We start from the raw sequence: 56,526 nt of genomic DNA on the forward strand, positions 1-56,526 counted from the left end.
GCGGGTATTCCGTCGTAGAAGTTCAGCGTTCGCCGGATCGGGTTCTACTGCGACGATGCGCGCGTGAGGGAACTTGCTTCGCAAATACAGATGCACCGCCCGGTGCGACCGGCGCCGGCGCGACGCCCTCGCAGCGCGAGATCCACGACTGGTTCGGCTCGGACTCGACTGGGGACCACGACGCGTCGTTCGACGACGGTCCCGATCGCCGTGGCCCCGTGGCGGCCGCCGCCGGCGGCCGTGGTCGTGACGACGGACGCGACGACCGGGGGCGCGAAGGGCCCGACGGCGACGGCCTCGTGCCCCTGCGCCCCGCCGGCCGCGTCCCGACCGCGGCCCCGGCGACCGTGCACACCCGCACGGCCCCCGCCCGCCGCGGCGTGTCGCGCATCGCGGCGGTCGTCGTCCTCGTCCCGCTGGTCGTCCTCGTGGCGGCCGCGATCTTCCTCTTCCAGCCCTTCCACGGCGAGGGCAAGGGTGAGATCCGCGTCAAGATCCCGCCCGGATCCTCGGTCGACGACATCGGCCGCCTGCTGAAGGACAAGGGCGTCGTCAGCAACTCGCTGGCGTTCGCGATCCGTGCGCGACTGTCGGGCGACGGGGCGAACCTCAAGGCCGGCACGCTGCGCCTGAAGAAGGGCATGTCCTACGGCTCGGCGCTGACCGCGTTGCAGCAGGACCCGCTGCCGCCGTCGGTCGTCCGCGTGTCGATCCCGGAGGGTCTCTCGCGCAGCGAGGTCGCGTCGTCGATCCGCAAGGGCGGGGTGTCGGGCAGCTACCTGACCGCCAGCGCCAAGTCGCCGGGCTTCGACCCGAAGGACTTCGGCCAGCCCAAGAAGCGCAAGGGCCTCGAGGGCTTCCTCTTCCCGGCAACGTACGAGCTGCAGCGCGGCGGGGCGACGAGCGCCGCGCTCGTCGCGGAGCAGCTGAAGACGTTCCGCGTGAACTTCGACAAGGTCTCGATGACCCGCGCCAAGCGCGCGCAGCTGACGCCCTACGATGTGCTGATCGTGGCGTCGATGATCGAGCGCGAGGTCCGCGTGCCGTCGGAGCGCAAGCTCGTCGCCGCGGTCATCTGGAACCGCCTGAAGGACGACATGCCGCTCGGCATCGACGCGACCACGCGGTACGCGGTCAAGAACTGGACGCGCCCGCTGAAGCAGAGCGAGATCGACAGCAAGACGCCGTACGACACGCGCTACCGCAAGGGCCTGCCGCCGACCCCGATCGGCTCCCCGGGCCTGGCCTCGATCCGCGCGGCCGCGAACCCGTCGCGGGCGAAGTACCTCTACTACGTCGTCAAGCCCTGCGGCGACGGGCGTCACAACTTCGCGACCGACAACGCGCAGTTCCAGAGGGACAGCGCCGCCTACACCGCCGCGCAGAAGCGCGCCGGGGGCGACCCCTCGCCGAAGAACGCCAAGGGCTGCAAGTCGTGACCGGCGGCCGGCGGCCGTCCGCCGCGGCCGCCGACCCCGGTCGCGGCTGGCGGCTGGGGGTCTTCGGCTGGCCGGTCGCCCACAGCCGGTCGCCGGCGATGCACACCGCGGCGCTGGAGTCCCTGGGACTCGGCCATTGGCGCTACGGCGCGCTCCCCGTGCCGCCGGAGCGCATCGACGCCGCCCTCGCGGCGCTGGCGGAGTCCGGCTTCGCGGGCGCCAACGTGACGATCCCGCACAAGCACCACGCGCTGCGCGCGGCGGACGTCCTGACCCCCGCCGCGGCCGAGATCGGCGCCGCGAACACGCTGACCGTCCTCGGCGACGGGACGCTGGAGGCCGACAACACCGACGCGCCGGGCCTGATCGACGTGCTCGGCGAGCCCGCGGCCGGCCGCACGGCGCTCGTCCTCGGCGCGGGCGGCAGCGCCCGCGCGTGCGTCTGGGCGCTCCGCGAGGCCGGCTGCTCCCGCGTGGCCGTCTGGAACCGGACGACCGCCCGGGCGACCGAGCTCGCCGACGATCTCGGCGTCGACGCCGTGACCGACGCGTTCGCCGCGGACCTCCTCGTCAACTGCACGTCGGTCGGCCTGCACGACCCGGCGGAGACGTTCGACCTGCTCCCGGTCGCGCCCGCCGGCCTGGCGGACCACCGCGTCGTCGTCGACCTCGTCTACCGCTCCGGCGGGACGCCGCTGCTGCACGCGGCCGAGGCGGCCGGCACCCGCACGGTCGACGGCCTCGCGATCCTCGTCGCGCAGGGGGCCCGCAGCCTCGAGCGCTGGACGGGCCGACCGGCGCCCCGGGACGTCATGGACGCGGCCGTCCGCCGCGACTGAACGCACGACGCGCTGCTCGGTCCGACCGGACCGCGGACGCATGACCCGCCCGCCGGTCCGTCTCGACCGCGTGCGCGACCCGCCCGTCGATTCGTCTCGACCAAGCGCGCGGCGGACCCACGACGCGCCCGTCGGTCCGTCCGGACGGACTCCCGTGCCCGCGGACCACCACCGGACGCTCTCCTGCACCCACGCCGCCGGGTCGCGCCGTGGCCGCCCGGACACCGCCATCCGGCGGAGTGGATGCACGCCGGATGGCCTGAACGTCCAGGATTCGTGGACGCGAACGCCGCCGCCGGGATCCGCCGATCGTCCGCCTTCAAGCTTCGGAGCCGGTGCCGATCACGCTGCAGATCCGGCGAAAGCTCGTGTCGGGGCGCGACTTGGCCGATACTCGTGGGGAACGTGCTGGATCAACCGTCACTGGGAGCCGAGGAGGAGACCTCCGCCGCCGCGCCGCCGCGCTCGAACGAGCCCGAGCTGCTGCCGCTCGAGCGCGCGCTGTCGTCGCCGCGCCTGGAGCTCTCCGGCCTGCCCCTGACCGAGATCCTCGTCGCCCGCGGTGCCGAGCCCGCGAAGGTCCGGGAGGCGGTCGCCGCGGCGCGGGAGCGCGAGCTGCCGCTGGACCGCGCGGTCGTGGAGCTCGGCGTGTGCACGGGGGACGGCGTCGCCCGCGCCCTCGCGGACCGCTTCGGCCTCGATCACCTCGACCTCGCGCACACCCAGCCGGACCCGTCCGTCACCGGCGTCCTGTCGGCCGACGACGCCCGCGCCTACCAGGCGGTCCCCGTCGCCCGCCTGGGCAGCGAGCTCGTGATCGCGATCGCGGACCCGAGCAACATGCTGATCGCCGAGGACCTGGCAATGCTGACGCGCAGCACCGTGCGGCTCGCCGTCGCGGCGCGCGAGGACGTGCAGGTCCGTCTCGCGTCGCTGACCCACCTCGACGACGCCGTCAAGCGCGCCACCCCCGACGCTCCGACCGACGGCACGGGCGGCCAAGACGAGGCCATCGACGTCCGGTCCGGCAAGGAGGACGCGCCCGTCATCAATCTCGTCAACACGGTGCTCGCGCAGGCGATCGAGCGCCGCGCCTCCGACGTCCACTTCTCGCCGCTCGAGCACGGCATGCGCGTCCGCTTCCGCATCGACGGCGTGCTGAGCGAGACTGCCACGGTCCCCAAGGCGCTGGTCCCCGGGCTCGTCAGCCGGCTGAAGGTCATGGCCGACCTCGACATCGCCGAGCGACGCCGCTCGCAGGACGGACGGGTCAGCATCTCGATCGACGGCCGCGGCGTCGACCTGCGCGCCGTGACGCTGCCGTCGGTCCACGGCGAGGCCGTCGTCCTGCGCATCCTCGACCGCGCCGACGGCGTGATCACGCTCGACCGCCTGGGGATGGGCCTCGAGGACCGCAGCCGCTTCGAGGCCGCGTTCTCCAAGCCCTACGGCGCGATCCTCGCCACCGGCCCGACCGGCTCGGGCAAGAGCACGTCGCTCTACGCGGCGCTCCAGCGCCTGAACACCGCGGACCGGCACATCGTCACGATCGAGGACCCGGTCGAGCGCCAGCTCGACGGCGTCACGCAGGTACAGGTCAACAACCGCGCCGGGGTCACCTTCGCCAACGGGCTGCGCTCGATGATGCGCGCCGACCCCGACGTGATCATGGTCGGCGAGATCCGCGACGCCGAGACCGCCAAGATCGCGGTGGAGTCCGCGCTCACCGGCCACCTGGTGCTCTCGACGCTGCACACCAACGATGCGCCCACGGCCGTCACCCGCCTGCTGGAGATGGGCGTCGAGCCGTTCCTCGTCGCGTCGGCGATCGAGTGCGTCGTCGCCCAGCGTCTCGCGCGGTCGTTGTGCGAGACCTGCAAGCGCCCGGTGCGGATGCCGGCCGAGCTCGTCCGTCAGCAGGGCTTCGAGGTCGACGGCGACGTGGACGTCTTCGAGGCGGTCGGCTGCGGCCGCTGCGGCGACACCGGCTACCGCGGCCGCGTCGGCCTCTACGAGGTCATGGTCGTCGACGAGGAGATGCGCAGCATGATCGTCGAGCGCGCGCCGATCGACCGGATCACCGCCCACGCGGTCGCCTCCGGCATGGTGCGGCTGCGGCAGGACGGCCTGCGCAAGGTCCTGAGCGGCAAGACGTCGTTCGCCGAGATCACGCGCGTCACCGGCGACGCCTGAGGACAGGGGGCCGGGCCCCGCCCCGAGCGTCCCGGACCCGACCGCGTTCCGATGCGGCGAGGCTCGGGGCACCCGGGCCGCCCGCTCCCGACCGCACGAGAGTTGGGCGACGCTGTCCACTGCGGTCCACCGTTCGTCCACCCGGGGTGTCCGGCCTCACCAGGGACGGGGCCACTGGCCGATCGGTTGAGGGCCATGGCGATCCAATTCCACGATCTCGTCCAGGCGATGATCGCCCACGACGCGTCGGACCTCCACCTCACGGCGGAGAGCCCCCCGATGATCCGCGTCCGCGGCTCCCTGGTTCCCGTCCCGGGCATGGAGCTCCTCGACACCGTCGCCTGCCGCGAGCTCGTCTACGGCCTGCTCACGACCCCTCAGCGGCAGAAGCTGGAGACCGAGCGCCAGGTCGACTTCGCCTACCCGATCCCGGGCGTCGCCCGCTTCCGCGTCAACGCGTTCCAGCAGCGCGGCGCGACCGGCGCGGCCCTGCGCCTGATCCCCGACCGCATCCGCACGCTCGCCGAGCTCGGCCTGCCGGACGTCATCGGCGATCTGACCCAGAAGCCCCGCGGTCTCGTCCTCGTCACCGGCCCGACGGGCTCCGGCAAGTCGACGACGCTCGCGGCGATGATCGACAAGATCAACCTCGAGCGCCACGACCACATCCTCACGATCGAGGACCCGATCGAGGTCCTGCACCCGCACAAGGGCTGCATCGTCAACCAGCGCGAGCTGGGGACGGACGCGACGAGCTTCGGCGCGGCGCTCAAGGCGGCCCTCCGCCAGGACCCGGACGTCATCCTCGTCGGCGAGATGCGCGACATCGAGACGATGGGCACCGCCCTGACGGCCGCCGAGACCGGCCACCTCGTCTTCGCGACGCTGCACACCCAGGACGCGCCGCAGACCGTCGACCGCATCATCGACTCGTTCCCCGCCGCCCAGCAGAACCAGGTCCGGATGCAGCTGGCATCGGCCCTGCAGGGCGTCCTCTGCCAGCAGATCCTCCCGACGGCCGACGGCACCGGCCGGCTCTGCGCGATGGAGATCATGATTCCGACGGCCGCGATCCGGAACCTCATCCGCGAGGGCAAGACGCACCAGATCCGCTCGTCGATCCAGACCGGCCAGCGCTACGGCATGCAGACGCTCGAGACGTCGCTCGTCGAGCTCGTGCAGGCCGGCAAGCTCGACCGCTCCGTCGCCGAGCAGCGCGCCAACGAGGTCGGCGACCTCCGCCGCCTGCTGGACAACGCCGGCGAGGACCCCCGTCCGATGTCGCCCGCCCTCGACCCGGCGCAGCGCGAGCTGTCCGCCCTCTAGTCCTCGGAGGACCCGGCCACCATGAGCACCTACTCCTACCTCGCGCTCGAGCCCACGGGCAGCCGCGCCAAGGGCGAGCTCGACGCGGACAACGCCGACGCGGTCTCCGACCTGCTCCGCCAGCGGGGCATGATCCCGCTCTCGGTCGATCTCAAGCGGGCGGCGTGGAACCTCGAGATCAAGCTCTTCGAGCGCGTCAAGGCGCGCGACATGGTCATCTTCTCGCGGCAGTTCGCGACGATGATCTCGTCGGGGATGACGGTGCTCCGGGCGCTGTCGGTCCTGGAGCTGCAGACCGAGAACGACAAGTTCAAGGAGGTCCTGGCTCAGGTCCGCACCGACGTCGAGGGCGGCGCGTCCCTGTCGGAGGCGATGGAGCAGCACCCCCGGGTCTTCAGCCGCCTGTTCGTGGCCCTCGTCCACGCCGGCGAGATCGGCGGCATCCTCGAGGACGCCCTCGAGCGCGCCGCCGACCAGCTCGAGAAGGACGACAAGCTCAGGCGCGCCGTCAAGAGCGCGCTCATCTACCCGAGCGTGGTCATCTCGTTCGCGCTGATCGTGGTGCTGGCGCTCGTGGCGTTCCTCGTCCCGGTGTTCGCCGGCGTGCTGGAGGACTTCAACAGCAAGCTGCCCGCGATCACGCAGATCACCGTGTCGATGAGCGACGCCGTCACGGGCTACTGGTGGGCCGGGCTGATCGTCATCGCCGCCACGGTGTTCGGCGTTCGCCAGTACGTCCGGACGGAGCAGGGGCGTCGCAACAAGGACAAGCTGTTCCTGAAGCTGCCGCTGAAGATCGGGACCATCGTCCAGAAGGTCGCGATCGCCCGCTGGTCCCGCACCTTCGGCACCTTGGCCGCGGCCGGGGTCCCGCTCCTGCACGCCGTCGAGATCACCGGCCGCACCTCGGGCAACAGCGTGATCGAGGACGCGATGGCCGACGTCGCCGAGAGCATCCGTCGCGGCGGCACCATCGCCGCCCCGCTGCGCGAGGCCCCGGTCTTCCCGCCGATGGTCTCCCACATGGTCGGCGTCGGCGAGGAGACGGGCGATCTCGACTCCATGCTGTCCAAGGTCGCGGACTTCTACGAGGACGAGGTCGACGCCGCCGTCAAGGCGCTGATGTCGATCCTCGAGCCGGTCCTGATCGTCGTCATCGGCGCGGCCGTCGGCTTCATCGTGATCTCGATGTACCTGCCGCTGTTCGCGGTCTACGACTCGATCAAGTAGGCGCGACACGCGCCACACGGGAGGATCCGGGGCTGCGTCGCACGCGGCCCCTCGTCGTCCGCGCGAGCCCGGCGGACTAAGCGGACCACGGTCCATATAGGGCCCGGATCTGTCATCATGGGCTCCAGGCGCCGGATCGTCGATCCCGGCCTCGCACCGCAGGAGCACGCCATGGAACTCGGAATCGCCACCTTCGCCGACGTCGGACGCGATCCGTCCACCGGGCGCCTGGTCACGCCGGAGCAGCGCCTCGCGGACCTGCTGGAGGAGGCCGAGCTCGCCGAGCAGGTCGGCCTCGACGTCTTCGGACTGGGGGAGCACCACCGCCCCGACTACGCCGTCTCCGCCCCGGCCGTCGCGCTCGCGGCCATCGCGGCGCGCACCTCGAAGATCCGCCTGACCAGCGCCGTGACGGTCCTCTCGTCGGACGACCCGGTCCGCGTCTTCCAGCAGTTCGCGACGCTCGACCTGCTGTCGCACGGCCGCGCCGAGATCATGGCCGGCCGCGGCAGCTTCACCGAGTCGTTCCCGCTCTTCGGGCAGGACCTCGAGGACTACGACGACCTCTACGAGGAGAAGCTCGGTCTGCTCCTCGAGATCCGTGCGAACGAGCACGTCACGTGGTCGGGCACCCACCGCGCGCCGCTCGAGAACGCCGGGATCTACCCGCGGCCCGTCCAGGACCCGCTGCCGGTGTGGGTCGCCGTCGGCGGCACGCCGCAGTCGGTGGCCCGCGCGGGCCTGCTGGACCTGCCGCTGACGATCGCGATCCTGTCCGGCAGTTTCGACGGTTACGTGCCGCTCGTGGACCTCTACCGCCGGGCGCGGGAGCACGCCGGACTGGACCCGGCCGCCGGCCGGATCGCCATCAACACCCACACCTGGGTGGCTCCGACGTCGAAGCAGGCGGCCGACGAGTTCTGGCCCGCGTACTCGCCGATGATGAACCGCATCGGCCGCGAGCGCGGCTGGCCCCCGATGACGCGCGAGGCGTTCGACGCCCAGCGCTCCGGGCTCAACGCGCTGGGGGTCGGTTCCACCGAGGAGCTGACGGCGAAGATCCTCCACGCCCACGAGCTCTTCGGCAACGACCGGTACATGGGTCAGTTCGCGCTCGGCGCCATGCCGCACGCGCAGGTCCTGAAGGCCATCGAGCTCTTCGGTGCCGAGGTTGCGCCGGCGGTCCGGGCCGAGGTCGCCCGGCGCGCGGCGCCGGCGGCCGTCTGACCCCGAGGGCCGTGGCCTGACCCGGCCGGGGTGGGCGTCGCCCCGGCCTGCCTCGCTGCGACCGATGCCGGCGACGGCTCGGGGCGGCCGGTCGCCCGCGGTGGCGTGGTCGCACCCCTCGCGGACGGACGTTCGGCCGCGGGGTGGAGCGACCCTCCATGTTACCGCTGTACACCGATTTTGTGGTCGATTGCAGGGGAAATCACTGATCGGGTGGACGATCTGACGGAGATTGCGGTCCTGCACCACACGGGTTGCCGGGTGGCGCGATCCCGCTCTCAGCGGGGAGGGTGTCGGGTGCTCCACACGGAGCAGATGAGCCGTGCGACGGGCGCCGAAACGGACGCATCGGGCCTCGGCGACTGGCATACGATCACCCCGATCGACTGGGTGCTCGCCGCCGGACGCTGGGTCCCCGGCTCCCTCGCCATCCGTCACGAATCAAGGAGATCCGGTGCGTACACCGACACTAGGGGCATTCGCCGCCACGGCCGTGATGGCCCTCGCCGTCACGGGCTGTGGCAGCGACGACGACGACAGCACGACGACCAGCGCGAGCACGGGCACGACGGCCGCCGCGACGGCGACCGTCAACGACGCCGCGGTCGCGCTGCTGCCCGCCGAGGTCAAGTCGAAGGGCACGCTCACCGTCGCCGCCGACGCCTCGTACCCGCCGAACGAGTTCTTCGACAAGGACGGCAAGACGATCATCGGGCTCGATCCCGACCTGGCGCAGGCCCTCGGCACGGCGCTCGGCCTGAAGATGGAGGTCAAGAACGCCGGCTTCGACGGCATCATCGCCGGCCTCGCCTCGGGCAAGTACGACCTCGGCATGTCGTCCTTCACCGACAACAAGGAGCGCGAGAAGGTCGTCAACTTCGTGACATACCTGAGCGCCGGCACGTCGTTCTTCGTCAACGCGCAGAAGAACCCCGCCATCACCGATCTCGCCAGCCTCTGTGGCTACAAGGTCGCCGTCGAGAAGGGCACCGTCCAGCTCGACGACGCCACGGCGCAGAGCAAGAAGTGCGGCTCCAAGAAGCTGACCGTGCTGCCGTACCCGGACCAGAACGGCGCCAACCAGGCGCTCGCCTCGGGCCGCGCCGACGTGTCGATGGCCGACTCCCCGGTCGCCGACTACCAGGTGAAGCTGTCCAACGGCCAGCTGAAGCTCGCGGGCACCCCGTACGGCACGGCGCCGTACGGCATCGCGATCCCGAAGAACCTGGACATCACCAAGGCGCTTCAGGCCGCGCTCAAGGGCCTCATCACCGACGGCACCTACCAGAAGATCCTCGACAAGTGGGGCCTCGAGAAGAGCGCCGCGATCGCGGATCCCGTCATCAACGGCGCGCAGGATTAGTCGGTGGCGACCAGCACCCCGCAGCCCGGGGAGGACGCGGGCGACATCAAGGCGGTTCCCGTCCGGCACTACGGCCGCTGGGCCGTGGCCGCGGTGGTGCTGGTCGTCGTCGCGTCGCTCGTCTACTCGGCGGCGAACAACGACCGGTTCAAGTGGGACATCTTCGGGGACTACCTGTTCTCCGACCGCGTCATGCGTGGCCTGTGGCTGACCATGTGGCTGTCGGTCGTGGCGACGGTGATCGGGGTGGTCCTCGGCACGATCCTCGCGGTGATGCGGCTGTCGACGAACCCCGTGCTGAGCACGATCTCGCTCGTCTACATCTGGGCGTTCCGCGGGACCCCGGTGCTCGTTCAGATCTTCCTCTGGGCGTTCATCGGGTCGATCTATCCCGAGATCACCTTCGGCGTGCCGTTCGGCGGGCCGGATCTGATCAGCAGCAACAGCAACGACCTGATCAAGCCGATCACTGCGGCCATCCTCGGCCTCGGCCTGAACTTCGCGGCGTACCAGGCCGAGATCGTCCGCGCCGGGCTGCTCTCGGTCGACGAGGGCCAGGTCGAGGCCGCCAAGGCGCTCGGCATGACGGGCGCGAACACGATGCGCCGGATCGTGCTGCCTCAGGCGATGCGCGTGATCATCCCGCCGACCGGCAACCAGGCGATCGACATGCTCAAGACGAGCTCCCTGGTCAGCGTGATCGCGGTCTCCGACCTGCTCTACAGCGTGCAGCTGATCTACGGACAGAACTACCAGCAGATCCCGCTCCTGTTCGTGGCGTGCTTCTGGTACCTGCTGCTCACGACCATCTTCACGATCGGCCAGTACTACCTCGAGCGGCACTACGCCAAGGGCAACCTCCGGGAGCTGCCGCAGACGCCGGTGCAGCGCGCCCGGGCGATGGCGGCATCCGTGCGCTTCGGCGGGACGGGGAACTCCATATGACCGCTCCTGGACGCACGCCGATGGTCCTCGCCCGGAACGTGCACAAGCGCTTCGGCCTGAACGAGGTGCTGAAGGGCATCGACATGACGGTGGAGCGCGGCGAGGTCGTCTGCCTGCTGGGGCCCTCGGGCTCGGGCAAGTCGACGTTCCTGCGCTGCATCAACCACCTCGAGACGATCAACCGCGGCCGGATCACCGTCGACGGCGACATCGTCGGCTACCGCGAGAAGGACGGCCGGCTGTACGAGCTGCCGGAGAAGGTCGCCGTGCGGCAACGCGCGGAGATCGGGATGGTCTTCCAGCGGTTCAACCTGTTCGCGCACAAGACGGCGCTGGACAACATCACCGAGGCCCCGGTCCTCGTGAAGGGGATCGCCCGCAAGGACGCCGAGCGGCGTGGTCTGGAGCTGCTCGAGCGGGTCGGCCTCGGGGACCGCGGCGGGGCGTACCCGTCGCAGCTCTCGGGCGGCCAACAGCAGCGCGTGGCGATCGCCCGGGCGCTGGCGATGGATCCGAAACTCATGCTGTTCGACGAGCCGACGTCCGCGCTGGACCCCGAGCTCGTGGGCGACGTCCTGGACGTCATGCGCGACCTCGCCAAGGCCGGCATGACGATGGTCGTCGTGACGCACGAGATCGGGTTCGCCCGCGAGGTCGGCGACCGCGTCGTCTTCATGGACGGCGGCGTCGTCGTCGAGGAGGGCGATCCCGCGCAGGTCCTCGACGCCCCGCGCGAGGCCCGCACGAAGGCGTTCCTCTCCAAGGTGCTTTGACGGACGGTCGGGCGGTCGTTGCCGACCGCCCGACCGTCTAGGCTCCACGCAGCGCTCGTGCACGCGGGCGCGTAGGTCGTTCGGTCCCTCCGGGAGGTCCCATGCGTCACGACCCGATCAACGTCACCAGCAGCGGCTCCGCGCCGCCGAGGGGCACGGCAGGCCGGCGCCCGCGCCGGGCGGCCACGCGGCCTCCCACGCCGCTGGACCTCGGCATCCCGGTCGCCTCCACGGAGGACCAGGGCGAGCTCCTGGCCGCCGAGGTCATGGACCCGGACCGCACCGAGCCGATCGTGTGCCTGTCGACGCGCGCGGGGGAGGACCGCCCTGCGTTCGATCACCACCGCGTCCGCAAGGAGGTCGGCCGCGACGCCATCATCCGCGCGGTGCGGACGGGCCCCGCGAGCCGCTTCCTCTCGCAGCTCCTGCCGCAGCAGCTCGGCGTCTTCGGCGGCGCGGCCCGCATCTGGTGGCCGGGCGTCGACGACGACTCCGATCCCCGGGATCACCCGCTGGTCCTCGACCGCATGGGCCGCTACGGCCCGCGCGCGGTCGAGGTGCTGGCGGAGCGGTTCGCGGAGGGTCCGCCCAAGGGCCCGTCGAAGCGTCCGCCCGTCGGCCCGAAGCACGGCGGCAAGCTCGTCGCGCTCCCGGGCGGGGCCGCCCGCGAGGCCGCCCGCCGACCCGAGGGGCCACTCCGCTCGCCCGCGGCGACGCCGGACCGCGACCAGCAGCTGCTGCTCGGGGCCCTGGACACCGCGCGTGACGAGATCCGCGGCCTGCGCGAGAAGCTCGCGGAGCTCCGCCTCGACGCGATGACCCCCGGCGACCGCAACGCCGCGATCGCGCGTCGCAAGGCGACGGAGATCCCGGAGCAGACCGCCACCCGCGGCGCCCGGCCGGACCAGATCGCCCAGCTGGCGATCCCCGAGGCCGTCCACCGCGACCGCGTCCGCGCCCACCACCTCGAGATCGTCGCCGCGTGGCTCGCCCGCGACCACGACGCCGGGCGGCGCGACCGTCCCCTGGGGCCGATCGCGCTGGGCGAGGGCTACCTGCCGTCGGTCGACGCGCACCGCGGCCGGGTCTCGCCCGGCGCCCTGGCGGCCGTCGCGGCCCGGATCGCGTCCGGCAAGCAGGGCGAGGCCGACGACCTCGACGTCGGCGCCTGGGTCGACGACTCCGGCAGCCAGGAGCTGCGCGCCGAGGACGGATCGCCCTGTTGGTCCTGTGCGGTCCCCGGCGTCGACGGCGGCCTGCGCCTGCGCTGGTGGACGCGCGAGGACGGCGCGGTGGAGCTGCGCGACCTGGTCTGAATGGCACCAGGCTTGCGCCGATCCCGTGCAGGTGACGGGCGGATGACGCTGGCGGTCGTATCGTCGGCGTCGCATGGCTGGCGCGATGAACCAGAAGGACTGGATCGAGCGGCTCGAGTCCGAGGGCTGGACGCGATCCGTCGGCGGCAAGCACCAGACCAAGATGATCAAGGCCGGCCATCGTCCGATCACCCTGCCGGAGCACCGACGCCGCGACTACCCCGCCGGGCTGTCGGCAGCCATCAGGAGACAGGCAGGCCCGAAGTGATGACGCGGCGGGAGTCGGGGGATACGATGGACGACGTGCCGGCCACACGGGAGATCACGATCGAGGTGCACTCCGAGGACGGCACGTTCTGGGCGACGGTCGCGGAGTTCCCGGGACTGTTCGCGACGGGAGACACGGAGCCCGAGCTCTTCGAGAACGTCGCGGAAGGACTCCGGGTGTACCTCAGCGAGGACGGCACGGTGGTCCGTCGAGTCACGCTCGACGATCCCGCTCCGACCCCGGGCGTGCGCACGGTGCGAAAGACGCTCCTCAGCGCCTGATGCCCTGGAGGACGTGCTCCGCGGAGCACAGTCCTCTGCGCTCAGCGACGACCTCGTGGTCGGTTGCGGTGGCGCCCACGATCCCGGGGTGCTGCCCGTCAGCGGCGCCGGCGATCACCGGGCGTCGTGCCGGCTCAGAAGAAGTCCGACGCGATGACGACCTCGACGAAGGCCGAGGCGATGACGACGGGGACGGCGATCAGGGTGCAGGCGGCGACGGCGGCGAGCAGGTCGCGGTTGCGGTCGCGGCTCTCGAGCCAGACCGCGGCGGCCAGCGGCAGGAAGACGGCGATCAGCTCTGGAACGGCGTGGGGGAGCAAGCGAACGAGGATGGCGGCCTGCGTCATGTCTCCCTGGGCCGCGATGTCGCTGAGGGAATGCCCGAGCACGAGGGCCTGCTGCAGGATCGAGTAGATCGTCAGCGCGATCACGAGCAGCAGCGCCGGTACCGACGCGTGCCGATGGATCCAGCCCTGGACCCCGGTCATCGCCGTGGCCTGGATCGGAAGGGACCGGCGGACCAGGTAGGTCGCGAAGCAGACCATCAGGTGCAGCAGCAGCACCGTGAGGTTGCGGCCGAGGATGAAGCCGAAGTCCGACCATCTCGCGCTCGGGTCGGCGGCGATCAGGGTGCCGCCGTCCCCCGACGGGGAAGCGGTGACCGACACGATGTAGGTCCCGAGCAGGAGGATCGCCGCGACCACGGCGCTGAGCGCGACCCACGGGAGGAGCTGCGAGGGGCGGCGGAGCCACGCACCGAGGGCGGCCCGGGTGTCGGATATCGCCGCGTCGCGGGCTGCGAGTCGCGCCGCGGCCATCTCGTCGCTGTGCGCCATGCACCGAAGGGTAGGGGTCGCGCGTCCGGATCAGGGGCGCTTCATCGTCCAACGCCGGCCGCCGACCGTGGCCGGGTGATCAACGTTCGGCGACGACCTTGTGGTCGGGGCCGACGCGGAGCGCCAGCTTCCCGTCCAGCAGCGCGAAGATGTCGTTGCCGACGACGTCGCCGCGCCAGCCCTGGAGGGTGCGGATCTCCGGCTGCGGGGTGCCGTCGCGCCACGCGGCGATGATCTTCTGCAGGTCCGAGCGGTTGGCCAGGAGCTCGTAGGCGAGCTCCTCCTGGTTCGCGCGCGTGCGCACCAGGGTCTCGGTCAGTGCCACGAGCTCCGGGTCGACCGGGTCCTGGCGGGCGGGACGGTCGCGCTCGACGGGGATCGGCTCGTAGTCGCGGCCCTCGGCGATCGCGCGCAGCAGGCGGTCGCCGCGGCGGTGCAGCGTCGCGTCCGTCACGCCGCGGATCTGCTGCAGGCGCTCACGGTCGCGGGGGCGACGCTTGGCGAGCTCGACGAGCGTCTGGTCCTGGAGGACGGTCGACGGCGGGCGGTCCGCCTCGGACGCCTCGTGCTCGCGCCACTCGAGCAGCCGGTACGCAACCGCCCGCTGCGCGGGGTCGAGGCCGTCGATGCGGGGGAGCCGCGGGAACAGGAGGTCCGGCTCCCGGCTGTCGCTGACGTCCTCGAGGTACCGGCACTCCTCGAGCGCCCAGTCCAGGCGGCCGAGGTCGACGAGCCGGTTCTGGATCGCCACGGAGAGCTGCAGCAGGTGCTGGACGTCCTCGGCGGCGTAGCGCTGCTGCTCGGCGCTCAGCGGGCGCTGCTCCCAGCGGGTGAAGCTCGCGGACTTCTCGAGCTTGACCTTGAGGACCTCGCGCAGCAGGGCGTCGTAGCCCATCTGCGACCGCAGACCGGCGAAGCCCGCCGCCAGCTGGGTGTCGAAGACGCCGTGGAGCTCGGTGTTCCACGTCCGCTTGAGCAGCGCGACGTCCTGCCGCGCGGCGTGGAGGACGACCTCGATCGACGGGTCGGCCAGGACCTCGGCGAGCGGGGTCGGGTCGAACTCGTCGGCGATCGGGTCGAGCAGCTCGATCCGGATGCCACCGCTGGGCGTGTCGACGGCGACCTGCGCGAGGCACAGGAGCGGTCGGTACCGCCCCTCGCCGACGAACTCGGTGTCGATGCCGAGCCGCCCGTGTTCGCGGGCGGCCTCGGCGAGTTCGCGGACGACGGTGTCGGTGGAGCTCGGCACGGGTCGGGCCAGCCTACCCGCGCGGGCCGACGCCCCGCGGGGCCCCGTCAGCGACGGGGCGGGCGACGACTCGGGCGCGATGCCCGGCGGGCTCCGGCGTGGGGGTGGGACTCGACGGCCGGGCCGACCGGCGCCGAGGCCGTCCGATCGGCCGGGACCGGGGCCGGCGTCCGCGGCATGATGTCGCCCTCGCGCTCTGCCCGCGAGAGGATCGTCTCGGGTGCCTCGTCCGGCCAGACGCCGTACTTGGTGTAGAACGCGCGGGCGCCCATCTCCTCGTCCCGGTCCTTCTCGCCGCGCAGGCCCATCTGGTGGATGCGGTTGGACACGACGACCCCGAGGCCGCCGCCGAGCATCAGGGCCGCGCCCTCCAGACCGATGATGTCAGGGCTGATGATGAGCATCGCCGCGCCGACGACGAAGATCAGAGCCGGGAGCCAGAAGCGGACGATCTTGACCGGCGTGAACACGAGCCCAGTGTCCCATCCCCCGTGGAGATCGAGGTACCGGGTCGGCGGGGGCGACGGTCAGCGCGGTTCGGCGGGGCCGAGTCGACACGGCGTTTCGCCGACCTCGACGAGGGCACGACGGGAGTCTGCATCCCTGCCGAGGGTCCGTGGCATGCCGACGCCGCTCCGCCCGAGCTCCATCATGCGTGCGGCACCCGGGCTGACAGGAGCGCGGACCGCATCGAAGATGAACACCTGAGACATACGACAAGGGTAGCGCGCCTACCTATCGATTCGAGGACGACGCCGAGCTCGTCGCCCCTCGGGGTGATGATGTCGATATCGCGGGTGCCGAAATCCTGCCGTGTGACCAGTGCGACAGCGGTTCCGCCGGACACGATCAGTGGTTCGACGCCTGCGTCCGCGCCGGCGCGCGCGGATGAGGCCCGCTGCGATCACGAGTCGCCGCACCGGCGAAACCTCGTTGCGCAGCGCGTCTTCGAATTGCGCTCGGTCGACCACGACCAGGACCGTACCGCCGTCAACCCAGCGGTCCGGCGACCGGGTCCCACCGCAACGGCGCGCCGTCGCGCAGGAGGGCCGGGTCGAACGCGACGACGAGCTCGGCGGGTGTCGGGAGCTCGCCGGGTGCGCACAGTCCGAGGCTCGCGGCCAGCTGGGACCGGACCACGTCGGCGTTCTCGCCCAGGGCCGCGCGGTCGGCCAGCGTGACCGCCCCGTCGCGCTTGGCGAGCCGGCGGCCGTCGGGCCCCAGAACCAGGGGCACGTGGAGGTACGTCGGTGGCCGGTGGCCGAGGACGGACGCCAGCCAGGCCTGGCGCGGCGCGCTCGAGGCGAGGTCGTCGCCGCGGACGACCTCCCCGACGCGCTGCTCGGCGTCGTCGACGACGACGGCCAGGTTGTAGGCGTACGTCCCGTCCCCGCGGCGGACGACGAAGTCGTCGACGGTGGCGGCGTAGATGCCGCTGACGGCGTCCTGCACGGCCTGCTCGACGGCCTCGGCGCGGACCCGGAGGGCGGAGGGGCGGCCGCGTTCCTCGTGCGCGCGGCGCGCGGCGGCGTCGAGGTGGGCGCACGTGCCGGGGTAGGCGCCCTCGGGCGCGTCGCCGTGCGGTGCCTCGGCGGCCTCCCGGATCTCGGCCCGGGTGCACCAGCACGGGTACACGAGGTCGAGCGACTCGAGCCGCGCGACCGCTGCGGCGTAGTGGTCCTCGCGCTCCGACTGGCGGACGACGTCCCCGTCCCAGTCGAGCCCCAGGGCCGCCAGGTCGCGCAGCTGCGACGCCTCGTGCTCCGGACGGCTACGTCCGCGGTCGAGGTCCTCGATCCGCATCAGGAAGCGTCCGCCGGTGCTGCGGGCCCGGAGCCAGGCGACCAACGCGGTGCGGAGGTTGCCGAGGTGCAGCGGCCCGCTCGGGCTGGGCGCGAACCGACCGTCGTGGTGGGCCATGTGGCCAGCGTAGCGGCGCGTCGCTACGCAGACCCCTTCCGCGCGTGCGTATGCTCGGCCCCGATGGAGTCCAGCCAGTTCAGCAAGCGCGGGGCGAAGGCCCGCGGCCTCGACGAGGGGTCCGCGGACGCCCCGATCGTCGACGAGGCGCACCGCGAGTGCTGGGTCTGCCGCGGCACCGGGAAGCTCATCTCCGGCGCCGACGGCGAGCCGCACGAGGTCGTCTGCCCGTGGTGCGAGGGGACGAAGCTGACGATCCCCGCGCACGACGCCCAGGAGCACCCCTCCGAGACGCCGCGCGAGAAGACGCCCGAGGAGATCGAGGCGGCGAAGGAGCGCGCCAAGGCGATGCTCGCCAAGCGCGGCGGGGCCAAGAAGGCCGCCGCGGGCGCCAAGAAGCCGGCCGCGAAGAAGACCACGGCGAAGAAGGCTCCGGCCAAGCGCGCCGCGGCGAAGAAGACCGACGCGCCGCCGGCCAACACGCCGATCCCGCGGCCGATCACCCGCAAGACGGTCAAGAGCGACGGCTGAGCGTGCCCGGCCCTGACCCGGAGGTCGGGGCCGAGGAACGCCACGACCCCGAGGTCGCGGCCGAGCACCTGCGCGAGCGCGTCTACGGGACGGTCTCGGTCCTCGCGTCGATCGTGACGCTGCTGGCCGCGGACCACGAGGGCCACGCCGTCGCCGCGGCGGTGACGCTGGTCGTCACCGTCGGCGCGCTCTGGGCGGCGAGCCTGTTCGCCGACCTCACCGCGCACCTGGCGGTGCACCAGACGGCGCCGAGTCGCCCCGCGGTCCGCGGCCTGTTCGCCAGCCACCGCGAGATCCTCGCGGCCGCGGTGCTGCCGACGGTCCTCGTCCTCAGCACCGAGACGGGCTGGTGGGAGCTCGACACCGCGCTGGGCTGGGCCGCGGGTGCGCAGATCGGGACGCTCGCCCTGGTCGGCGTGCTGGCCGTCCGCGGCACGAGGATCCCGCTGTGGGGCCGGATCGTCGTCGTCGCGGGTGAGGTCGCCCTCGGTCTGGCGATCGTCGGGATCAAGCTGCTGGCGCACTGATTCCGAGGTCTCGGGACCGCGGATCGGCGTCCCGATCCCGCCGAACCCGTGTGGGCCTCGGTCGCGGACGCGGCGCTGGTCGGCAGCCCGAGTCGCGGTCGTTCAGGCGGGGGAGGGCTCGGAGGTCGACGGCTGCTCCGGTGCCGTGTCCTCTGGGGTCCGCTTGTCCGGCGTCGTCCCGCCGCTCTCGGACGCGGGCCGGGCCGGCTTGACGACGAGCTCGCCGATGCTCTTGCCCGAGTCCTGGAGCTTCAGCGGGAAGCGGCCGGCGGTGACGGCGGTGACGATGACCGGGGTCGGGATCTTCCCGGCGATCGCCTCGTCCAGGCCGAACGCCTCGATCTGCAGCGTGTCGTCCTGCGCCAGCGTCACGTTCAGGGTGATCGTGTCGCCGACGTGCATGACGATCGGCTTCGACCGCGGAACGTTGGCGACCAGGCTGTCGTTGACCCGGGCCGCCGGCCGCACGATCGCGGTCTCCGTGTCGGTGCGGTCCCGGTCGATCCGGTCGCTGGTGGCGGCGAACCCGGCGACGAGCGCGAGCACCGCGACCATGGCGGTGGCGACGACGAGCAGGCGGATCGGTTGCATCGCGGTCCATTGTGGCGGATGGGCGCTTGCGCTGGGGGAGGAGGGGAGCGTCGCCGCGCGGCGACGAGTCCGGTGGGGTCGTCACGGTGGTGATCGGGGCGGTGGCCTGTGGGACGACGGCGTTGGTGGCCGGGACGAAGCACAGAAGGTTGAGGAGGGTGACGGCAGACGCGTCGATGGTCGCGCGTGTCACAAGCCGCTTGCCGGCGTCCGCTCCGAACTGGCCGGAATCGCTGGCCAATGTTGCGTGCTCGGGCTCAAAAACTCAGCCTGGCTCACAGGTCGAGCACGAACCGGCCTGCCGGAGATGCGCTCGTCGCTAGTCGGCAGCAACCAACGAGGCTGACGGCGGCACGTTTCGAAACGTGCCGGGCAACACAGAAGCGCTGTCAGGGAGAAGAATGCCCGACCGGATGATGGTCTCCTCGTTCCGCGATATGCCCGTGTAGTCGTTCTGGAGTCCGGTGAGCAGATTGGATACGGGCGAGAGGATGCCGCCGGGTCCGAGCAGGTTGGGTAGCACGACGTTGGCGGTGCCGGCGGCGGGAGCGCCGGACGGCGTGCCCGAGTAGTTCTGGAATCCGAGCGCCGCTTCTGCGTCGCAGGCGGCGCCGTTGCCGAACAGGTAGTCGGTGAGCCCGCACACCCGCTTGCGCTGGGCGACCTGGATGGTCACCGGCACCCCGCTTCCGGTGAGCCGCCCGATCAGCGTCGCCGGATCGAGGCTAGCAAGGGCGGTGTTCAAGCCGTCGCACGCCGTGGGTGACCCGGGGGCCGCCCTGTACTCGTAGCCGCCGAACACGGCATTGCCGAGTCCGGACAGCACGTTGTTGAGCAACGAGGTGACGCCGCCCAGCAACCCTCCAAGAAGCCCACTCGAGGCGCACGTCGTGGGGGTCGTCACCTGATCGGCAATGTCACCGGCGAGCTCGCCGGGGGTCGGCGTCAGTTGTCCGGGGTAGATGCCAACCTGGCCTCTCGCTCCGTCCGCCCACACGGCGCCCGTGACCGTTCCGGGCCTCTGGATGTGGACGACCTCACGCTTGACCGCATCCCTGCGCTCGGCGGTGGTGCAGACTCCGTCGTCGCCACATTCCTGCAGATTGAGCGCATAGACGACGGCGTTGATTTGCCCGGTGATCCGGACGCCCCCGCGAGCAACAATGAAGATCTTCGGCTTGAAGGGGTTCGTGGGCGTCCCACGGTTCGGACCTGCGCCCGCGAACGATCCGAGGTTGCAGAACTTCTCGCCGTCGCTCCCGACCTTGTCGATGTAGACCACGGTCTGGTCGGTGACCGTGGACCACTCGGTGTCCGTGAGGCACGGCGGCGGGACGGCAAGGGCGCTGGTCGGGTTCTTGACGTCGCCTACGGTCGAGTCGACCACCGCCTTCCGCAGGATCGGGCTCGACGCGCGGTACGCATCGATCGCCTCGGGCGGCGCCATCGTGTAACCGTCGAGGCCTGTGTACTGCGCGATGCCCAGGGCGTTGTTGAGTGCACCGAGACCCAGGGAGTTCGTGAGACCGGTGACGCCCGTCAGCACACCGCCGACGCAGAGGTTGAGATTGAGGACATTGTCGACCGTACCGCCGATCCCGGCACTGAGGGCATCGAGGAGGCCGCACCTCAGGCCGACCTTGGCGGTGTCGTCCTCGATCAGCTTCTTGGCTCCGTCGCCGAAGAGCGCTCCTGTGACGCCGCCGAGAAGGGGCCCCGTGAGAATCCCCGAGACCGTGCTCGACAAGTCGGTGGACATCTGACCGGCGCCGAAGGCGTAGTCGAGGGGCGCGTGGAACGTCGTCCCGCCCTGCTGGACCTTGCCGGCAACGGCGCGGGAGCGGCTCGTCGACTTGGCGCCTGTCGACCCTGTGGTCTTCGGCCGGACGTCTGCCTGTGCTCGGAGCCACATCGTACGCCTGCCGCCTAGCGTCCCGGTCGTGCCGGTGGTCCGGCTGAGGATCGCATCGGTCCAGCTGGCATCGGTGCTGACAGTCCCGCTGTCGAGCGTGGGGCAAAGCGAGATGCTCCACGACGCGCGGGCTCCAGCGCGGGCGAGGTAGTCGGTGACCTGAGCGGCGTCGCCGGTCTTCGTCGTGCGGAAATGAGCACGGACGTCTGTCTCGACTCGAGCGGCGAGGCCGGTACCGACTGTGGGCGTCAATGACCCAGTGAGACTCCCGGTGATGCGCTGGCATCCGGACGCCGCCCAGTCAGGCGACGAGCCGTCGCGGGCCAGGATGTTGGCGGTGCTGGCCAGTGCACCCTCGGCCAGCGTCTGGGCCGCATCGACCGTGCGCTGCTCCGCAGAGGCATTGCTCTGCCGGTCGACCAGCGCGAGCAGGACGAAACCGAGCGCGATCGCGACGGTGAGCAACGCGATGACGGCGACCATGACGAAGCCGGACTCACCGGACGTAACGGCCGTGGATCGAGTCGTACGCGGGGTCATGCGATTCCTCATGGTCACGGGCCGACGGCCCGGTTGCGAAGGGATACGGCCCCCTGGAGGACGGTCGGGCGTCCGTCGCCCCCTGCTGCGCCGTTGGCGACGGAGATACGGATGCCGACTGTGCGGACGCTATCGGCGGTCAACAGCGTGGTGCAGCCGTTCGTCACGGTCGGGGTCGTACCGAAGCAGGTGTCGGAGCTGTAGGTGAAGAGCGTGTTCGCGCCCCGAAGGGTGCCGACGATCAGCGGCGCGTAGTGCCACCCGGCGGTCGGGTCGGGATTGGCGCTCGCGGGCGTCGGAACGGCGCAGGTTCCGGGAGGACCCGGGTAGGCGTCGGCAATGCGGACGGCAGTCAGGAGAGTCTTGCCGTCGGCGGTGCTGCAATAGCGCACCCACGCCGCCTGACGCACGCCGGTGGCCGACGGCGCATACGTCGCAGCGATCAGGTCGTTCCGACTGGAGACCGGGGTGTGTCCGATCGGGTTCGCCTCGCCTGCCGGCTGGCGGGCCTGTCGCACGTCGTCGGTGATCTGGCGCAGCGTGGCCCGTCCGATCTCCTGTGACCCGGCCTGTCGAGACGCTGCCTCTGTCGACGATCCGAAGACGTCGGCGCTGAGCAGGATGGCCAGGAGCACGACGATCGACAGGGTCGCGGTCACGAGGACCTCGACCAACGTGAAGCCGTCGTCATCTTCGCGCAGGCGCCGGAGCACCGTCACGGTGGTCGCGAGTCGGGGCGTCATGAAGTGGGCTTCCTGATCAACGCTGTCTGGACGACCGTCTGGGTCTTTCCGGATGCCTGATCGCGCCAGCTGACCGAGGTCTCCACCTCGGTGGACGCCGCGATCCCGGCTGCAGCAAGTGCTATCTCAGGCGTGGAGGATCCGGCTGAGCAGAGGCCGATGCCGAGCCCCAGGCCGGCGGACGAGAGCAGGCCATTGAGGGCACTAGTCACCTGGCTGATCACCGAGGTCGCGCTCCCTCCGAGCAAGCTGCAGAGCGACGACGTGAGGTTGAGTGGCAGCGCGTCGAGCAGCGACGGAAGGCAGAGCGAGAGGTTCAGACCGAGCACCTGGGCACGCACCGTCAGGGTGCCGCTGCTGATGTTCTCCGGCGTGATGTCTGTCGGGAGGCTGAGCAAGCCGAGGGGGCAGGTCTCCGAGGCCGGCGTCTTCGGCGGCGGGGTCGGAGGATCGGGTGGACGATCGCAGTCGTACGGCCCCTGGACGAGGACCTTTCCGATCGTGTCGGATTGGGTGCAGGCCGCCAAGGTGATGGTGTAGGTCGTGCTGTTGCGGCGAAGTGTCCACTGCGAGTCCTTGACGAATCGTGCAGTGGGCGTCGGAAGCACCGTCACCGTGCTGCTCCCGCTCTGGACGCCCGGGTCGATGGCCGCCCTCATGCGATCCGCCGGCGTAGCGAGGGCACCGGTTCGGATGTCGGTGAGATCGTTCAGATCGTTCGTGTAGCGCATGCCTTGGGCGCGCTCGACGATCTCCTGGGTCAGAGCATTGGCGACGTCGCGCTGCGACGTCGAACCGGTAGCCGCGGAGCTTCGATCGAGCATCGCGAGCGACGCGAACATGCCGATGATCAGCAGCGTCGAAGCAACCAGGACCTCGACCATCGTGAAGCCCGCGTCTCCCGTGGGGCGCCCCACGGGGGCGCTCGCCGCGGGGCCTGAGTTCTTGCGGCTGACGGGGAGCACAGTAGACCCTTCGGTACCGCGAACGTGGGCCACGAGGTAGCTAAACGAATGTAGGAGTCTCCATCATCAACGAGGTGCTGCCGCTCTGGCGGGAGATCTCCACGCAGAAGCGCATCCCCCGCTGTTGTCGGGCCCCAGCAGTCCGCTTGCGCACGCGGTGCGGGTTGCTTTCGCCCTCCACACGGCCAGGCACGTCGTCCCGCACAGGGCAGCTCCTCACGGTCGCGATCCGTCAGGCTTCGCCGACGAGGTTGCCGAGCAACTCGATGGTCTCGTGTCGAAGATCGCACGGCTGCTTGAGGGTGCCGAGGGATACCTCGTCGAATTTGCCGACTTGCCTGGTGCATACGGGGCGAAGCTGCGGTCCGCAAAGCCGCCCGAGTTGCTCCTCAGAGGCGAGAGTGACCACCGGGAAGGCGTCGTCCGGCCTCTGGCCCAACGACAGAGCACTGGTCCGCCTCGCCGGGTGGCGCTTGGAGCAGCGCGACGAACGGCTCGTCGCCTGTCGGCAATGCTCCGAGATTTCGGTGCACCTTGCCTCCAAGAATGGCCTCGGCGGCGCTCTCGGCGGCTTGCCGGCTGGCCCCCGGCCGGTTCGCCCCACGACGTCCGCTCCATAAGCCGCTCACCGAAACTCGAAACTGACCTGCAAAGCAAGCTGCGCCCTGGCTCGCCACCGACCATCAGACCGGTACGTAGATCAAACGTCCAGACCGCTTTAGCTCGCGGTGGGGCCGCCCGATGGGTTGGGGGCAAGCAGCCAGCACCGAGGTGCCAAGGGCAAACCGTTCGTGAGAGCGGGACGCAAAGCCACGGGCCTCCACCGCATCAGTGGGGAGGGAGCCGGGTCGCCACCGGGGTGCGTGATTGACCTCGCGGCTAGGTCGCGGAGCTGGGTCTTGCAACCCCAATCACTGTCGAATTCTCAGGAGAGAATCCACATGCTGCAGAAGGCCATCAGCAACTTGAAGAACCAGGAGGGCGAAGGCGAGGGCGGCTTCACCCTCATCGAGCTCCTCGTCGTCATCCTGATCATCGGCATCCTCGCCGCGATCGCGCTGCCGACGTTCCTCGGGCAGAGCGACAAGGCGAAGGACGCAAGCGCGAAGAGCGACGCGCGCAACCTCGTTTCCCAGGTGGAGTCCTGCTACGCGACCGAGCAGACGTACGCGAACTGCGACACGGCCACGAAGCTTGGTGAGCCGTCCGGCCTGCCCGTGGTCGACGGTACGCCTGGTGCGGGCAAGGTTGCTGTCTCTAGCGCCACGGCGACCGGATACGTCATCACCGCGAAGTCCAAGTCGTCTGACGGTACGAACTTCATCATCACCAAGTCGTCGGCCGGCATCATCCGTACTTGCGACAACGCTGGCAAGGGCGCCTGCCAGGCTGGCGGAAGCTGGTAGCACCGACTCGATCCGGCGCTGGAACAGAGCGAGGGGCGGTCGGCCGACCGCCCCTCGCTCTGTTCCAGCGTTAGGCGCACTGCCCAGCGTGGACACGAATGACGCCGACTGTGTTCTGCCGCTGGCAGCCACGGGCTGATCGACTGTGTTCTGCCGCTGGCAGCCACGGGCTGATGTCCGGGCAAGCGAGTGGCCCGCGAAACCATGAACAACGGACACACCATGGCGCCTCCCAATGCCTCGCCGTCTCAGCCGTCTGAGTCAGGCAGCGCGCGTTGTGGCGTGACGAGATCGCCACTGTCGACGATCGTCGTGCTCGCCTTCGCGCTCCTCGGCGCGGCACTCCTCGCGACCTTGGGCCTCCGCGACTTCGCGTTCACGGACTACGAGGCCGAGGCGAAGCCGTCGATCGACCTGCTCCTGGGCGGCGACGTCGGGGGGTTCCTCTCGACGCTTCCCGGCTACGCCGGCGCAGTGGTCCTGCAGGCGCCGTTCGCCGTCGTCGGCGAGCACCTGGGTCGTGACCACGACCTGTGGGCCTGGCGCGCGCAGGCGCTCCCGGGGCTGCTGCTGCTCGTCGGGCTAGGCATCCTCCTCGGGCGACGGGTCGCCGTCGCGGTCGGCGGACGACGCGGGACCGGATGGGGGGCGCTGACGGCCCTGATGACCTCGGGGGCGCCGTTCGCGCTGCTCGCCCTCCAGACGGGACACGCCGAGGAAGCCCTGGTCGGCGGGTTGGCCGTCGCCGCCGTGCTGCTCGCGAGTCGGGGGAATCTCGTCACGGCCGGGGTGCTGGTCGGTGTCGCCGCCGTCGCTAAGCCCTGGGCCGTGATCGCGATCCCGGTCGTGCTGCTGGCCGCCGAGGACCGACGGCAGCTCCTTCGCGTCGCCGTCGCCTGCGTCGTCGCCGGTGCGCTCTTGGCCTCTCCGACGTTCTTCGCTGGTGGGGTGGAGCACGCCACGGGCGTGGCACACACATCGACCTCCGGGATCTTCAAGCCCGACAACGTGTTCTGGTTCGCCGGCCACACGAATCCGGACTGGAGCAGCGTCTCCAAGGAACAGACATCCACGCTTTTCGAGACCGACGCCGCCCAGGCCGGCTGGGCCCAACGGCTCGAACCTGCCTGGGCCGCAAAGGTCTCGCACCCGTTGATCGTGGCCTTCGCGTTCGCTGTCGCGCTCGCGTTCTGGCGACGCCGCGGCCGGCAGGAAGGTCGGGCGGACCTGTTGCTGCTCCTGAGTGCCGTCTGCTGGTGGCGGTGCCTGCTCGATACCTGGAACGTCCACTACTACGCGCTCGCCGCGCTCCTGGCGCTCGGGGCATGGGAGGCGTGGCGCGGTCGGCCGCCCGTCGCGGCTGCCGTGGTGACGGCTGTTGCGTGGGTGACCTTCCAGCTGTTTCCCGCCTCCACGATCACACCGGACATCCACACGGCGCTGTACCTCGCGTGGGGTCTGCCTCTGGGCGTGGGGATGCTCTGGCGTCTCCTCGCGCCGGCGTCCGCGGGCAGAGCGACCGCCCGGATGGCCCGTCCGCTCCACGCCCGACTGCCGTCGCTCTCGCGCTGGGTCGCTCCGCCCGTCCCCAACTGACAGTGGGTTCGAAGGTGAAATCTGCGTCACGGCGGCGCAGGGGGCTTGCGCGGGGTGCGGGCGGTTCATGCAGAAGCGGCAAGCCGACGGTCTCCGGAGCCGATGCGGCGACCCCGACGGCACGCACGGCCAGCGCCGGGCGGCAGACGAGGGCGGACATGACGGTCGCCGGCGTACGAGAGAGGGTGCTGGCGTTGGCGCCACCGACGTGGTTCCTGTCGCTCCTCGCGGTGGCGCTGAGCTGGCCGACGTGGTCGAGTCTGGTCCCCGCTGTCGACCTCGACTCCGCCTGGCAGGGGGCATTGCACCTCGCGGCGCAGGATCGCCTCGCGTACGGACGGGATCTGGAGTGGACGTACGGGCCCCTCGGGTTCCTGCTGTTCCCCCAGATGTGGAGCTCCGGCACCGGTGCCGCCGCGCTGCTCACCGTCACGCTCCTGCGGCTGCTGACGGCCGCCCTCGTCGTGGCGGCCGCTCGGGACCGGGGCGGGTGGGGAGCGGCGACGCTCGGCGCATGGGCGGCGTTGCTGCTCACCCCGAACGAGATGCTCGCGGTTCCGGCGACGTTCGCGGCGGCGGTCGTGCTGCGAGGCGGCTGCGCCACCCGGCGTCGCTTCCTCGTGGCCGCGTCCGCGGCCGGTGCCTTCGTCGGGCTCCAGATGCTCGTCAAGTTCAGCACGGGGCCGTTCGTCGCGTTGCTTGTGGTCGTCGCTCTGCTCGGCGCCGCTCGCGCCGTCCGGGACCGAGGTCTCGCGCTGGCCGCGGCGAGCACCGCCGGGGTGCTCGCGGCCGTCGTCGGCTGTCTCGTGGTCGGTCAGCCGATCGGCGCGCTTCCGTCGATGTTGCGGTGGGGGATGGACCTTGCCGGGGGATACGGCGAGGCGATGGGCTACGCCGATCCTGCGCTCGCCCACGAGGTACCGTTCGCGATCGCCGTGGGGATCGGCGGGCTCGCGGTGGCCAGCCTGCGGACGGCGGACCGGAGTCCGCTCGAGAGGACGACCACGGCGCTGCTGTGGTTGCTGGTCTGGTTCGCGGCCTTCCGATCCGGATTCCTGCGCCACGACGGCGGGCACGCCCTCCAGTTCACCGGGACCATCGCCGCGGCGCTCGTGCTGCTCCCGTGGACCCGACTGCTCCGGCTCCTGCCGGTCGCCATCGTCCTCGTGGTCCTCGTCGTCGCCGACGGCGAGCTCGAGGGCGGGGTGGGGGAGCGGATGAACCCCGTGCGGAACGCGTCCGCCGCGCTCGAGCAGGTCAGCGTGCTCGCGCGTCCGGACGAGCGCCGACGGCTCGAGGATCAGGGACGTCGCGCGATCGTCGTCTCCGCCGGGCTGCGCGAGTCGACCGTGGCGCTGCTGCGACGGGGAACGGCCACGGTCTACCCGGCGTCGCTCGGGGTGCTGTGGGCCCACCGGCTTCGCTGGCGGTCGCTGCCCGTGATGCAGGCCCACATGGCCTACACGCCGGGGCTCGACCGGCTCGACGCCGACGCGTTGCGCTCCGCCCGCGCTCCGGAGCGGATCCTCGTCGAGTCCGACGCCACCGCGGTGGGTCGCTTTCCCGCGTTCGACGAGCCGCAGGCGAGCCTCGCGATGCTGTGCCGCTACGGCACCGAGCGTCGCGACGGCCGGTGGCTCGTCCTGCGGCGACTCGACGTCGACCGGTGCGGTCGGCCGGTGTCACGGGGCCGCAGTGCGGCGCGGTGGGGTTCGCCGGTGAGCATCCCGCGACCGCGGCACGCCGACGGGGCGATCGTCGCTCGCGTTCGCGGGGCCGGGGTGCAGGGCCTCGAGCGACTCAGGACGACGGTGCTCCGCGCGCACGGGCGCACCGTCTCGATCGGCGGACGACGCGGCTTGCTCGTGCCCGGGACCGCGGCCGGCGGTGTGCTGCTCTCGGTTCCGGAGTCGGCGGGACGTACCGGTCGCTTCGCCGTGGTCCCGTTGGGTCGGACGGTGACCTTCGCCAAGGAGGGCGGGGGAGGACGACTCGCGATCGAGTGGTCGGAGGTGCGGGTCGGGGGATCCGGGCGCGCGGTACCGGACGGGAGCGCGGCCGGACGGGCGACGATGGGATCGCGACCACCCGCGAGCAGCGGTCGGTACCGTCCCGCGGGTGGCTGGCCAGTTCATCGACGCACGCTATCCGGGGCTCGTGGTGGCCCGGATCTGTGAGCATGCGGCGGCGATAGACGACTCGGGTCACCGCCAGATTCGGCATCGCGACGACCTGGCGATCATCCATCCAGCCGTGCTCGACGCGTGGGTCCCGGACGGGATGGGCCTCCAGCCCACGGGGCCGTCGTTCATGTTCTGGGATGACGAAGACGTCATCCTGAAGATCAGCGGAGCGCTGACTATCGGGGATGAAACGGTCGGACGGCTGGCGCGCGAACTCAACACGTGCCGTGGGTATGCCGAGCACTGGACGTTCTGGCTGGACGAGAACGCGCCGGCTGGCCGTCATTTCGGCGCGCGCCAGCTGCGGCGAAGCGCCGAGCTGTATCAGCGGCTGAGCGTTCCGCTGGTCCGTACGTCTCCCACGTTCAAGGGGCGGTACGTCTGGACTCGGTGCGGCTTCACGTTTCGCAATGAGCAGCATGACCACGCGACAACGTTCGCCGATGCTGCCACCCGGTTCCTGGTGGCGATGAAGCGATGGGACGAGCGGTCCGATCCTCTTCCGCGCCATGTCTGGGCGTCTGACTATCTGCGGTACGACGGGACCCGCAACCAGCCGAACGTCGTCACGGCCGACGAGATCGTCGACGCGCATCGCAGGCTCGACTTCGACAGCGACCTGACGCCGCCTCCCGAGGCCGAGACACTGCTGGGACGCGCGCTCCTGCTCTTCGCTCCGGTGATCGGATGGGACGCGTCGCTCGATCTCATGACGGAACCGCGTGCGATCTCGGATCTCGATGGGTACACTCGGAAGTACCGATGAACCCGGCGACTGTCAAGCGTCCGCGTCCGCTCTCCGAGCGCGCGACACAGATCGAGGCCGCGAGTCGTGCCTTCGACTCGCACGTCGCCACGATGCGCTCGCGTCTCCGTACGGAAGCACCCACCGTGGGGATGCACGGTGCGGTCGGTGCTGCGGACTGGGATGAAGTCGAGCGGATCAGCCGAGCGACGGCTGCTGAGTTCGGGCCGCTCCCGGATCTTCGTCGCCGCTCGTAGCCTGGCGGGGCCAGGTCGGCCGGTCCGCCTGGGAAGGCGCCCCGGGCGTTCCCCGGTTCTCCAGGGCGGACGGCGGCGGATGACTCGCGATCGAGTGGTCGGAGGTGCGGGTCGGGGGAGCCGGGTGGAGCACGCCGTCGGTCGGACGGTCAACACGCGGACGGTGAAGCGCAGCAGCGGCGAGGCACGTCTCCTCGCCGATGCCTCCCGGGTCGTGCTGCTCCGTGTGGGGCTGCCGGCGTCACCGCTCGCCGTCAGACGTGCCCAGCGCATCCCGCTGGTACATCCACCGCTTCCGCAGCGTCGAACCGATGAGGTCGGCATCGATCTCGAGATCCCGCAGGACGTTCGCCTGCAGGACGGCCGTGAGTCGGTTGATCGTCTGGAGCAGGGCGCGGCCGGCCACGGCGTGCGGCTTGGTGCCGTCGCGGTGGATGAGGTGGTTGCGGGTGTCGTTGACCCGTTCGACCAGTTCGCCGACGACCGCGGCCAGGTCCGGAAGCGCAGGGGCGGCACGGTCAGCGAGGTCGCGAAGGCGGGCCTTCAGGTACAGCTCTCGCCCTCGTCCTTCGTCCGCACCGGACCGCGGCTTGCGGTCGTGGAACGTGCGGTGGTACGCCTCGGCGAACGTGGCGAGGTTGAGGAATCCAGTCTCCAAGACCGGCCGCCGGTCGCCGTCGTGACCGTAGAGCAGCACCGCGGCGGATCCCAGCGCCCGGTGGTGGGCGAACCACCGCAGCACCATGTCGTCGAAACCGTCCGGACCGGCTGCCGAGGCCGGCAGCAGCTGGTGCCGCATCACGTCCCGGCGCTGCGGCGCACCCCGGCGCCGGCCCAGGACCGCGACGTCCCGCGGCTCGGGTTCCGCGTCCGGCTCGTCCGGGTCGACGGGGCCGAACACGACGCACGGGACGAACGACTCCACCTCGGCGCCGGCCCCGGTGCCGAACGACACGAGGTCGACGAGTGGCCGGATCCAGCGCTCGTACCACTCGGCGAGCGCGACCGGGGCTGGGAGCTCGATACGGATCGCGGCGTCGGTCTCCTGGACGTGCCGAAACGCCTCGCGGTGGTGGGCAACCGTCAGTCCGAACGTCAGTTCGGCGTCGTCGAGGGTGACGGTGACGGGCTCGTGATCGCCGATCGGGACGAGCGGAGTGGTCGGCGACGGCTCCGCGAGGTTCCAGCGGTGCGCCAGCCACTCGCGCAGACCGTCGATGCGGATCGTCGCGGCTGCGAACGGGACGTCCTCGAAGCCGGGCAGGTGCACGCCGACGAGCACCCGCTCGGCGTGCGCGAGCAGCCGTACGCCGGCCGCGGGAAAGCCCGCGCTCTCCGACCGCACCGTCGCGTCGAGCGCCGTGACCGGCGTGCCGTCGGCGGCGACGCCGAGGAACGTGCCGAGATGCCGGGAGGGAGCGAACGCCGGGGTCTCCTCCGGATCCCCGAAGCGGATGACGTCGAGCACGCCGGCGTCGTCGGGTGTGAACCGGAGCGACCCGTGCCAGGTCTGCGCCGGCCGCGAGGCCGGCCACCAGACACCGTCAAACGTGAACGGCTGCGACCGTCCGGGCACTCTCACCGGAAGGCGACAAGGTCGATGGGACGGCGCATATGGCGTCTCTATCGCGGCACCTGCTGTTCGACGGGCGAAGCGGACCAATGGGCCGGGCGAAAGCACTGCGTGAAGCGGCACTATGGCCGTCGCGGATCTCGGTGAATCCCCTCCCTGGCGAACCTGGAAGCGAGGCCTCCGTCGAGACCTAGCGTGGGACCCGGATGTCTCCGGCCCCGTTGTCGCGGTCGCCGAGGACGCCGGGACGCTCTCCGCCGTAGGCACGTTCGCCACCGTCGGCGGCGAGCCGCGCGCTCGCCTCGCCACGATCGACGCGGCACCCCGTGGACGCCGCCGCGGTTCGGCGATGCGATCACCGCGCTCGCCGCGACGCGGGCCAGCATCTTCGTCGCCGGACGGTTCGCGTCCGTCGGCACGGAGCAGCGCCTGGGACTCGTGGCGCTCGACGTGGCGGACAGAGCTCCGCGGCCGTGGAACCTCGGCCGGAGCAACGGCCGGACGGTCTCCCGGCTCGTCCCCACCGCCGATGGCCAGGCGCCGGACGACGGCCGCGACGACTGGGGGCGTGCGCGCTGTTCGTGAGAGCCCCGTCGCAAGCCCGGTTGCATTCCGTCTCGGGTATGGCGTTCGCTTGGGGGCATGACGAACGGCACGGTGCACGACGAGTTGGGCGGTCAGCTGCGGACCACGATAGGACTCGTCGGCGGGTACCTGGCCCGCGCGACGGCGTTCGGCTGCCTGCTGTCCGTGACCGATGGGAACGTCGATGTCGCTCGATCTGAGGCCGTCACGTTGATCGGTCTCATCGCGCTGGCGTGCTTCGCGTCGCGCGGGCAGTGGCTGGCGGGGGCCATCCCGGCGGTGCTCGGTACCGGCCTGTACCTCGTGCCGGACGGGACGTCGCTCGTCGATCCAGACGACCGGACGGTGATCGTGTTCACGATCGGGACCCTGGCCTTGCTCGGGGCGTGGGCCGTGGAGTCGGTCTTCATTCGGAGGGAGTCCGTGGCGCCTGCCCGTGTCGCCGTCGTAGCGACCGGCGGCGGGTGCGTACTGCTCCTCGCGATCGCGTCGGTGGCGCGGACGCTCGACGAGCGCCCCGGAGACCTTGCGACGGGCCCCGCGGTGGCCCTCGCCGTCGGTCTCCTCGTGCCGTTCGCGGCGCTGCTGGCCGCGTGCCCGTGGCCGGTGTGGCTTCGGCGGGTGCTGCCGGAGCGTGCGGGAGCCCGTCTGGTCACCTGGCACGGCCGGGCCCTCGCTACGGACGACGATCGGGTTTGCGTGTTGTCGGAGGCGGCACCGACGATCTTGGTCGGTGCCGTCGCAGCGGTGGTCGTGGCCGACGCGATCACCGGCGACGGGTCCGCGGAGACCGGAGCGATGGTCGGCGGCGGCGTGCTTGGCCTCGCGTTCTGGGCTGGGCTGATCGTCGTGCTCGGCGGGCCCAGCGTGAGCCCGGTCTGGACCGTCAGGATGAAGGCGCCCGCATCGGTGCTCCTCCAGGTGACGCTCGGGGTCGGCGTCGTGTGGTTGGCGGTGGCGGGCGACCCGGGCGCTCTGATCCTGCTGATGCTCGCGGTCGGCGTCTGGTTCGGCTTCGGGGGACGGTCGGGATGCCGATGGCTTCACGACGCCCTGAGACGACGGCGGCGGGAGATGATCGCGACGTAGAACGGACTGCCCGAGCACGACAGCGGCGCCGCCGCCGCGTGCGGTCGAGGCGGGGGCCTCTCCCGCGGCGGTCGGGGCCACTCGCCCGCGAGATCCGCGCCTGGGACGCTCCATTCCCTTGCTGCAGGGCCGGGAGGGGGTGTACAGGTCAGTGGGCGTCGCCGGGGCGCTCGGCTACGTCGACGCTCGCGGACGCTGCGCCGTGCTCTGCGGAACGCCACGGGCCCTGGCGACTTGCCGTCGGGCCAGGATCTGGCGTTCGCTCGGCCCCGGACGGGGGAGGGTGAGTGCGTGGCGGCACTGGCGCGGCTGGGTGCAACGGTGGGCTGATGAGCCAGGGCACCGCTCGTCAGGAAACGCTGGCCCGTTCGTCTCGGCGCGGTCCGCGGATTCGCGCCGACCCGTCGCCTGGTCAGGCGCCGACGGCGACCTGTGCGTGTGCGTCGCGGATCGCCAGGGCCTCGATGACGAGTGCCGAGTTCTCGGCCGTGTCCTCGATCGCGCCGGACTTCCATCCGTGGATGAACGACTCGGGTGCGCGACCAGCCAGCGCGGTGAACCGGCGCACACGTTGAGCCTCGTCGGCCTGGGTCGGCTGTTCGGTGTCCGGACGTGGGGCTCCGACGAGCTTCGCGACTGCCTCCGACGGCACGCGAACCACACGCCCGCCGACCTTGACGCTGTCGAGATCACCCTTCTGGATCATCCGGTAGACCGTCGAAGCGTTGACCCCGACGAGTTCCGCGATGTCCCGGGGCTTCCAGTACGGGCGATCATCGAACGCGATGGACATATAGGTCAGCTTAGGCGGTTGCCGCGCTGGGTGCAACAGATGCAACGTATGAGACGCCTGCATTGGATCCGTTGGGTGAGTCGCCGGCCGACACCGGGCTGAGGGCCGTGACGAGCGCGTCATGGTGAGCATCCTCCGTGTCGCCGACGTCCCCGGTTTCGAACGTCATTCGACGGCGGTACGAGGAGGTCGACCAGATCCTCATGACGCGCGGATTCGACATCGATCCCTCGCCGCGAGAGCGAAGTGGGTGGACCGACGACCCACCGCTTGCCCTCCTGCGGATCAAGGGCGTCTGGATCCCGCGAGCGGACGAGGACCCTGAGGCCGAACCAGACCCGCGCGTCACGTTCTCGGTGACTGAGCTTCCTGGAGATCGCACGGAGCGAGGTCAGCTGCTGAGGCCCGAGCACGAGCAGCGACATCTGCCGTGGTCGGGCGCTGGTTGGCTGCTCGTCCTGCGCGACGACTCGAGACGTCCGGCTATCGCATCCGTGTCTCGGCCCCGGGGCCTGGACCATCCGGTGGCACGGATCGGGGGCGTAGGACACGGTCGGCCGGTTCACTGCTCGGCCGCTGCGGCGATCGCGTGCAGCACCTGTGCGCGTCGTGCGATGACGGCCTGGACGTCGTCGATGATCGGGCGCCACCATCCGTTGGAGCGGAACTCGTCGGCCACGGCGTCGCTGACGACCGTCGCGCGCTCGGCGCACTCGCGGTATCGCTTTCGGAGCGTCGCGGAGTTCAGGCCGGTGCCCTCGGCCATCCGCGAGAGGTGTCGTTCGGCGACGTACTCAGGCCGGTACTCGCCCCCGATCCTCATCGCCATCTTCCGCGTGAGGTTCGTCGTGCCGTGGTACGCGGCCGTCGAGAGGACGTCGTAGATCGGCGCCAGGCGCGCTCGCTGGGTGCCGGTCGAACAGAGGAGCGAGTAATTCTTGCCGTGTGCGTCGTGGTTCCCGACGAGGAAGCTCAGGACGATCGCGTCGACGAAGCGCAGCAGGCCTCGGGGATCTCCGACGTCACGGAGCAGCGTCGCGCACGCCTCTATCGTCGGTCCGCCTTCGTTCTCGTACTTCCGTGCGGTCGGGATCCCCAGCGCCTGACACAGGTCTTCCTGATGCAACCGGCGGACGCCGTCACCGGTGCGTTCCCGGTCGTAGCGTTCGACCAGCAGGGCGTCACGGCCGTCGACGACGATCGGGGCCGCGGAGACCGTCAGCAGGCCGTGCTTCCGGGACCGATCCGAGAGCTGCCTTCCGAACGCGAGGCAGAACGCCTCGTTGGCGACGGTGTCAGCGAGCCGAGCGATCGGGGTCTTCAGGATGTGCGTCGACGGCGTTCCTCCGCGGGTCAAGCCCACCGTCCCGTCGTCGGCGACCACGACCGGGAGCTTGTCCTGCGCTCCCGCGAGCGAGAGCCGCCACGTTCCGAACGTCATCCCGTGTCGGGAGGGCCTCAGGGTTCCCGCGATCCGGCCGAAGCACCAGACGGCCGCGACGTCAGCGGACATCGGACTCTCCGATGAGCACGCACAGGCCGAGCGTGTCGATGATGCGGAGGACGACGGCGATCTGGGCGGTCGGCTTCCCCGCTCGATCTCGCTGATCACGCGAGGCCCGGTGTTCGCCACGAGCGACAGATCCTCGAGCGTGAGGCCTTGCTGCTTGCGTGTGGCCCGGATGAGACGGCCGAGATCCTCGACACTCCGAACGCTGTGAGAATCGTCCCGCACGGTAGAAATGTTTCGCTCCGACGGGCGGCGTCGTGCTGATTCGTGAGACGTTGTCCCGCTCGGTACGTTTCTTCGGCTTCCCCTCGGTTGCGAGGTCGATGGGGACTCCGACCGTCCCGATCGGTACGACGTTCTCGGCCCGGAGGCCAGCGCGCCGAGTCAGGGCTCGCCAGGAGCGCCGTACGGTCGCGTTCGTGGCGACGAAGGGCCGCCGATTGGTGTCGCCCAGCACGAGCGCGCCGCCCCCGCCGAGGGCGACGAGGAGGCTCAGCAGGCGGCGGACACGTCGGCGAGGGTAGGCGCCCGGTCGGACCCGACGGGCGCTACGTCGTCGCGTCGGTCGTGTTCCTACGGGGCGTCCGCTGCGCCTGCGGCCGTCGAAGCGGGCTTCTGTGCACGGGCCCACGGTGGTCGATGTTGGCGGCCGGGTGCGCCTCCTGAGAGACTTCATGTTTATGTCTCGACACACCAGATGGTCCCCACGTTCCGCGCTCGCCGTCGGGCTCACTTCCATCGGGGCCGCGCTCGCGCTGGCTCCCGGTGCCCAGGCGGCCGAGGCGCCGAGCTTCCAGTGTCGGGCCAGCGCGCTGACGGCGTCCGTGGCCGGACAGCCGTACATCGAGCCGCTGGTCGCCAACGGCATCAAGGGCTCCGTCCCCGGCGCGACGTTCGACAAGCCGGCCTGCACCGACGACGAGCAGGGCGCCGGCGACGTGACCACGTCGCTCGGCCTCCAGGACCTCGTCGGGACCTCCGCGGTCCGCGAGAAGACGACGATCGTTCCGAACACGGGCTCGTCCGCGGCGCAGACCGCCACGGCCACGACGACGATCGCCGACCTGGACCTCAAGCTCCTCGGCCCCGGCACGCTGAAGGTCGGCGCCGTCAAGGCGACGGCCACCGGCAAGTGCGTGAACGGCAAGGCGCAGTTCACTGGCACGTCCGAGGTCACCGGCATCACCCTCGCGGGCCAGCCGATCAGCCTCGACCAGCTCGTCAACGGCATCGGCGACCTGCTCCGCGGGCTCGGGCTCGACCCCGTCGTGAAGGTCTTCCCGCTCAACCAGGTGACCATCACCGGCAACTCGGTCGTCGTCACGCCGCTGCGGATCCAGGTCCTCTCCGGCGGCGCCGCGACCGGCGGGCTCGTCGACCTGACGGTCGGCGAGACGAAGGTCGCCCAGCGCGGCAACGCCTGCGACCCCTCCGGCGGTGGCGGCGACGGCACCACGACCGTCTGCCCCGTCGGCTCGATCCCGGTCGGTACCACGCCGGCGGTCTGCCAGATCCCGGGCACCGATCGCTACGGCACGATCATCATCGGCGTCCCGGGCAGCAACGACGTGCCGACCGGCGGCCGGGTCGTCGCGCTCCCCGAGGCCCGCGCGCTGGCCGCCGCAGGGACCATCCCGAAGTCGAACTGCCTCTCCGGACCGGGACTGAACTACGTCGTCCTCGGTGACAAGGGCAAGGACACCGTCTTCGGGACCCGGCACCGCGACCGCATCATGACGCTCGCCGGCAACGACGTCGTCAACGGCCGCAACCAGTCGGACTGCGTCGACGGCGGCTCCGGCAACGACCGGCTCGCCGGCGACACCGGCGACGACCGCATCTACGGCGGCTCGGGCAAGGACCGCATCAACGCGGACCGCGGCAACGACCGGGCCTACGGTGGCTCCGGCAACGACCGGATCTACGGCAGCTTCGGCAACGACAAGCTCTACGGCGAGTCCGGCAACGACAAGCTGTACGGCAACGACGGCAAGGACACGCTGTCGGGCGGCGGCGGCACCGACCGGCTCTCGGGCGGGTTCAACTCGAACACGCTGATCGCCGGCAAGGGCCACGCCACGGTCTTCCTCGGCAAGCCGACGACGACCGGCCACTCGACGGTCGACCTGCGCAAGACGACCGCCCCGTCGGTCGTCAAGTGCGGCTCGCGCCGCGACGTGATCCGCGTCAACCGCAAGTTCGCCAAGCGCAACCGCTACTCGTCGAACTGCACCAAGATCCGCGTCTCGCGCTGATCGATCCCGGGTGGCGCGGCCGCTGAGGCCGCGCCACCGGGGCGCAGACGCCGAATGGTCCGGAGGCTCGTCCGCGACGTACAACATCCGACCGGCGGATGCAGAACATCGCGATCACGGACGTCGGCAGTGTCGACCGACTGCTGAGCGCGCTCGGCGAGCTTCTCGCCGCGGCCAGTGCCCCCGCAGGATCTCGTGGTCATCGGCGGGTCTGGCCTGCTGGCGCTGAACCTCATCTCGCGTGCGACTCGTGACGTCGACGTCCTCGCGGCGGTCCTTGACGGAAGCATGGTCACCGTCGATCCCCTTCCGCCGCCTCTTCGGCGCGCACGAGATACGGTCGCGCGCGACTCCGGGCTCTCGTCCGAGTGGCTCAACACCGGACCAGCCGGTCTCCTGCGTTTCGGTCTTCCTGAGGGATTCGAGGATCGGCCGGAGACGCGCCGGTTCGGCAGCAGCCTCACGGTCCGGTTCGCGTCGCGGTTCGACCAGATCCATTTCAAGCTGTACGCCACGGTGGACGACGGTGGTCCCGGGAAGCACGAACGCGACCTCGTGGCGGTCGGACCGATGGCCGGCGCACCATCTCCTCTGGTACCGCCCTCGTCACGGCAGACCGGGGAGCAGCGCCATCAGGTTGCGCTTGCGACGGTGCCGAGCACGGAGCTCCCCGACCCAGGCCCGGTACGCGGCCTCTCCACCGGCGCCGGGCTCGCCCTCGTCGAGCAGGACCCGGACGAGCGCGTCGCTGTCGCGCGCCGGTCCCCAGCGTGACGGCACGGCCTGTCGAGCGTCGGCGAGCAGGACGGCGCGCGCCTCGTCGCGGCGCCCCGGCACGCGCCCGCGGCCTCGGCGGCGCGGCGAGCGGCGCCGTACCCCTCGTAGGTCGGGCGCTCGGCGAACGCCGCCCACGTCAACGCGAGGACCTCGTCGTACTCTCCGCGGCGCCCGCGGATCGCGATCGCCGCCTCGCGTAGGCGGGCGTCAGGGCGGTCCGGGAACGCGGCCAGCCCGCGCGCGAGCCAGTCCAGCGCGTCGTCGTCGCGACCCGCGGCCGCGTACGCTCCGCGATGCGCACGAACGCCCAGCCGGACGAGAGGTCGCGGCCCACGATCGCCGCGAACCGGTCGGGATCGTCGTCCGACGCGGCCAGGCGCTACAGGACGGCCGAGAGCGCGCGCCGGCGCATGCCCTCCCGCGTCGCCGCGAGCTGGTCCGCGGAGACGACGAGCCCCGACGGTGACCGTTGCTGCGCGTCCTCGGGTCCGCGGGCCGGCTGACGGGCGAAGCGCTCCTCCGCCGCTGCGCGGTACCGCGCCAGGCCGCTGTCGCCGAGCACGTCGGCGTAGGTCTGATCCGCGGCGTAGAACGTGTCCCAGTCACCGTCCAGCTCCCAGTCCATCAGCCGCTCGGCCAGCGCGATCACCGCGGTGGCACGGCCGGCGTCGAGCAGGCTCCGCAGGCCGTCGATGGCCTGCTCGGCGCCTTCGCGGTAGGCGAGCACCTCGTGGCGATCGAGGAACCCGCCCGGGTCGAGGGCGTCGTCTAGCTGACGGGCGAAGCGGGCGATCAGCTCCTCGTCGTCCGCGGAGGCGTTCGCAGCGGTCGCGCGCAGGCGGAGTCCGCGGTCGAGCGCCGCGTCTTGCGCGGCCTGCTCGCGGAGGAGGGCGACCAGCTGCTCGCGGTCGAGCGTGGCGAGGAACTCCTCGACCGCGTCGGGACCGTCGGCGTGCCCGGCACGCCGCGCCCGCCAGGCGAGGGCGACCGCGACGACGTGCTTGCACCACGCGTCACGCTGGTATTCGACGCCCAGACCGAAGCTGCGGGCTCCGGCGCGTTGCCGCAGCCGGTCGTCGTCGAGTGGCGACAGGGCAGGCGGCAGCGCGGGCACGTAGCGAGCGGCGCACCCCGGGAGGACGGAGGGGCGCGCGGCGTCAGCGGCCGTACGGGCCGAGCGGGCGCTGCGGCTGCGGCCCCGGTGCGGTGGCGTCCGTCGTCGGAGGCTCCGCGGGCAACGTGGTCACGGGGGAGACCGGGAGGACGGGTGCCGGCCTGCGGCCGCCTGTGCGCCGCGTGGACGCCGAGCGGCGACGCGCTCGGGTGCGGGCGACCGCGCACGCGATCAGGCTGAGGCCCCCGACGATCAGCACGACGAGTCCCCATCCCAGGCCCACGTCGATCGAGAGGGTGACACCGCCGGGGCCCCGGAGCTCCGGGAGATCGAGCCCGAGGACCCGGTTCGCGTTGCGGACGCCGATCGCCACCGCGACCACGCCGATGCAGACGTCGAGCGCGGCCGACCCCGTCCCGGCGAGCGCCAGCAGCAGCGTCCCGACGCCCAGGACGAGCGCTATCGTTCCCTCGACGCCGGCGACGTCGCGGTCGATCGAGACCACGTCGATGGTCATCCACGGCCCGACGGCGCCGATGATCATCGCGATGCCCGAAGCGCCGGCCCAGAGCCGCGCGCCGTCGACCTCGATCGACGCCGACGCGCTCACCGGCGGTTCCTGGCCGTACACGCGTCCATGGTCCTAGGACGACCGGCTCGCTGCCACCCTCCAGCGCTCGTCGCGCGTGGTGGCCGGATGTTCGAAGCCCTCGACGTGCTCTCCCCAGGGCGCCTCCGGGGGCGGCCCGGAGCAGCCTTCAGCGCGGTCGCTCGGCCGGCCGGTCCACGGCCGGCGTCACGTCGGTACGCGGGAAGTCGTCGCCCTTGAAGAGGAGCGGCTCGTCGCGATCCCGGGCCAGGGCGTAGGAGAGGCAGTCACCGAAGTTCAGTCGCGCCGGGTGCCTGCTGCCGCGCCCGAAGTCCTGGTAGGCGCGGCGCGCGATGCGGGCCTGGTCGGCGGTGAGCGGCACGATCTGGATCTTCGCCTTGGTCAGCAGCTCGTCGAGGCGCCGGCTGACGACGGGATCGCGAGCACCGTCGACGACCGCGCCGAGCTCGACGTACGTGGCGGCCGAGATCGACGCGGTCCCGGCGGCGGCAGCGAGCGCGCGGGCGAAGACCTCGGCGTCGGGCTCGGCACGGAGAATGGCGATGATCGCCGAGGTGTCGACGATCACGCGGGCAGCCCACGGTCGTCGTACAGCTCCGCCGTCGGGTCGCCCGTGCTCCACGACGCGGGGAGTCGGCCGGCGACGTCGCGGCCGATGCGCAGCAGATCGTCGGCCACCGCCGCGCGGTCGTCACGCATCCGGTCCCGCCGCTCCCGGACCGCCTCGGTGACGGCGACGGTCAGGGACTCGCCCGTCAGCGCCGCGAGCTCGCGCGCGAGCCGGTGCGTCTCCTCGTTCTTGATGTTCAGGCTCATGCGACCATTCTACCGCAGGGCGGAGTATTTCTACCGTTGGCAGTGGGCCGCAGCGCCGTACAAATGCCGTACGATGTCCTGATGGCGACGAAGAGCAGCCGGATCGAGGTGCGGACGGAGCCGGAGCGCGAGGCGTGGATCGCTCGGGCGGCCGCGGCCGAAGACCTCTCCGTCTCCGCGTTCGTGATCGGCGCCGCCACGCGGGAGGCCGATCGGGTGATGGCCCGGCGTGAGGCCACGGCCATGTCCGCGGAGCAGTTCGACCAGCTGATCGAGGCGCTGGACGAGCCGGACCCTGCGGAGCGCTTGCGTGCCGTCGCGCGGCGTCCGCGCCGGTTCGACCGCGCGTGAACGAGTGGCGGTCCGTCCGCTTGGGCGACGAACACCGCCTCGACGCGTTCGACTCAGGGCGCCCGGTGCTCGACCGGTGGCTCCGTGACCACGCGCGCCGGGCGGACGTCGCAGGCACGGCGCGCACCGTCGTGTGGACGCGAACCGTTGGGGCCGACGTGGTCGGATACTTCTCCATCGCGCCGACGCAGGTGCTCCGCGAGTCGCTCCCGAGCAAGCGACTCGCCGGTGGATTCACCGTCGTCCCGGCGTTCCTGATCGGGCGGCTGGCCCTCGACGTCTCGTTGCACCGCAAGGGACTGGGGAGCGAGATCCTGCTCGATGCGCTGCAGCGCGTGGTCGATGCCGCCGATCGCTCCGGGGGGCGCCTCGTCGTGGTCGACGCGTTGGACGCGCAGGCTCGGGCGTTCTATCGCCGGCACGACTTCGTCGGGATCGATGGGAGCGATCGGCTGTTCATGAAGATCGCGACCGCGCGCGCGGCTCTGGCGGCGTGAGGGCTCTGATGCGGCGTGCGGTCCCGGCGGTTCGGCGCGGGACCGGTCCGGACGTCGGTCCCCGCCTACCGCTCGGGGGAGCGACCCTGCTGTCCGTCCTCATCGCCTCCGCGCTCGTCGCCGCCGGCTGCGGTACGGAGCCGACTCCGCACGCCACCGCCACCTGTGGCACGCACCAGACCCAGCGCGACGCGCAGCGGGCGAAGGACACGGTCGACGCCGACGGCGACGGGGTCTACTGCGAGTCGTTGCCCTGCCCGTGCGACGGCACGCCCGACGACGGGCGCCGGTCCCGGTCCCGGTCCGCCGCGGCCGCGCCGACGAGTGGGTCTTCCACGACGGCGGGCCCGGATGGCGGGCGCAGCGACGCGACTCCGCCGCTCGGCGACGGGGCCGGCGGGGTCGACGAGGACCCGGCCGGGTGCACGGTCGTGCCGCGGACCGTCGACATCGGGATCTCCGGCACGAGGTACCCGGAGGTCCGCCGGCACTGGGAGCGCGCGATCCGCGAGGGGCAGCCGCGGGTGCTGACGGTACGCCGGGCCGGGGCGGCGGTGCGACGCACGGAGCTCCTGCGCGGGATCCCGACGAGGCCGGGGGAGGATCGCGACGAGTATCCGCCGGCGATGGCGCGCGACCGGGTCTCCGCCTCGGTCGCCTACGTCGACGCCGCGCAGAATCGCGGGGCCGGCACCGTCCAGGGGGTCAAGCTGCGTCGGTACTGCTCGGGCCAGCGGTTCCGGGTCGTGTGGTACTGACCGGGACCCACACGGGCCGGCCCAGCACCCCCGCTAGCGTTGCCCCGGTGCCCGCTCCGCCGTCCCGCCGCCCCCTCGCTTGCTGAGCGCCCTCTGGCTGACGCTCGCCGCGCTCGCCGTGATCCTCGCGGTCCGCGTGGTCGCCGACCGGACGGGGCAGTCCTCCGCCGTGCTGCTGGTCGTCGCCGGACCGGCTGCGACGGCTGGACGCCCAGGAGCTGTCGGGGTCCTGAGGGCCCGCGACGCTGCGTGATCCGACGAGGGACCGGGCGAAGATATGCGGTCGGATATAATCGGAGGATGGACATCTCGACGGAGCTGCGTGCCGCGCGCCGCCGGGCCGGGCTGACGCAGACGGCGCTGGCGCGGGCCGCCGGCACCTCGCAGGCCACCGTCTCGCAGTACGAGGCGGGACGCAAGACGCCGACGTTCGACACCCTCGAGCGCCTCCTGGCGGCGACCGGTCACGAGATCCGGGTCGGGGGCGCCGTCCGCCCCATCCGACGACCGACCGCCGCCGAGCTCGAGCGCGCCGGGCGAGACCTCGGCCGCGTCGTCGAGCTGGCGGCGTTGTTGCCGACGCGGCACGAGCCCGCACTCACCTTCCCGCGGCTGCCGACACGGCGGATCGTGGGCCCTCACGCGTGACGCTCGCGGAGCGCCTGCTCGCGATCCACGCGGCGCTCGACCGCGCCGGCGTGCCGCATGCGTTCGGCGGCGCGATCGCCCTCGCCTACTGGACGCTCGACCCTCGGGGGACGAGCGACATCGACGTCAACGTCTTCGTGCCCGCTGCGGCGAACGCCCCGGCGCTCGCCGCCCTGCCCGACGGGGTACTGCGACCGCCGACCGCGTCCGCCACCATCGCCGCCGACGGCCAGACGCGCCTCTGGTGGGAGGACACGCCGGTCGACGTGTTCTTCGACTACGCGCCCGTGCACGCCGAGGCCCGACGCCACCGGCGGATCGTGCCGTTTGCCGGGACCGAGATCCCCGTTCTGGGGCCGGAGGAGCTCGTCGTCTTCAAGGCGATGTTCGACCGGACGAAGGACTGGGCCGACATCGAGGCGGTGATCGGCGCCGGTACGGTCGACCTGGGGATCGTCCGGGGGCTGCTCCGCGGGATGCTCGGGGACGACGACCAGCGGTTCGAGCGGTTGACGGAGGCGGAACGCCGGGCGGCATGAGCGCCGGGCCCCGCCGCACCACGAATCGTCGTGCCGCGCCGCCGAGGAGCCGCGATCTGGGCACCAGGGCGTTGGCCGGCCGACGGGACGCCTTCAGCCGACGACGACGCGGTCGCGCCCGGCGAGCTTCGCCGCGTACAGCGCGGCGTCGGCGCGGGCGACCAGGGCGGAGCCGCCCTCTGAGCCGTCCCACGTCGCCACGCCGAACGAGCACGTCGCGGCCGACGGCATCGCGGAGCGCAGGCGCTCGATCACGCTGCTGGTCACGGTGGAGTCGACGCCCGGCAACAGGAGGAGGAACTCCTCGCCCCCGAAGCGGCCGACGATGTCGTCGCCGCGCAGCTCGGAGCGCCAGGCACCCGCGATCTCGGCCAGCAGGCGATCGCCGGCCGGGTGGCCGTAGGTGTCGTTGTACGTCTTGAAGCGGTCGACGTCGACCATCGCGACGGTGAACGGCTGGCCCGTGCGCCCGGCACGGGAGACGCCGGCGTCGAGGGCCTCGTCGAGCGCCCGCCGGTTCGGCAGCCCCGTGAGCCCGTCGACCAGCGCCTGCTCGCGCAGCCGGGCGAGGAGGTCGGCGCGCTCGATCGCGACGGCGGACTCGGCGGCCAGGAGGGCGGAGATCGCCAGGCGACGCTCGCCGGGAGCATCGACCCGGCTGTTCCAGCCCGACGCCAGGACGGCGATCGGGCGGTCGTCGAGGAGCACCGGCTCGAACAACGCGGACCGCACGTCGAGCCGGGCGAGGACCGAGCGGTCGGCGCCGGCGGCACCGCGCAGGTCGCCGACGAACCGTCGCGTGGCCGAGAACAGGACGTCGCCGCAGATGGACTGGCCGACGGCTCCGTCGACGCGCATGTCGATGCCCTCGCCCGAGGTGGCGCGGACGACCAGGCCGCCGTCGCCGTCGGGCTCCAACAGCATCGTGACGTCGCAGCCGATCAGCTCCTGCGTGGCGACGCAGACCGTCCGGCGGGCGTCGCCGCGGCGGCCGATGTCGCGCGAGACCCGGGCGACGACCGCGAGGTCGCCGGCGAGCTCCGCGCGTCGCTTGTGGCGGCTGCCGTCGAGCGTGACGACGAGCAGGAGGACCGAGGCGCCGACGCCGAGGATGGTCGCCAGGGCGGAGGTGCTGAGGTCGATGCCGGCGTGGTCCGGCATCCGCATGCCGGCGGTCGGGGCCTCGAACGTGACCGCGGCCATGCCGGTGTAGTGCAGGCCGGCGACGGCGACGCCCAGGCTGATCGCGGCGCCGAGGCGCCCGCGGGCGCTCCACTCGGTGCGCTCGCCCTGCATCGACGCGACGGAGCCCAATGCCAGCAGCGACGCGCCGTAGGCGATCACCATCGACACGACGACCAACGGGATGTTCCAGCGCGTCGTCGACGCGGACTGCATCCCGGCCATGCCGACGTAGTGCATCGCGGAGACCGCGAGTCCCATGAACGACGCAGCCAGGAAGACCCGCGAGCGGGTCACGCGCGGATGCGCGACGAGGGACAGCGCCACGGTGGAGCCGGCCGCCGCGCAGACGATCGACAGGAACACGAGGTCCAGCCGGAACGACATCCCGAGGTGGTCCTGCAGCCCGAGCATCGCGAGGAAGTGCATGCCCCAGATGCCGCAGCCCATCGTGAGGCCCGAGACGAGCAGGAGGAAGCGGCGTTGACGACCGTGGGCCTGGAGCGCGCGCTGGGCGAGCTCGAGGGCGACGAACGCGGTGACCACGACCGCGAGGAAGGAGACGATCGCGATGCCGGGGTCGACGTCGCTGAAGACGTGCTGTGTCCCTCCTCCCTGGCCGCGGTGCATGGGATTCCAGTCGGCAGTCCCGGCCGGGCCCTTGAGCCCGTCAGGGGCACTGATACGCGATCGACATGATTCCGGCACCGGCGGCGACACGGGGCTGAAGCGGCGCCCGCGGCCGGGGTGGGGGACACAAGCGTCCAGACGGCTCTGGACGCTCGTCAAGCCGGACGAACGGTCGACCGATGGGTGAGGGAGTCGCCACACGATCGGCACGAAACGCCGGTCTCCCCGCAGACCCTGCTCCGTAGGTTCGGACGACCCCACCTCCTCGCCATGCTCCTGATGCTCATCGCCTTCGCCGCCGCCTTCGGACTCCTGATCGGCTCGTTCCTCAACGTCGTCGCGTACCGGCTGCCCAACGGCACCTCGGTCGTGACCGGCCGCTCGGAATGCCCGAACTGCCATCACCAGATCCGGGCCTACGACAACGTGCCCGTGTTCTCGTGGCTGCTGCTGCGGGGCCACTGCCGCGACTGCAGCGCGCCGATCTCGGCCCGCTATCCGTTGGTCGAGGCCGTCACCGCGATCCTGTGGGCGCTCGTCGCGGCCGTCGCGGAGAACACCGCCGACGCCGTCCTGGGCATCGTCCTGGTGACCGCGCTGGTCCCCGTGACGCTCATCGACCTGGAGCACCGACGGATCCCGAACGCGATCACGCTGCCCGCCGCCGTCATCGCCCTGGTGGCCGGCGCCGCGATCGACCCGGGCGGCGAGCTCGCCCGCCTCGGGGCCGCCGCCGGCGCCGCGCTGTTCCTGTTCGTCCCGGCCGCCCTGAGCCCCAAGGGGATGGGTCTGGGCGACGTCAAGCTCGCCGGCGTCATGGGGCTCTGTCTCGGCCCGGCCGTCGCGGTCGCGCTGCTCGTCGCCCTGGTCGCCGGGAGCCTCTTCGGCGTCGTCCTTGCGATGCGCTCCGGCGTCCGCGAGGCCCGCAAGACGCAGATCCCGTTCGGTCCGTACCTCGCCTTCGGTGGCGTCGTCGCGATCGCCGTCGGGCAGCCGCTCATCGACTCCTACCTCCACACCTTCTAGCCGCGATCACGACGACCCTCCAAGGTCAAGTCGGACGATCGTCCACACCTCGGACGATCGGTCACCCGCCCCCGATCCGGACGTCGATAGCACCATCGACCCGCTCGGACGACCCTCGGTCCCACACCATGCCTAGCCGCCAGCTCACCCTTCCCCGACTGCCGAAGCGCATCCCGACCCGACGGCCGCAGAACGCCGCTCCGGTCGCCGGGATCCGGATCGGGTCCACCCACGTCGCCGTCGCGCTCGCCGCCCCGGCCGCGGGGCCCCTCGCCCCGCGCGTCGCGGCGTCGGCCCCGCTGCCGGCGGGGGCGGTGAAGAACGGCGAGGTCGTCGACGCCGTCGCCGTCGCCCAGGCGATCCGCCAGGCGATCGCCGGTCACGGCGCCCTCGGCAAGCAGGCCCGGATCGGCATCGGCTGCCAGAAGGTCGCCGTCCGCGTCATCGACCTGCCGCCCGTCCAGCGCGAGGAGGACGTCGTCGCCGCCGTCCGGATGCTCGCCAAGGAGCGCATCCCGACCGCCGCCGACAACGCGCTGATCGACTTCCGCCTGCTGCCCGACGCGGTGAACGACTCCGGCGCGCCGCAGAAGCGCGCGCTCGTCGTCGCCGCCCGGCGCGACCTCGTCGACGGCCACGTCGCCGCCGTCCGTGCCGCCGGCCTGGACCCGATCGGCGTCGACCTCCTGGCCTTCGGCCTCGCCCGCTGCGTGCGGCCGACCGAGCCCGCCCTGCTGCTGGACCTCGACGGCGTGACGACGCTCGCGATCGCCGACGCCGCCGGGTGCCGCTTCGTGCGGACGATCCCGGCGGGCATCGGCACCGTCGCCGAGGACCTCGCCCAGCGGACCGGCGCCGACGTCGGTGCCGTCGAGGCCGCCCTCCTCGGGGACCGCAGCGGCGTCACGCACGACGAGTCCGAGGACGCCCCGGCGATCGCCCGGACCGTCCGCGCGATCGCCTCCACCGTGCGCACCTCGATCGACTTCCACGTCGAGCAGGAGGACGGCGAGGCCCCCGCGGTCTGCGTCGTCAGCGGCCCGCTGGCCATGCTCCCCGGCGTCCAGGCGCTGCTGCACGAGACCCTTGACCTGCCCATCGAGCTCGCCGGCGCCCTGTCCGGCGGTGCCGACCCCGTGGCGCTCGGGCTGAGCGTCGAGGAGGTGCGCTGATGCGCGCGATGAACCTGCTGCCCGTCGAGGAGCGCGGGGGCGCCCGCAGCGTCGGGGGCCCGAGCCGCCTGACTGCGGTCCACGGCATCGCCGGCGTCGGCGCCGTCGTCACCGTCGCCCTCCTGGGCACCTGGGCGGTCGCGAAGAAGGACACCGCCGACGCCCGCACCGCCGAGGCCAGCGCCGTCGCTCGGAGCGCGTCCGCGCAGGCCCAGGTCAACCGCCTGGCCCCGGTCGTCGCGTTCGACAGCCGACGACAGGCGCGGGAGGCCGCCGTCCTGCAGCTCGCCGCCGGGCGCACCGACTGGGCCGGCGTCCTGCGCGCGACGGCGGGCTCGCTGCCCGCCAACGTCACCGTCTCGACACTCAAGCTCCAGGCTGCCGACCCGACCAGTGCGGCGACGACGGCGACCGCCGCGGTCCCGCAGGGGCTCGCCGGTACCGGCTCGGTCACGCTCTCGGTCTGCGCCGACACCCAGCCGCGCGTCGCGACCACGCTGCGCCGCTTCCGGGCGCTGCCGCAGGTCGAGGACGTTGCGCTGTCGCAGTCCTCCCGGACCGGCCAGGGCTCCTCGGGCGGCGCCGACTGCACTGGCGTCTCCGCCGACGCTGCGCTCGGGCTCTCCGCCGAGACGATCATCGACGGCGCGGCGCCCGCCACCGCCGGCACCGACACCGGCGCCGCGACGACGACCACTACGCCCGGGGCGACGACGTCCTCGGCGACCACCACGACCGGTACGGGCCGATGACCGCCAACATGCAGAAGGTCCTGATCGCGCTGGGCGTCGTGATCGTCGCCGCGCTCCTGTGGATCGGGCTCGTCAGCCCGGCCCGCGACGACGCGGACGCCGCCAAGGCCGCGCAGACCCAGGCGGAGACGCAGGCCGCCGCGGTGGCCGGGCAGCTCACGACCGCCCGCGAGGCCGCGAAGCGCACGCCGGCGAACGCCCGCACCCTGCGCCGGCTGGCCGTCGCGGTGCCGGAGAAGGTCGAGGCGCCCGCGCTGATCGACCAGCTCGACAGCACCGCCAAGCGCTTCGACGTCAGCTTCGACGTCCTGAAGGTCAGCAACGGCGCTGCCACCGCCGCGCCGACGGCGGCGGCCGCCGCCGCCCAGACTACGACGGCCGGGACGCCCGCCGGTGTGGCAGCCGACGGCAGCGCCGTGCCCGGTACACCGGGCACCGCGGCGGCGCCCGCCGGCAGCGTGCCGGTCGAGCTCAACGTCGAGCTTGCCGGGACGTACGTGAACGTGACGCGCTTCGTGAAGGCCGTCCAGGCGGACGTCCGCACCAGCGGCGGCACGAACCTGCACGCCAAGGGGCGCCTCTTGCGAATCACGGCGATCGACCTCGATGGCGACGGACAGGGTGAGGGTCGCCGGCTCAAGGGGACGCTGACGGTCACCGCCTACCTGTTGCCGAAGGACTCGTCCGCCACCGCCGCCGTCGCGACGGCGACCACCCCCGGGACGACCACCGCCCCGACGACCACCGGGAGCCAGCCGTGAGCCGCCTGCCGAACCCCGAGATCAACCTCGATCCCGTCCTCGCCGCGATCGTGGGCGCGGCGATCGTGGTCGGCGGCGGGGCCGCCGCCTACGGCGCCACGCGCGACACGACGCCGGACCCCGCCCCGGCGCCGACCGCCCAGCAGGACGACCCGGTCGTCGCGCGGGCCCTGAAGATCGTGCAGAGGGCCGACGGCACGGCGCCGGCGGAGGTCACGGCCGCCGAGACCGCACGACGGGCCCGCGCGGCCCGCGACGCCGCCTCGAAGGGCCGCAGTGTCGATCCCTTCCCGGAGGCGAAGGACCCCTCCGGTGGCGCGACGGCCGGCGCCGGGACGACGGCGTCGGGCGCGAGCTCGGCGACGAGCGGCAGCACCGCGGGGGCCTCCGTCCCGTCGGCCGCGGATCAGGCCAAGAACGCGGTCGCCACCGCGGCGGCCGCGAACGCCGCGATCCAGAAGGCGACCGGCGGTACCCCGGCGGCCCCGACGGCGAAGCCCAAGATCACCAAGGCCAACCGCGCGGCCGCGTCCAAGCTGCTGGTCTCCAAGCCCGCCAAGGTCACGCTCCGCATCGCCACGCAGAAGCGCCGCACGACGGTCAGCAAGCGGTCGCTCGGGCTCCTGGTCCCGAACGCCTCCAGCTCGGTCGCCCGCGTCGTGAAGGTCAACGCGAGCAACCGCGTCGTCACCCTGCGGCTGCGGTCGGGCGCGTTCCTCACGGGCCCGCAGTCCGACGGCACGATGTGCATCAAGCGGGACACGACGGGCGCCAAGGACTGCCGCCTGATCCGCGTCCGGACCGGGCGCACCGCCGTCATCCGCGCCCCGAACACGGCGAAGGGGCGCCGCGGCGCCGTCACGGCCATCCGCGTGCTCGCGGTCTGGCGCGGCGGCTACAAGCTGGCCGAGTAGTCCGGGCGGGGACGCCACCGGGGCGGACCGCCGCCCCGGTGGCCCGCCCGTAGAATCGGCCGCCATGTCCCTGACCCTCTCCACTGCAGGCGAATCGCACGGTCCTGGGCTCACGGCGCTCGTCGAGGGACTCCCGGCGGGCCTCGAGCTCGACCGCGACGCGATGAACCGCGACATGGCGCGCCGGCAGCTCGGCTTCGGCCGCGGTGGCCGGATGAAGATCGAGACGGACACCGCCGAGGTCAGGTCCGGCGTCCGGCACGGCCGCACGCTCGGCGGCCCTGTCGCCCTCTGGGTCGTCAACCGCGACTACCAGAACTGGGAGGAGCGGATGAACCCCTGGCCCGTCGAGGCCGAGGTCCCGCCCGTCCACATGCCCCGGCCCGGGCACGCCGACATGGTCGGCGTCTGGAAGTACGGCCACGACGACGTCCGCAACGTCCTCGAGCGCGCCTCGGCCCGCGAGACGGCGGCCCGCGTCGCCGGCGGCACGCTGGCGAAGGCCTTCCTCCGCGCGCTCGGCGTCGAGATCCGCTCGCACGTCACCCAGATCGGCCCGGTCCACGCGCCGGTGGCGACGCGCCCGCTGCAGGTCGCGGACTTCGAGGGCATCGACGACGACCCGGTCCGCACGCTGGACGCCGACACGTCCAAGGCGATGGTCAAGCACATCACCGTCGAGCGGAAGGCGAACGAGTCGATCGGCGGCGCCTACGAGGTCCTGACCTTCGGCCTGCACCCCGGCATCGGCTCGCACGTCTCGTGGCAGGAGCGGCTCGACGGCCGACTCGCCCAGGCGATCTGCTCGATCCAGGCGCACAAGGGCGTCGAGTTCGGCGACGGCTTCACGCTCGCCGAGACCCCCGGGTCGCAGGCGCAGGACGAGATCTTCGGCGTCGAGGACACAGAGGACGGCGACGTCCACACCGGCGCGGTCCGCCGACGGACCAACCACGCGGGCGGCCTCGAGGGCGGCATGACCAACGGCAACACGCTCGTCGTGCGCGCCGCGGTCAAGCCGATCCCGACGATCACCAAGCCGCTGCGCTCCGTCGACCTCTCGACCGGCGAGCCCGCCAAGGCGCTGCGGGAGCGGACCGACAACTGCGTCGTCCCCGCCGCCGGCGTCGTCGGCGAGGCGATGATCGCGATGGTCCTGGCCGCCGCGTACCGCGAGAAGTTCGGCGGCGACCACATCGACGACGTCAAGGCCGCCGTCGCCGCCTACGAGGCGCGCATCGGCTGGACGCGCTGAGCGCGGGGACCTGATGTCCGCACGCCCCGCCATCGTCCTCATCGGCTTCATGGGGGCCGGCAAGACGACCGGCGCCCGGATGATCGCCGGCGCCCTCCGCGCCCGGATGGTCGACACCGACAAGCGCATCGAGAAGCACGTCGGGATGACGATCCCGCAGTACTTCGGCCGCCACGGCGAGGGGGCGTTCCGCGAGGTCGAGGAGCGGATCACGCTCGAGGTCCTCGACCGCGCCGACGGCGACGTCGTCTCGCTGGGCGGCGGCACGCTGCAGTCCGCGAAGGTCCGCGAGGCGCTCCGGGAGCACATCGTCGTCCTGCTCTCCGTCAGCCTCGCGACGGCCTGGCGCCGCGCGAAGCGCTCCAGCCGACCCCTGGCGAAGGACCGCGACGCGTTCGACGCCCGGTACCACGACCGCCAGGCCGTCTACGAGCAGGTCGCCGACGTGATCCTGCCGGAGGTCGACCGGCAGCTCCTGCGCCCGGCGATCCCCGTCATCCAGTCGGTCAAGGACGCCAAGGGTGCGCAGCTGCTCTGGGCGCACACCGACTCCGGCGGCTACCCCGTCTGGCTGCGTCCCGGGCTGCTCCGCGACCTGCCGCCGTGGCCGCTGCCCGACAGCTCGCGCCGCATCGCCGTCACCGACCGGAACGTCGCCGAGCACCACGCCGGCCGCGTCCCCGGCCTGGCCGGGCTGATCGAGTTCCCGCCCGGCGAGGCCCACAAGACGCTCGAGACCTGCGAGCGCGTGTGGGGCGCGATGATCGAGCAGGGCACCACCCGCAGCGACCACGTCGTGGCGATCGGCGGCGGCGTCGTCGGGGACCTCGCCGGCTTCGTGGCCGCCACCTTCCAGCGCGGCCTGCCCGTCGTCCAGGTCCCGACGACGCTCGTCGCGCAGGTCGACTCCGCCTACGGCGGCAAGACGGGCGTCGATCTCCCGGCCGCCAAGAACTACGTCGGCGCCTACCACCAGCCCGCCGCGGTGATGGTCGACCCCGACGCGCTGGAGACGCTGCCGCCCGAGGAGCTGGCCGCGGGCTACGCCGAGGTCGTCAAGACCGCGCTCATCGCCGGCGGCGCGCTCTGGGAGCAGGTGTCCTCCGGTGACCCGGTCGACCCGCTGACGGTGATGCGCTGCGCGCGGACGAAGCTCCAGGTCGTCGCCGACGACGAGCGCGACGGCGGCCGCCGCCAGGTGCTGAACCTCGGCCACACCATCGGGCACGCGATCGAGACGGTCACCGACTACCGGCGCTACCGCCACGGCGAGGCCGTCGGCCTGGGCCTGCTGGCCGCGCTGCGCCTGTCGGGCCAGGACGCCCTGCGCGAGCAGGTCGCCGGGCTGCTGCAGCACGCGGGCCTGCCCACGACGATGGACGGCGCGATCGACGTCGACGAGGTCCACGCCGCGACGGCGAAGGACAAGAAGCGGATCGGCACCGCACCGGTGCCGTTCGTGGTCGTGCGCGAGCCGGGCGACGTGCGCTTCGGGCAGCAGCTCGCGGCGAAGGACGTCCGCGCCGCGGTCGTCGAGCTCGCCCCGTAAGGCCGAGCGCCGCGGCGCCACGGGGTGAGGCGCGCCCCGACCGGCGGTGCGGCGGACGGTCCTCGTCCGGCACGGAACGCGGGTCGCGGCCGGACCATGCGAGGATCACCGGATGCGCCGCTTCCGTGTCGCCGTGGTCCACGGCGTCAACCTCGATCAGCTCGGCCGGCGGGACCCGAAGCACTACGGACCCCTGACCTTCCGCGAGCTGGAGCGGCAGATCGACGAGTGGGCCGGCGAGCTCGACCTGATCCCGCGCTTCTTCCAGACCAACCACGAGGGCGCACTCGTCGAGTACCTCCACCGCGCCGAGGGCCTGGTCGACGGGATCGTCCTGAACGCCGGGGCGTGGACCCACTACTCGTGGGCGCTGCGCGACGCGCTGGAGCTCGCCGACGTCCCGGCCATCGAGGTCCATCTCTCCGACGTGGAGTCCCGCGACGAGTGGCGCCGGAGCTCCGTCTTCGACGGGGTCGTCCTCGACAAGATCTCCGGCCGCGGCCCCGACGGCTACCGGGACGCTCTGACCGCGCTGCAGGCCCATCTCGTCGAGGTCGCGCCCGAGCGGATCCCGGCGTCCGGCACGCGGACGGAGGAGCACCTCTCGAGCCCCGAGACGCCCCAGATCACCGACCCGCAGCAGCCCGGCGAGCCCGGCCTGCACGACGACAACGACGCCGACCCGACCGCCGCACCGCCGATGCCCGCACAGGACCCGACCCCGCCCACCTCCGTCGACGGAGCGGCGTCGTGAGCGCGCCGTCCAGCCGCGCCGACCGCCTCGACGCGCAGGCCGCGAAGAAGGGCCTCGACGCCCTCGTCGTCACGAACCTGCACGACATCCGCTGGCTCACCGGCTTCACGGGCTCCAACGCCGTCGTCGTCGTCGGCCGGGACTCCGACGGCGAGCCGGTCCGCCGGTTCATCACGGACTTCCGCTACGTCGCCCAGGCGGCCGACCAGGTCCCGGACCCGTGGCAGCGGATCGACGGCGGCCGCGACCTCGGCGGGGCGGGGCTCGCCGCGCACCTGCCCCACGGCGTGCGCAAGGTCGGCTTCGACGACGCGCAGCTGACGGTCGCCGCGCACCGCCGGCTGAAGAACGCGGTCGAGATCGGCCAGGAGCTCGTCCCCGCGCAGGGCCTCGTGTCCGCGCTGCGGGCCGTCAAGGACCCCTCCGAGCTCTCCGCGATCCGCGCGGCCTCGGAGCTCGCGGACGCCGCGTTCGTCGAGATCGTCCTCGAGGGCGGCGTCGTCGGCCGCACCGAGCGCGAGCTCGGCCTGCGCCTCGAGACCCGCATGCGCGAGCTCGGCGCCTCCGGCAACAGCTTCGACCCGATCGTCGCCTTCGGTCCCCACGGCGCGCTCCCGCACGCCTCGCCGCGCGACGAGGTCATCCCGACCGGGGTCCTCCTGACCGTCGACTGGGGCTGCGTCCTCGACGGCTACTGCTCCGACTCGACCCGCACCGTCTCGACGGGCGGCATCTCCTCCGACGCGCAGGCCGTCTACGACCTCGTCCTCGACGCCCAGCTGCAATCCCTGGCCGCCGTGAAGGCCGGCGCCGACGCGCGCGCCGTCGACAAGGTCGCCCGCGACGTCATCGCCGCCGGCGGCCACGCGGACCACTTCGGTCACGGCCTCGGTCACGGCGTCGGGCTCGAGGTCCACGAGGCCCCGACGCTGAGCCCGCGCGGCCAGGGCGCGCTCGTCGCCGGCCAGATCGTCACGGTCGAGCCGGGCGTCTACGTCCCGGGCCACCACGGCGTCCGCATCGAGGACCTCGTCGCGGTCACCGACGACGGCAGCGACGTCTTCACGACGGTGTCCAAGGACCTGATCGAGGTCGCCTGACCCGCCGCGCCGCGCGCTCGTCCTCGCGGGCGCGGCGCGCGGCCCCGGTCGTTCAGCGGTCGACGACCGGTCCGCCGGCCCGGTCCGCCACCCCGGTCTCCAGCACGAGCGACTCGCCCGTGACCGTGCCGACCGGATAGGGCGGCCGGCGGTCGTCCTTCGTGGGGACGGTGACACCGTCGCGCACGGTCGTGACCGTGGGATCGACGCCCTCGGGCACCGGTCCGACCGCCGCCGTCACGACCTCCCGGTCACCGAGCCGCGCGTACGTCGTGGGGTCGAGCAGGAGGATCTGCCGCTCCCACGTGCCGGGCTCCTGGAAGCTGATCTGCAGCGCCCGGCGCCCGAGCCGGTCCGTCGTGTCCCCGTCGAGGCGCACGCCGGGCATCGTGGCGAGCGTCCGGTAGAGGCCGGCGGCGATCTTCGGGGGCAGTGGAACGTCGCGGAGCGCGTCGTTGATCACGACCCAGACCTCGCCGTTGGGCGAACGCCCGGCGCCGGCGGTCTCCCGGCGCAGGCGGGCGTAGATCGCCGCCGGGTCGGTCGGGTACGCGCGCACGGCGCGCGGGGTCAGGCGCTCACCGGCGAGCGAGGGCGCCATGCGCCCGAGCTCCGCACGCTCGACCCCGGGGCCGCCCTCGACCACGGGCGCCAGGCGCCGCACGCCCTTCGCGCCGGGGCCGACGGCGAAGGCGGGCGGATCCGCTCCCGGTGCCGTGGTCCCGAGACTCCGCTGCAGGAAGACGCTCTCCTGCGTCGCGCTGCTCCAGGTGCGTCGGCGGGACATGACGAACGACGTCGCGTCGCGCGCATCGGCGGTGTTCGTGGTGATCTGCATGGTCATCACGAGGTTCACCTCGTCCCGGTACCAGTACTGCGACGGGCCGGGCAACGCCGGTCGAGCGCCCTCGACGACGGTCGCGGCGCGGCGCAGCACCGTGGCGGCGGTGGCGGGCTCGGGAGAGATCCCGCCGTCGCCGACGCCGGAGGTCAGCGCGATGACGGCGGCGACCGTCGCGATGCCGGCGACGCCGGCCGCCGACCAGCGCAGGGCGGGCCGGGGGGCCCGGAGGGATCGGCGGGACCGGCGCGGCGCGGGCGGCACGACAGACGCGGCGGGGGTCACCGCGTCCGCCGTCGCCTGCGTGGCGAACGCCCGCGAGAGCTCGGCACCCAGCTCGTCCAGGATCGGCAGGTCGAGGGGGTCGTCGGTGCGATCAGGCATGTTCCGGGGACTCCTGGAGGGCGAGGTGGCGTCGGAGGGTGCGCAGCCCGCGGGAGACGCGGGCGCGCACGACCTGCTCGGAGACGCCCAAGGCGCGGGCGATGGCGGGGTAGGGACGCTCGTCGACGACGCGCAGCCGCAGGGCGGCACGCTGGTCCTCGGGCAGCGAGGCGAGGGCGTCGGCGACGAGCGCGCGCAGGCGCTCGGTGGACGCGAGCCGCTCGATGCGGTCGTGCTCCTCGTCGTGCAGCGGGCGTCGCTCGATCCCGAGTCGCAGGGTCGCGGCCCGGTCGACGACGCCGCGGCGGTGCTCGTCGACGAGCAGCCGCCGTGCGACGGTGAACAGCCACGCGCGGGCGGCCTCGGGCTCCGCGTCGCGCAGGTCCGCGCGGCGCTCGAAGGCCCGGGCGAACGTCTCGGCCACGAGGTCGACGGCGACCTCGGGGTCGAACGTCCGCCGGGCGAAGTGCCGCAGCAGCTCCGTGGCGTGCAGCGCGTAGAGCTGCGAGATGTCCTCGCCGGTCAGCGCCACGTCATGGTCCCGTCGCCGGGGTCGGTGTCCTGGTCATGCACAGGAGACGGGCGAGGGCCGGATCCTGTGACCGTCACGCGTACGGGCGACACGGGGCGTGGTTCGCCCGGCCCACCGGCGATCCTGCGGCGTCACCCGGGCGCGCGACGGACCTCGGGTCGGCCCGGGGGACTCGTGGGGCGTCCGCCCCGGCCGGCGGTGCCGGGTCGGGGGCCCGGCGTGGGCGCGGGCCGGGCGACACCTGGACGGCGCCGCCGCCGCCCGGTGCTCAGTCGGCGACGGGCACGACGGCCGGGCCGGCGACGTGCTCGCGGGCTCCGGCGCGCGCCGGGCGGGTCCGGTACGACGCGACGGCGACGACCAGCCCGATGGCGACGACGATCGCGCCGAAGACCCGGAAGGTCGGCAGCAGGCCCCAGGACGACACGACCAGTCCGGCGGCCAGGGCCGGGACGGAGATCGACGTGTACGCGACGAGGTAGAAGGCCGACATCGTGCGCGCCCGGCTGGCGGCCGGGATGACCGCGGTCAGCGAGCGCAGGGACCCGAGGAACGCGG

General features: G+C 72.3%; 55 protein-coding genes, 1 pseudogene and 1 riboswitch (1 of these 57 only partly in view). Of the genes and pseudogenes, 36 read left to right on the forward strand and 20 right to left on the reverse strand.

What is annotated here, in order from left to right:
* Positions 1–299 precede the first annotated feature (299 nt).
* From mltG to AB0L40_RS02330, 12 genes are all read left to right on the forward strand, one after another.
* Positions 300–1,439 (forward strand): endolytic transglycosylase MltG, encoded by a 1,140-nt coding sequence (gene mltG, locus AB0L40_RS02275; protein ID WP_364348526.1) that lies wholly within the window; start codon positions 300–302, stop codon positions 1,437–1,439.
* Positions 1,436–2,278: a shikimate dehydrogenase gene (gene aroE, locus AB0L40_RS02280; protein WP_364348529.1), complete on the forward strand. Its 843-nt coding sequence runs from the start codon at positions 1,436–1,438 to the stop codon at positions 2,276–2,278. The genes mltG and aroE overlap by 4 nt, the downstream gene beginning before the upstream one ends.
* Before the next feature lie 405 nt (positions 2,279–2,683).
* Entirely contained in the window at positions 2,684–4,471 is a 1,788-nt protein-coding gene (locus AB0L40_RS02285; protein WP_364348532.1) for a GspE/PulE family protein, read from the forward strand.
* 195 nt (positions 4,472–4,666) lie between these two features.
* Positions 4,667–5,797 carry a type IV pilus twitching motility protein PilT gene (locus AB0L40_RS02290; protein WP_364348535.1) on the forward strand — a complete coding sequence of 377 codons (1,131 nt, stop codon included), beginning with the start codon at positions 4,667–4,669 and terminating at the stop codon, positions 5,795–5,797.
* Positions 5,798–5,818: 21 nt separating this feature from the next.
* Positions 5,819–7,027, forward strand: coding sequence for a type II secretion system F family protein (locus AB0L40_RS02295; protein WP_364348538.1), 1,209 nt, complete (start codon positions 5,819–5,821; stop codon positions 7,025–7,027).
* 171 nt (positions 7,028–7,198) lie between these two features.
* A complete protein-coding gene (locus AB0L40_RS02300) occupies positions 7,199–8,254 on the forward strand; it encodes an LLM class flavin-dependent oxidoreductase (RefSeq protein WP_364348541.1) in 1,056 nt (351 codons plus the stop codon).
* Between the two features lie 496 nt (positions 8,255–8,750).
* Positions 8,751–9,617: an ABC transporter substrate-binding protein gene (locus AB0L40_RS02305; protein WP_364348544.1), complete on the forward strand. Its 867-nt coding sequence runs from the start codon at positions 8,751–8,753 to the stop codon at positions 9,615–9,617.
* A 3-nt stretch (positions 9,618–9,620) separates the two neighbouring features.
* Positions 9,621–10,562: an amino acid ABC transporter permease gene (locus AB0L40_RS02310; protein ID WP_364348547.1), complete on the forward strand. Its 942-nt coding sequence runs from the start codon at positions 9,621–9,623 to the stop codon at positions 10,560–10,562.
* Positions 10,559–11,335, forward strand: a complete 777-nt coding sequence (locus AB0L40_RS02315) for an amino acid ABC transporter ATP-binding protein (protein ID WP_364348550.1) — start codon at positions 10,559–10,561, stop codon at positions 11,333–11,335. The genes AB0L40_RS02310 and AB0L40_RS02315 overlap by 4 nt, the downstream gene beginning before the upstream one ends.
* 101 nt (positions 11,336–11,436) lie before the next feature.
* The gene (locus AB0L40_RS02320; RefSeq protein ID WP_364348553.1) at positions 11,437–12,651 is read left to right on the forward strand and encodes a hypothetical protein; all 1,215 of its coding nucleotides are present in this window, start codon (positions 11,437–11,439) and stop codon (positions 12,649–12,651) included.
* A 73-nt stretch (positions 12,652–12,724) separates the two neighbouring features.
* Positions 12,725–12,919, forward strand: coding sequence for a type II toxin-antitoxin system HicA family toxin (locus tag AB0L40_RS02325; protein WP_364348556.1), 195 nt, complete (start codon positions 12,725–12,727; stop codon positions 12,917–12,919).
* Positions 12,920–12,954: 35 nt separating this feature from the next.
* Positions 12,955–13,200 carry a type II toxin-antitoxin system HicB family antitoxin gene (locus AB0L40_RS02330; RefSeq protein WP_364348559.1) on the forward strand — a complete coding sequence of 82 codons (246 nt, stop codon included), beginning with the start codon at positions 12,955–12,957 and terminating at the stop codon, positions 13,198–13,200.
* 134 nt (positions 13,201–13,334) lie between these two features.
* On the opposite strand, the gene AB0L40_RS02335 is transcribed toward AB0L40_RS02330, so the two are convergent.
* The 4 genes from AB0L40_RS02335 to gluQRS all read right to left on the reverse strand — a co-directional run bounded on the left by AB0L40_RS02335 (position 13,335) and on the right by gluQRS (position 17,205).
* Positions 13,335–14,036, reverse strand: a complete 702-nt coding sequence (locus AB0L40_RS02335; protein WP_364348562.1) for a stage II sporulation protein M — start codon at positions 14,034–14,036, stop codon at positions 13,335–13,337.
* Positions 14,037–14,115: 79 nt separating this feature from the next.
* Positions 14,116–15,285, reverse strand: coding sequence for an HRDC domain-containing protein (locus AB0L40_RS02340; protein WP_364348565.1), 1,170 nt, complete (start codon positions 15,283–15,285; stop codon positions 14,116–14,118).
* Positions 15,286–15,332: 47 nt separating this feature from the next.
* A complete protein-coding gene (locus tag AB0L40_RS02345) occupies positions 15,333–15,755 on the reverse strand; it encodes a hypothetical protein (RefSeq protein ID WP_364348568.1) in 423 nt (140 codons plus the stop codon).
* A gap of 520 nt (positions 15,756–16,275) precedes the next feature.
* Positions 16,276–17,205, reverse strand: a complete 930-nt coding sequence (gene gluQRS, locus AB0L40_RS02350; protein WP_364348571.1) for a tRNA glutamyl-Q(34) synthetase GluQRS — start codon at positions 17,203–17,205, stop codon at positions 16,276–16,278.
* Between the two features lie 63 nt (positions 17,206–17,268).
* On the opposite strand from gluQRS, the gene AB0L40_RS02355 reads away from it, so the two are divergent.
* Both AB0L40_RS02355 and AB0L40_RS02360 read left to right on the forward strand, forming a co-directional pair.
* On the forward strand, positions 17,269–17,736 hold the full coding sequence (locus AB0L40_RS02355; RefSeq protein WP_364348574.1) for a hypothetical protein: 468 nt from the start codon (positions 17,269–17,271) through the stop codon (positions 17,734–17,736).
* A 2-nt stretch (positions 17,737–17,738) separates the two neighbouring features.
* Positions 17,739–18,263, forward strand: a complete 525-nt coding sequence (locus AB0L40_RS02360) for a hypothetical protein (RefSeq protein WP_364348577.1) — start codon at positions 17,739–17,741, stop codon at positions 18,261–18,263.
* 102 nt (positions 18,264–18,365) lie between these two features.
* Here AB0L40_RS02360 and AB0L40_RS02365 read toward each other — a convergent pair whose 3' ends face one another.
* From AB0L40_RS02365 to AB0L40_RS02380, 4 genes are all read right to left on the reverse strand, one after another.
* Positions 18,366–18,854, reverse strand: a complete 489-nt coding sequence (locus AB0L40_RS02365) for a hypothetical protein (protein ID WP_364348580.1) — start codon at positions 18,852–18,854, stop codon at positions 18,366–18,368.
* A 319-nt stretch (positions 18,855–19,173) separates the two neighbouring features.
* Positions 19,174–21,249: a hypothetical protein gene (locus tag AB0L40_RS02370; RefSeq protein WP_364348583.1), complete on the reverse strand. Its 2,076-nt coding sequence runs from the start codon at positions 21,247–21,249 to the stop codon at positions 19,174–19,176.
* Between the two features lie 71 nt (positions 21,250–21,320).
* Positions 21,321–22,049, reverse strand: coding sequence for a hypothetical protein (locus tag AB0L40_RS02375; protein WP_364348586.1), 729 nt, complete (start codon positions 22,047–22,049; stop codon positions 21,321–21,323).
* Positions 22,046–23,014, reverse strand: a complete 969-nt coding sequence (locus AB0L40_RS02380; RefSeq protein ID WP_364348589.1) for a hypothetical protein — start codon at positions 23,012–23,014, stop codon at positions 22,046–22,048. Before AB0L40_RS02380 ends, AB0L40_RS02375 begins: the two co-directional genes overlap by 4 nt.
* Positions 23,015–23,783: 769 nt before the next feature.
* Positions 23,784–23,870: riboswitch (cyclic di-GMP riboswitch) on the forward strand.
* An 85-nt stretch (positions 23,871–23,955) separates the two neighbouring features.
* Between AB0L40_RS02380 and AB0L40_RS02385 the strand changes: the two genes are divergently transcribed.
* From AB0L40_RS02385 to AB0L40_RS02400, 4 genes are all read left to right on the forward strand, one after another.
* The gene (locus AB0L40_RS02385) at positions 23,956–24,420 is read left to right on the forward strand and encodes a type II secretion system protein (protein ID WP_364348592.1); all 465 of its coding nucleotides are present in this window, start codon (positions 23,956–23,958) and stop codon (positions 24,418–24,420) included.
* A 189-nt stretch (positions 24,421–24,609) separates the two neighbouring features.
* Positions 24,610–26,016, forward strand: coding sequence for a glycosyltransferase 87 family protein (locus AB0L40_RS02390; protein ID WP_364348595.1), 1,407 nt, complete (start codon positions 24,610–24,612; stop codon positions 26,014–26,016).
* 194 nt (positions 26,017–26,210) lie between these two features.
* On the forward strand, positions 26,211–28,193 hold the full coding sequence (locus tag AB0L40_RS02395) for a hypothetical protein (RefSeq protein WP_364348597.1): 1,983 nt from the start codon (positions 26,211–26,213) through the stop codon (positions 28,191–28,193).
* Positions 28,135–28,965 (forward strand): hypothetical protein, encoded by an 831-nt coding sequence (locus tag AB0L40_RS02400; RefSeq protein WP_364348600.1) that lies wholly within the window; start codon positions 28,135–28,137, stop codon positions 28,963–28,965. Before AB0L40_RS02395 ends, AB0L40_RS02400 begins: the two co-directional genes overlap by 59 nt.
* A 477-nt stretch (positions 28,966–29,442) precedes the next feature.
* On the opposite strand, the gene AB0L40_RS02405 is transcribed toward AB0L40_RS02400, so the two are convergent.
* Positions 29,443–31,437 carry a HEPN domain-containing protein gene (locus tag AB0L40_RS02405; protein WP_364348702.1) on the reverse strand — a complete coding sequence of 665 codons (1,995 nt, stop codon included), beginning with the start codon at positions 31,435–31,437 and terminating at the stop codon, positions 29,443–29,445.
* Between AB0L40_RS02405 and AB0L40_RS02410 the strand changes: the two genes are divergently transcribed.
* Positions 31,417–32,448: a hypothetical protein gene (locus AB0L40_RS02410; protein ID WP_364348708.1), complete on the forward strand. Its 1,032-nt coding sequence runs from the start codon at positions 31,417–31,419 to the stop codon at positions 32,446–32,448. The genes AB0L40_RS02405 and AB0L40_RS02410 overlap by 21 nt on opposite strands.
* Before the next feature lie 412 nt (positions 32,449–32,860).
* Here the strand turns inward: AB0L40_RS02410 and AB0L40_RS02415 are convergent, their stop codons facing one another.
* The 3 genes and pseudogenes from AB0L40_RS02415 to AB0L40_RS02425 form a co-directional block, all read right to left on the reverse strand.
* The gene (locus tag AB0L40_RS02415; protein ID WP_364348603.1) at positions 32,861–33,241 is read right to left on the reverse strand and encodes an excisionase family DNA-binding protein; all 381 of its coding nucleotides are present in this window, start codon (positions 33,239–33,241) and stop codon (positions 32,861–32,863) included.
* Positions 33,242–33,803: 562 nt separating this feature from the next.
* Positions 33,804–34,754: a HipA domain-containing protein gene (locus AB0L40_RS02420; protein WP_364348705.1), complete on the reverse strand. Its 951-nt coding sequence runs from the start codon at positions 34,752–34,754 to the stop codon at positions 33,804–33,806.
* A 72-nt stretch (positions 34,755–34,826) separates the two neighbouring features.
* Positions 34,827–34,976 (reverse strand): annotated as a pseudogene (locus AB0L40_RS02425) (helix-turn-helix domain-containing protein); the annotation flags it as partial.
* Between the two features lie 455 nt (positions 34,977–35,431).
* Here AB0L40_RS02425 and AB0L40_RS02430 point away from each other — a divergent pair.
* Positions 35,432–37,006: a calcium-binding protein gene (locus AB0L40_RS02430; RefSeq protein WP_364348605.1), complete on the forward strand. Its 1,575-nt coding sequence runs from the start codon at positions 35,432–35,434 to the stop codon at positions 37,004–37,006.
* A 177-nt stretch (positions 37,007–37,183) separates the two neighbouring features.
* Entirely contained in the window at positions 37,184–37,780 is a 597-nt protein-coding gene (locus AB0L40_RS02435; protein WP_364348608.1) for a hypothetical protein, read from the forward strand.
* Positions 37,781–38,162: 382 nt separating this feature from the next.
* On the opposite strand, the gene AB0L40_RS02440 is transcribed toward AB0L40_RS02435, so the two are convergent.
* The 4 genes from AB0L40_RS02440 to AB0L40_RS02455 form a co-directional block, all read right to left on the reverse strand.
* Positions 38,163–38,897, reverse strand: coding sequence for a hypothetical protein (locus tag AB0L40_RS02440; RefSeq protein ID WP_364348611.1), 735 nt, complete (start codon positions 38,895–38,897; stop codon positions 38,163–38,165).
* A 43-nt stretch (positions 38,898–38,940) separates the two neighbouring features.
* Entirely contained in the window at positions 38,941–39,528 is a 588-nt protein-coding gene (locus AB0L40_RS02445; protein ID WP_364348614.1) for a hypothetical protein, read from the reverse strand.
* Positions 39,529–39,655: 127 nt separating this feature from the next.
* Positions 39,656–40,075, reverse strand: a complete 420-nt coding sequence (locus tag AB0L40_RS02450) for a type II toxin-antitoxin system VapC family toxin (protein WP_364348617.1) — start codon at positions 40,073–40,075, stop codon at positions 39,656–39,658.
* Positions 40,072–40,323 carry a type II toxin-antitoxin system VapB family antitoxin gene (locus AB0L40_RS02455; protein WP_364348620.1) on the reverse strand — a complete coding sequence of 84 codons (252 nt, stop codon included), beginning with the start codon at positions 40,321–40,323 and terminating at the stop codon, positions 40,072–40,074. The genes AB0L40_RS02450 and AB0L40_RS02455 overlap by 4 nt, the downstream gene beginning before the upstream one ends.
* An 81-nt stretch (positions 40,324–40,404) precedes the next feature.
* Between AB0L40_RS02455 and AB0L40_RS02460 the strand changes: the two genes are divergently transcribed.
* The 6 genes from AB0L40_RS02460 (at position 40,405) to AB0L40_RS02485 (ending at position 43,116) form a co-directional block, all read left to right on the forward strand.
* Positions 40,405–40,674: a DUF1778 domain-containing protein gene (locus AB0L40_RS02460; RefSeq protein ID WP_364348623.1), complete on the forward strand. Its 270-nt coding sequence runs from the start codon at positions 40,405–40,407 to the stop codon at positions 40,672–40,674.
* Positions 40,675–40,832: 158 nt separating this feature from the next.
* Positions 40,833–41,171, forward strand: coding sequence for a GNAT family N-acetyltransferase (locus AB0L40_RS02465; protein WP_364348626.1), 339 nt, complete (start codon positions 40,833–40,835; stop codon positions 41,169–41,171).
* 8 nt (positions 41,172–41,179) lie between these two features.
* On the forward strand, positions 41,180–41,929 hold the full coding sequence (locus tag AB0L40_RS02470; protein ID WP_364348629.1) for a hypothetical protein: 750 nt from the start codon (positions 41,180–41,182) through the stop codon (positions 41,927–41,929).
* Positions 41,930–42,008: 79 nt separating this feature from the next.
* On the forward strand, positions 42,009–42,182 hold the full coding sequence (locus AB0L40_RS02475; RefSeq protein WP_364348632.1) for a hypothetical protein: 174 nt from the start codon (positions 42,009–42,011) through the stop codon (positions 42,180–42,182).
* A gap of 47 nt (positions 42,183–42,229) precedes the next feature.
* Positions 42,230–42,577, forward strand: a complete 348-nt coding sequence (locus AB0L40_RS02480) for a helix-turn-helix transcriptional regulator (RefSeq protein WP_364348635.1) — start codon at positions 42,230–42,232, stop codon at positions 42,575–42,577.
* Entirely contained in the window at positions 42,574–43,116 is a 543-nt protein-coding gene (locus AB0L40_RS02485; protein ID WP_364348638.1) for a hypothetical protein, read from the forward strand. The genes AB0L40_RS02480 and AB0L40_RS02485 overlap by 4 nt, the downstream gene beginning before the upstream one ends.
* A 93-nt stretch (positions 43,117–43,209) precedes the next feature.
* Here the strand turns inward: AB0L40_RS02485 and AB0L40_RS02490 are convergent, their stop codons facing one another.
* A complete protein-coding gene (locus AB0L40_RS02490) occupies positions 43,210–44,928 on the reverse strand; it encodes a diguanylate cyclase (protein ID WP_364348641.1) in 1,719 nt (572 codons plus the stop codon).
* 270 nt (positions 44,929–45,198) lie between these two features.
* On the opposite strand from AB0L40_RS02490, the gene AB0L40_RS02495 reads away from it, so the two are divergent.
* From AB0L40_RS02495 to AB0L40_RS02535, 9 genes are all read left to right on the forward strand, one after another.
* A complete protein-coding gene (locus AB0L40_RS02495) occupies positions 45,199–45,954 on the forward strand; it encodes a prepilin peptidase (RefSeq protein WP_364348644.1) in 756 nt (251 codons plus the stop codon).
* 128 nt (positions 45,955–46,082) lie between these two features.
* Complete coding sequence (gene pilM / locus AB0L40_RS02500; protein ID WP_364348647.1) at positions 46,083–47,126, forward strand: pilus assembly protein PilM; 1,044 nt, start codon at positions 46,083–46,085, stop codon at positions 47,124–47,126.
* Positions 47,126–47,878 (forward strand): hypothetical protein, encoded by a 753-nt coding sequence (locus AB0L40_RS02505; RefSeq protein ID WP_364348650.1) that lies wholly within the window; start codon positions 47,126–47,128, stop codon positions 47,876–47,878. Before pilM ends, AB0L40_RS02505 begins: the two co-directional genes overlap by 1 nt.
* Positions 47,875–48,639 carry a type II secretion system protein GspM gene (gene gspM, locus AB0L40_RS02510; RefSeq protein ID WP_364348654.1) on the forward strand — a complete coding sequence of 255 codons (765 nt, stop codon included), beginning with the start codon at positions 47,875–47,877 and terminating at the stop codon, positions 48,637–48,639. Before AB0L40_RS02505 ends, gspM begins: the two co-directional genes overlap by 4 nt.
* A complete protein-coding gene (locus tag AB0L40_RS02515) occupies positions 48,636–49,553 on the forward strand; it encodes a hypothetical protein (RefSeq protein ID WP_364348657.1) in 918 nt (305 codons plus the stop codon). Before gspM ends, AB0L40_RS02515 begins: the two co-directional genes overlap by 4 nt.
* A 64-nt stretch (positions 49,554–49,617) precedes the next feature.
* On the forward strand, positions 49,618–50,808 hold the full coding sequence (gene aroC / locus AB0L40_RS02520) for a chorismate synthase (protein ID WP_364348660.1): 1,191 nt from the start codon (positions 49,618–49,620) through the stop codon (positions 50,806–50,808).
* Between the two features lie 13 nt (positions 50,809–50,821).
* Positions 50,822–52,357 carry a bifunctional shikimate kinase/3-dehydroquinate synthase gene (locus AB0L40_RS02525; protein WP_364348663.1) on the forward strand — a complete coding sequence of 512 codons (1,536 nt, stop codon included), beginning with the start codon at positions 50,822–50,824 and terminating at the stop codon, positions 52,355–52,357.
* Positions 52,358–52,469: 112 nt separating this feature from the next.
* The gene (locus tag AB0L40_RS02530; RefSeq protein ID WP_364348666.1) at positions 52,470–53,111 is read left to right on the forward strand and encodes a type II 3-dehydroquinate dehydratase; all 642 of its coding nucleotides are present in this window, start codon (positions 52,470–52,472) and stop codon (positions 53,109–53,111) included.
* Entirely contained in the window at positions 53,108–54,211 is a 1,104-nt protein-coding gene (locus AB0L40_RS02535; RefSeq protein WP_364348669.1) for a Xaa-Pro peptidase family protein, read from the forward strand. Before AB0L40_RS02530 ends, AB0L40_RS02535 begins: the two co-directional genes overlap by 4 nt.
* Positions 54,212–54,263: 52 nt before the next feature.
* Here the strand turns inward: AB0L40_RS02535 and AB0L40_RS02540 are convergent, their stop codons facing one another.
* From AB0L40_RS02540 to AB0L40_RS02550, 3 genes are all read right to left on the reverse strand, one after another.
* Positions 54,264–55,436: a CU044_5270 family protein gene (locus AB0L40_RS02540; RefSeq protein ID WP_364348672.1), complete on the reverse strand. Its 1,173-nt coding sequence runs from the start codon at positions 55,434–55,436 to the stop codon at positions 54,264–54,266.
* Positions 55,429–55,968: a sigma-70 family RNA polymerase sigma factor gene (locus AB0L40_RS02545; protein ID WP_364348675.1), complete on the reverse strand. Its 540-nt coding sequence runs from the start codon at positions 55,966–55,968 to the stop codon at positions 55,429–55,431. The genes AB0L40_RS02540 and AB0L40_RS02545 overlap by 8 nt, the downstream gene beginning before the upstream one ends.
* 268 nt (positions 55,969–56,236) lie before the next feature.
* Positions 56,237–56,526, reverse strand: the 3' end of a protein-coding gene (locus AB0L40_RS02550) for an MFS transporter (RefSeq protein ID WP_364348678.1). The gene runs 1,036 nt beyond the window's last position; only the last 290 of its 1,326 coding nucleotides appear in the window; its start codon lies beyond the right edge, outside the window; its stop codon occupies positions 56,237–56,239.

The organism is Patulibacter sp. NPDC049589 (assembly GCF_040675535.1).
Classification (GTDB): Bacteria; Actinomycetota; Thermoleophilia; order Solirubrobacterales; family Solirubrobacteraceae; genus Patulibacter.

What these genes read in the sequence shown, in the direction of transcription:
- AB0L40_RS02480 (WP_364348635.1), top strand. Translation starts at nt 42,230, where the DNA reads ATGGACATCTCGACGGAGCTGCGTGCCGCGCGCCGCCGGGCCGGGCTG.
- AB0L40_RS02410 (WP_364348708.1), top strand. Translation starts at nt 31,417, where the DNA reads ATGACGAACGGCACGGTGCACGACGAGTTGGGCGGTCAGCTGCGGACC.
- AB0L40_RS02470 (WP_364348629.1), top strand. Translation starts at nt 41,180, where the DNA reads ATGCGGCGTGCGGTCCCGGCGGTTCGGCGCGGGACCGGTCCGGACGTC.
- gluQRS (WP_364348571.1), bottom strand. Translation starts at nt 17,205, where the DNA reads ATGGCCCACCACGACGGTCGGTTCGCGCCCAGCCCGAGCGGGCCGCTG.
- AB0L40_RS02540 (WP_364348672.1), bottom strand. Translation starts at nt 55,436, where the DNA reads ATGCCTGATCGCACCGACGACCCCCTCGACCTGCCGATCCTGGACGAG.
- pilM (WP_364348647.1), top strand. Translation starts at nt 46,083, where the DNA reads ATGCCTAGCCGCCAGCTCACCCTTCCCCGACTGCCGAAGCGCATCCCG.
- AB0L40_RS02295 (WP_364348538.1), top strand. Translation starts at nt 5,819, where the DNA reads ATGAGCACCTACTCCTACCTCGCGCTCGAGCCCACGGGCAGCCGCGCC.
- AB0L40_RS02335 (WP_364348562.1), bottom strand. Translation starts at nt 14,036, where the DNA reads ATGGCGCACAGCGACGAGATGGCCGCGGCGCGACTCGCAGCCCGCGAC.
- aroC (WP_364348660.1), top strand. Translation starts at nt 49,618, where the DNA reads ATGTCCCTGACCCTCTCCACTGCAGGCGAATCGCACGGTCCTGGGCTC.
- AB0L40_RS02455 (WP_364348620.1), bottom strand. Translation starts at nt 40,323, where the DNA reads ATGAGCCTGAACATCAAGAACGAGGAGACGCACCGGCTCGCGCGCGAG.
- AB0L40_RS02490 (WP_364348641.1), bottom strand. Translation starts at nt 44,928, where the DNA reads ATGCACCGCGGCCAGGGAGGAGGGACACAGCACGTCTTCAGCGACGTC.
- AB0L40_RS02315 (WP_364348550.1), top strand. Translation starts at nt 10,559, where the DNA reads ATGACCGCTCCTGGACGCACGCCGATGGTCCTCGCCCGGAACGTGCAC.
- AB0L40_RS02460 (WP_364348623.1), top strand. Translation starts at nt 40,405, where the DNA reads ATGGCGACGAAGAGCAGCCGGATCGAGGTGCGGACGGAGCCGGAGCGC.
- gspM (WP_364348654.1), top strand. Translation starts at nt 47,875, where the DNA reads ATGACCGCCAACATGCAGAAGGTCCTGATCGCGCTGGGCGTCGTGATC.
- AB0L40_RS02430 (WP_364348605.1), top strand. Translation starts at nt 35,432, where the DNA reads ATGTCTCGACACACCAGATGGTCCCCACGTTCCGCGCTCGCCGTCGGG.
- AB0L40_RS02290 (WP_364348535.1), top strand. Translation starts at nt 4,667, where the DNA reads ATGGCGATCCAATTCCACGATCTCGTCCAGGCGATGATCGCCCACGAC.
- AB0L40_RS02495 (WP_364348644.1), top strand. Translation starts at nt 45,199, where the DNA reads ATGCTCCTGATGCTCATCGCCTTCGCCGCCGCCTTCGGACTCCTGATC.
- AB0L40_RS02320 (WP_364348553.1), top strand. Translation starts at nt 11,437, where the DNA reads ATGCGTCACGACCCGATCAACGTCACCAGCAGCGGCTCCGCGCCGCCG.
- AB0L40_RS02300 (WP_364348541.1), top strand. Translation starts at nt 7,199, where the DNA reads ATGGAACTCGGAATCGCCACCTTCGCCGACGTCGGACGCGATCCGTCC.
- AB0L40_RS02525 (WP_364348663.1), top strand. Translation starts at nt 50,822, where the DNA reads ATGTCCGCACGCCCCGCCATCGTCCTCATCGGCTTCATGGGGGCCGGC.
- AB0L40_RS02375 (WP_364348586.1), bottom strand. Translation starts at nt 22,049, where the DNA reads ATGACGCCCCGACTCGCGACCACCGTGACGGTGCTCCGGCGCCTGCGC.
- AB0L40_RS02365 (WP_364348580.1), bottom strand. Translation starts at nt 18,854, where the DNA reads ATGCAACCGATCCGCCTGCTCGTCGTCGCCACCGCCATGGTCGCGGTG.
- AB0L40_RS02420 (WP_364348705.1), bottom strand. Translation starts at nt 34,754, where the DNA reads ATGTCCGCTGACGTCGCGGCCGTCTGGTGCTTCGGCCGGATCGCGGGA.
- AB0L40_RS02385 (WP_364348592.1), top strand. Translation starts at nt 23,956, where the DNA reads ATGCTGCAGAAGGCCATCAGCAACTTGAAGAACCAGGAGGGCGAAGGC.
- AB0L40_RS02355 (WP_364348574.1), top strand. Translation starts at nt 17,269, where the DNA reads ATGGAGTCCAGCCAGTTCAGCAAGCGCGGGGCGAAGGCCCGCGGCCTC.
- AB0L40_RS02415 (WP_364348603.1), bottom strand. Translation starts at nt 33,241, where the DNA reads ATGTCCATCGCGTTCGATGATCGCCCGTACTGGAAGCCCCGGGACATC.
- AB0L40_RS02530 (WP_364348666.1), top strand. Translation starts at nt 52,470, where the DNA reads ATGCGCCGCTTCCGTGTCGCCGTGGTCCACGGCGTCAACCTCGATCAG.
- AB0L40_RS02305 (WP_364348544.1), top strand. Translation starts at nt 8,751, where the DNA reads ATGGCCCTCGCCGTCACGGGCTGTGGCAGCGACGACGACGACAGCACG.
- AB0L40_RS02325 (WP_364348556.1), top strand. Translation starts at nt 12,725, where the DNA reads ATGGCTGGCGCGATGAACCAGAAGGACTGGATCGAGCGGCTCGAGTCC.
- AB0L40_RS02505 (WP_364348650.1), top strand. Translation starts at nt 47,126, where the DNA reads ATGCGCGCGATGAACCTGCTGCCCGTCGAGGAGCGCGGGGGCGCCCGC.
- AB0L40_RS02370 (WP_364348583.1), bottom strand. Translation starts at nt 21,249, where the DNA reads ATGGTCGCCGTCATCGCGTTGCTCACCGTCGCGATCGCGCTCGGTTTC.